Here is a 55,729-nt window from a genome sequence, read left to right on the forward strand (position 1 = left end):
CGATCAATCAACCCAAAGAAACCCACAAAAAGGGGTTGTTACTTGGCACTGACTTTCGGCACGCTGTTGAGTTCTCAAGGAGCGGACGCGCTCCAACTCGGGCCTTTGTGGGCCGTTGTCCGAGGCGGTGTCTCTACTGTACTCCGCGCTCCGCAGCAGTCAAACCGCGGGGGTTCGACCGGCGGTTACCAGGCTGGCGGCCCGGTCCGTTCTCGCGCGGTGCAAGGAGGACAGTACACGCCTCTCGAGTGGTCGTGCACGGGGGTCCGGAGCAGCCTCCGCCACACCGCGAGCCGGCCCCCTCGGCGTCACACCACGCCCCGCGGACGGAACTGGACGCTGACCCGTGGGCCGACCGCCTTCGCCGTCTTCGGGATGCAGTGCTCCCACGTGCGCTGGCACGAGCCGCCCATGACGACGAGGTCCCCGTGGCCCGAGGGGAAGCGCAGGCTCTCGCCGCCACCGACCGGGCGCAGCACCAGCGGCCGCGGCGAGCCGAACGAGACGATCGCGACCATCGTGTCGGCGCTGCGGCCACGGCCGAGCCGGTCACCGTGCCAGGCGACGCTGTCGCGGCCGTCCCGGTACAGGCACATGCCGGCGCTGACGAAGGGCTCGCCGAGCTCGGGGCCGTAGTGGACGTCGAGCGCCTGCCGCGCCTCGGTGAGCAGCGGGTGCGGCAGGGTCTCGTCCCCGCCGTACCACCGCAGCAGCCGGGGGACGGCGACCTCGCGCTCGTACATCTGCCGCCGGTCGGCCCGCCAGCCGATGTCCCCGAGCAGGACGTCGAGGACGGCGTCGGAGCCGGTGACCCACCCGGGCAGGTGGTCCACCCAGGCGCCGCGGCTGAGGTGGTGCCGGGTGACGGCGAGCGGACCGAGCGCGGGTTCCTCCGCGAGGTCCCACATCGACGGCTGGTGGGCGAGCGACATGCCCCGGGACGCTACGCCGGATCGAACGTCTGTACGACCCCTAGGCGGTCAGCGCGAGGGCGAACGGCAGGACCCGCGAGGCGCCGGCCAGCCGGAGCTCCCGCCCGGCAACGGTCATCGTCCACCGGGAGTCCGCGAGGTCGTCGACGAGCAGGACCGGCACCGGGCCCAGCTCCGCCAGCCGGCTCCGCAGCTCGGGTCCCACCACGATCCGCTGCCACACGCCCGCCAGCCGGAACGCGCTGTTGCCGCCGGGCTGCCCGGTCGGCCCGCCGGAGGCCAGGGACAGCTCGCCGAGGTAGGGCAGCCGGCCCAGCCCCGCCAGCCCCTGCGCGAGCCCGGTCACGAGCCGCGGCCGCCGGCGGGAGGGGACGGCGACCACGGCCGCGGGCCGCTCCGCCCAGTCCCAGGCCCCGAGCACGCGCGCGCACGCACGGAGCAGCTCGTCGTCCAGCGCGACGTCGGTGGCGGCGTGCCGGACCGGGACATCGAAGGCCGCGTCCGGGTCCTCCTCGAGGCCGGGGGCCTCCAGGTCGACGACGCCCCCGACGCCGTCGTCCCCGAGCAGGGTCCGCAACCGCTGCCCCCAGCCGAGGTCGGTGAGCCGGGCGACGGCCCGGCCGGGGTCCAGCTGCTCGGCGGCCGCGATCTTGCCCTTCACGCCCACGCCGAGCCGGTCGGCGCCGGTGGGCCACTGGGCGCGCGGAGCCAGCTCCACCCCGGGGCGGTCGAGCACCGCCGAGGCCGCCTCGGTGGCCGCGGCGGGCACCTCCGTGGCGTACCAGGGGCCGGCGCAGACGTCGCAGCGGCCGCACGGCGCCGCGGTGGGGTCGTCGAGCGCCGTCTGGAGGAAGGCCATGCGGCACTGGGCCTCGTCGACCGGTCGGGCGTAGGTGATCATCGCCCGCTGCTCGGCCTCGCGGGTGCGCGCGACCCGGGCGTAGCGGTCGGCGTCGTACACCCACGGCTGTCCGGTCGAGCGCCAGCCGCCCTGCACCCGCTCGACCGCGCCGTCCACGGCGAGCACCTTGAGCAGCAGCTCGAGCCGCGACCGGCGGACGTCGGCCACCGTCTCCAGCCGCGCGACCGACCAGGCCTTCCCGTCGGCCATGGCCGACAGCACGGCCGCGGCGTGGTCCTCGCGGGGCATGGAGGAGGTGGCGAACCACTGCCAGATCGCGAGGTCCTCCGGGCCCGGCAGCAGCAGCACGTCGGCGTGCTCCACCGCACGGCCGGCGCGGCCCACCTGCTGGTAGTAGCTGACCGGGGAGGACGGCGCCCCCAGGTGGACGACGAAGCCGAGGTCGGGCTTGTCGAAGCCCATGCCGAGCGCGGAGGTCGCGACCAGCGCCTTGACCTCGTTGGCCCGCAGCGCCTCCTCGGCGTCCTTGCGGTCGGCGTCGTCGAGCCGGCCGGTGTAGGCGCGCACCTCGTGACCGGCGTCGCGCAGCAGCGCCGCGGTCTCCTCGGCCGCAGCCACCGTGAGCGTGTAGACGATCCCGCTGCCTGGCAGGTCGGACAGGTGCGCGGCCAGCCAGGCCAGGCGGGCGCGGTCGGTCGGCAGCCGCAGCACGCCCAGGCGCAGGGAGTCGCGGGCCAGCGGACCGCGCACCGTGGTCACCGAGACGCCGCCGGCGCCCAGCTGCTCCGCGACGTCGGCCACCACCCGCTCGTTGGCCGTGGCGGTCGTGGCGAGGACCGGCGTGCCGGCGGGCAGCGTGCCCAGCAGGTCGCGGATGCGGCGGTAGTCCGGGCGGAAGTCGTGCCCCCAGTCGGAGACGCAGTGCGCCTCGTCGACGACCAGCAGGCCGCAGCGGGCGACCAGCCCGGGCAGCTGCTCCTCCCGGAACCGCGGGTTGGTCAGCCGCTCCGGGGAGACCAGCAGCACGTCGACGTCGTCAGCGGCCAGGCGGGCGGCGACGTCGTCCCACTCGGTGGCGTTGGCGCTGGAGATCTCCACGGCCCGGATGCCGGCGCGCGCGGCCGCGGCGACCTGGTCGCGCATGAGGGCCAGCAGCGGGCTCACGAGCAGCGTCGGCCCGGCGCCGCGGCGGCGCAGCAGCGCGGTCGAGACGAAGTAGACCGCCGACTTGCCCCAGCCGGTGCGCTGCACGACCAGCGCCCGCTCCGAGCGCTCGACGAGCGCGGCGATGGCGGCGTCCTGTCCCTCACGGAACCCGGCGTCGGGACGGCCGGTCAGCTCGCGGAGGACCCCGAGGGCCTCGACTGTGGAAGGACCTCCCTGCCCCCCACCACTCGCGAGCTCGTGGTGGGCCCCTGCAGGGAGGCCGGTCGGCGCAGCGGTCGGCATGGTCCCGACAGTAGGCACCCCGGGCGACAGGACCGGCCGCCGCGCGGACCCTGGGGACGGAGGAGGACAATCTCCAGTCGATGCGACCACCGGACAACCACGTGCACACCAGGTGGTCCTGGGACACCCCCGACTCCGCCACGATGGTGCGTGCGTGCGAGCGGGCGGTGGCCCGGGGCCTGCCCGCCATCGCCTTCACCGAGCACCTCGACTTCACGACGTGGTCGCCGGAGGACCGGGCGACCGCCGACGGGCTGGTCGACCGGCACGCCTCGCGGCACCTGCCGATCGACGTCGAGGGCTACTTCGCCGAGCTGGAGGAGTGCCGCGAGCGCTTCCCGGAGCTGCGGATCTGGTCCGGGGTCGAGACCGGGGAGCCGCACCTGTTCGCCGCCAGCGTCGCCGGTCACCTGCGCGACGCCCCCGTCGACCGGGTGCTGGGGTCGCTGCACTCACTGAGCCAGGACGGCCAGCTCCACGGCGTCGGCCGCCTCCTCTACCCGGACCCCGTCGCCACGATGCGGCGCTACCTGGCCGAGGTCGTCGACATGCTGGAGACCAGCGACGTCTTCCAGGTGCTGGCGCACGTCGACTTCCCGCGGCGCTACTGGCCGGGCGGCAGCGACCGCTACGCGGAGAAGGACTTCGAGGAGGAGTACCGGGCGGTGTTCCGGGCGCTGGCGGGGACGGGACGGGCGCTGGAGGTCAACACGACCAGCCCGCTGGCCTCGGTCGACCAGGTGCGCTGGTTCCACGAGGAGGGCGGCGAGGCGGTCAGCTTCGGCAGCGACGCCCACCAGCCGGCCGTCGTCGGCCAGCACTTCGACCTGGCCGTCGACGTCGTCGAGGCCGCCGGCTTCCGGCCCGGGCGGGATGCGTTCGACTTCTGGCGTCGCTGACAGATTTACTTCAGCGCTGAGGCACTTTCGGGCTAGGGTCCCGATGTGACCTCCGCCCGACGCGTCGTGATCGCCCTCGGCGGCAACGCGATGACCGGTCCAGACGGGTCGGCGACCCCGGCCGCCCAGCGGGACGCGATCGGTGCCGCGTGCCGGCACGTCGCCGAGGTGGTCGCCACGGGCGCCGAGGTGGTGCTCACCCACGGCAACGGCCCCCAGGTGGGCAACCTGCTGGTCAAGAACGAGCTCGCGGCGCACGAGGTCCCCCCGGTCCCGCTGGACTGGTGCGTGGCCCAGACCCAGGCGACGATCGGCTTCACGCTGGCCGACGAGCTCGACGCCGCCCTCGCCGCCCGCGGCCTCCCGCAGCGCACCGCGAGCCTGATCACCCGCACGCTCGTCGACCCCGACGACCCCCACTTCCGCGAGCCGTCCAAGCCGGTGGGGCGCTTCCTCCCCCGCGAGCAGGCCGAGACCTTCATCGCGCACGGCCAGCTCTGGGAGGACCGCGGCCCGCGCGGCTGGCGGCGGGTCGTCGCCTCGCCGGAGCCCAGGTCCGTGGTCGACGTCCCGGCGATCTCGGCCCTGGCCGCCGCCGGGTTCGTGGTCGCCTGCGCCGGGGGCGGCGGCATCCCGGTGGTGGATGACGGCGACGGCGGCGCGCTGCGCGGGGTCGAGGCGGTCATCGACAAGGACCTCACCGCCGCCCTGCTGGCCCGCGAGCTCGACGCCGACACCCTGGTCATCGCGACCGACGTCCCGAACGTGATGGTGGACTTCGGCACGCCCTCGGCCCGCCCGCTCGCCGCGGTGACCACCGCCGAGCTGCGCGGGCACGCCGCGGACGGGCAGTTCGCCCGCGGCAGCATGGGCCCCAAGGTCGACGCCGCGCTGCGCTTCGTCGCGGCCGGTGGCCAGCGCGCCGTCATCACCAGCCTGGAACACATCTCCGACGCCGTCCGCGGGGACGACGTCGGCACCGTCCTGTCCGCCTGAGTCCCGTCCCGATCCGAGAGGAATGCCGTGCCCGCACCGATCGAGGTCCGCAAGGTCCCGCTGCACAACGTCAGTGACGCCTCCGAGCTGGCCAAGCTCATCGACGAGGGCGTCATGGACGCCGACCGGGTCATCGCCGTCATCGGCAAGACCGAGGGCAACGGCGGGATCAACGACTACACCCGCATCATCGCCGACCGCGCCTTCCGCGAGGTGCTGCTGGAGAAGGGCACCCGGCCGCTGGAGGAGGTCAAGCAGATCCCGATCGTGTGGTCCGGTGGCACCGACGGCGTCATCAGCCCGCACGCGACGGTCTTCGCCACGCTCCCCGAGGACGCCGTCGAGAAGACCGACGAGCCCCGACTGACCGTCGGCTTCGCGATGAGCGAGGTGCTGCTGCCCGAGGACATCGGCCGCGTGTCGATGGTGGAGAAGGTCGCCGCCGGCGTGAAGCAGGCGATGGCCGAGGCCGGCATCACCGACCCGGCCGACGTGCACTACGTGCAGACCAAGACCCCGCTGCTGACGATCGACACCATCCGGGACGCCCGCGAGCGCGGGAAGACGACGTACATGCAGGAGCCGCACGGCTCGATGGACCTGTCCAACGGCACGACGGCGCTGGGCATCGCGGTGGCGCTCGGCGAGATCGAGATGCCGACGCAGGAGCAGATCATGCACGACCTGTCCCTGTACTCCTCGGTGGCCTCGTGCTCGTCCGGCGTGGAGCTCGACCAGGCGCAGATCGTCGTCGTCGGCAACGCCCGCGGGCACGGCGGCAACTACCGCGTCGGCCACTCGGTGATGGCGGACGCCCTGGACCAGGACGGCATCTGGGCGGCGATCCGCGACGCCGGCCTGGACCTGCCCGAGCGCCCGCACCACACCGACCTCGGCGACCGCCTGGTCAACGTGTTCCTCAAGTGCGAGGCCTCCCCCGACGGCAAGGTGCGCGGCCGGCGCAACGCCATGCTCGACGACTCCGACGTGTCCTGGCACCGCCAGATCAAGGCCTGCGTCGGCGGCGTGACGGCGTCGGTGACCGGCGACCCGGCGGTGTTCGTCTCCGTCGCCGCCGTCCACCAGGGCCCCTCCGGCGGCGGCCCGGTCGCCGCGATCGTCAAGGCGTAACCCCGGCGGACACGAGGCGCCGGTCCGGGACCCCCGGGCCGGCGCCTCGTCGCGGATCAGGGCGTCTCGACCGCGACCAGGGCGAACCCCCGGGCGACCAGGTCGAGGAAGCGGGCCGGGTCGTCGTCCGGCGCCCAGGTCGTGAACGCCGCGCCGAGGACGGCGGCTGCCGCCTGGGCGAGCAGGGCGGCGGCGAGGGGGTCGTCGGGGCGCTGCCGGTGCACCCAGCCGTCGAGCGCCCGCTCCACGTGCCGGTAGGCGGTGCGCTGGTAGGCGGCGAGCTCCGGGTCCTCGACCAGCCGCCGGCGGACGGCGAGGGTGCCGGTGTGCGGAGCCAGGTACGCGCGGCAGACCCCGCCCAGCGCCCGCCACGGGTCGGCCGCACCGTCGGCGCCGGCCAGCAGGTCGGCCAGCCGGCCCGCGTCGTCCGGGTCCGGGTCGAAGAGCGCGGCGGCCTTGGTCGGGAAGTGGTTGAAGAAGGTCCGGCGCGAGACCCCCGCCGCCGCAGCGATGTCGTCCACGGTGACCGCCGCGAAGCCGCGCCGCCCGACCAGGTCCACCGCGGCCGCCTGCAGGGCGCGCCAGCTCTCCCGGCGCTGCGTCTCCCGGGCGCCGACTCGCTGCACCCCGTGCACGCTAGCCGCCCACCGGCGCGCCTCCCCGCCTAGAGTCGGTTGCACTCAGTGCAACGACGCGAGGAGGAGCCGGCATGACCGCAGGACGACTCGAGGGCAAGGTCGCCTTCATCACCGGGGCCGCACGCGGCCAGGGCCGGGCACACGCCGTCCGGCTGGCCAGCGAGGGCGCCGACGTCATCGCCGTGGACGTCAACCGGGACGCCGAGTCGACGGCCTATCCGGGCCCGACCGCGGACGACCTGGCCGAGACCGTCCGGCAGGTGGAGGCGCTGGACCGGCGGATCCTGGCCCGCGAGGCCGACGTGCGCGACTTCGAGGCGCTCTCGGCCGTCGTCGAGGCCGGCGTCGCGGAGTTCGGCCGGCTCGACATCGTGGTCGCCAACGCCGGCATCTGCTCGGCCAACCTGTCGTGGGAGATCCCCCTCGAGCAGTGGCAGGAGACGATCGACACCAACCTGACCGGCGTCTTCCTCACCGCGAAGGCGACCGTGCCGATCCTCATCGACCAGGGCACCGGCGGGTCGATCATCATCACCAGCTCGGTCGCCGGCCTGCGCGGCCTGCCGTTCCTCGGCCACTACGCGGCCAGCAAGCACGGGGTGGTCGGGCTGGCGCGGACGATGGCCAACGAGCTGGGCCAGCACAACATCCGGGTGAACACGCTGCACCCGCACGGGGTGGCCACCGGGATGACGGTGCCGGACATGCAGCCGCTCATGGCGCAGTACGCGAGCACGCTGGGGCCGATCTTCATGCAGACGCTGCCCGACCAGGTGTCCCAGCCCGAGGACATGGCGGCGGCGGTGGCCTGGCTGGCGTCCGACGACGCGCGGCACGTCACCGGCATCCAGCTGCCCGTGGACCTCGGGACGCTGGTCCGCTGAGCCGGCGGGGCCGGGACCGCACGGTCCCGGCCCCGCTCAGCCCAGGACAGCGAGGTACCGCGGCGGCACGGCGTCGACGAGCCACACGCCGTTGGCCGAGCGGGTGAACGCCGCCCCGGCGGCGGCCAGCCCGGCGGCGTCGACGCGCAGCACGACCGGCCGGCCGCGGCGGGCGCCCACCCGCCGGGCGGTCTCGACGTCGGGGCTCAGGTGCACCGCGTGCCGCCGTCCGGGCCGCAGCCCCTCGGCCAGGACGGCGGGCAGGAACCGCTCGACGGTGCCGTGGAACAGCTCCGGGGGCGGCGGCTCGGCGGCGTAGCCCAGGACGACGGGGACGCTGTGCCCCTGGCTGGCCCGGATCCGGGTACCGGTGTCGTCGAAGGCGAACCGGCGCTTGTCGTTGGTCGCGACGACGTGCTCGAGGTCCGTGCGGGTCACCCCGAGCGCGGTCAGCACCTCGTCGACGTCCACCCAGCCGGCGGCGTCGAGGGCCAGGCCGGCGCTGTCGGGCGCGTGCCGCAGGACGTAGGACAGCCGCTTGCTGAGCCGGACGACGTCCCGGGGGTCCACCGCCCCAGCATCGCTCAGCGCGAGTAGTGCTCCACGACCAACTGCTCCTCGCACACCACCGGGACCTCCGCGCGGGTCGGCGTCCGCTCCACCCGCGCCAGCAGGTCGGCCGTCCGCACCTCCAGGTAGGCCGGGGCGGTGGCGTGCGCGCCGGAGGCGGCGACGACGAACGGCTCGAGGCGCCTCGACCGCGCGGCGATCTGCACGAAGTCGCCGGGCCGCAGCCGGTAGGACGGCCGGTCCACCCGCTGCCCGTTGACCAGCACGTGCCGGTGGACGACGAACTGGCGGGCCTGGTAGATGGTCCGCGCGAACCCGGCCCGCAGCACCGTGGCGTCCAGCCGCGACTCGAGGTCCTGGATCAGCGCCTCGCCGGTCTTGCCGCCGGTGCGCTTGGCCCGGTCGAAGGCGGCCCGCAGCTGGCTCTCGCTGACGTCGTACTGCGCGCGCAGCCGCTGCTTCTCCTTGAGGCGGGTGGAGTAGTCGCTGTCCTTGCGGCGCTTGCGGCCGTGCTCCCCGGGCGGGTACGGCCGGCGCTCGAAGTACTGCACGGCCTTGGGCGTCAGCGGGATGCCGAGCGCGCGGCTGAGCCGGACCTTGGGGCGCGGGGTGTTCACGGGACCTCCTGGTTTGGTTAGGCTCACCTTACTCCCGCCCCACCCGCCGTCGTCGACCCCGAGGGACGTCATGACTCCTCCGCTCCCGCCCGCCCGACTCGCCGCGGAGGCCGCCGAGCGCGCGCGCACCGTCGCGACCCGGCCGGCCGCCTCGCTGACGGCGCTGGGCCTGGGCACCAGCTCCCCGCTGGCCGCGACGACGACCGAGGACGGCGCGGTGCTGGTCGCCGTCCCCCGGTCCGGGGGCCTGGCCGCCGCGGTGCACCGCTCCCCGGAGCGGGACCTGCCCGCGCGCCTGACGGTCACCTGCCGCTCACCGCTACCGCTGCGCAACCCGCTGCGGGCCCGGCTGGAGCTGGCCGGCTGGCTCACCGCGCTCCCCGCCGGCGACGAGCAGGAGCGGGTCTTGGCCTTCGCCGACGCCTGCCCGTCCGACGTCCTGCTGGACGTGGGGCTCACCGCGACGCTGCTGCGCCTCGACCTCGCCGAGGTGCTGCTGCACGAGGGCGGGGCCTGCACGGAGATCGCGCCCGAGGAGTACGCCGCCGCCCGGCCCGACCCGGTCGCCGCCGCAGACGCCGACCTGCTGGCCGACTCCGCGCGCCCGCTGGCCGTGCTGTGCGCCCGGGTGCGCGCCTGGACCGGGGACGACTCCGTCCACCTGCTGGGCCTGGACCGGTTCGGTGTCCTGTTCCGGGTGGAGCACCGGCGGGGCTGCTACGACCTGCGCACGCCCTTCCGGGCGCCGCTGGCCGGGCCGGACGACGTCCCCGCCGCGGTGCGCGGCCTGCTGGCGTGCGCCCGCAGCGGAGGATCCCCGACTCCCTGAGGCGGCTCAGGCCCCGTAGGCGGCGAGGAAGACCTCGACGCCGGCCCGCGCGCGGCGGTCCAACTCGGCCGCCTCCGGCACCGCGGCCTCCCCCTCGAACATCACGCGGTCGAGGATCGGGCCCACGACGAGGAACGCGAGGTGCTCGGCCGCCGTGCGGGGGTCCGGCGCGCGCAGCTGTCCCCGCCGGTCCAGGTCCCCGAGGACGGCGGCGAGGGAGCTCACCACGCGGTCCGGCGCGCGCCGGTGGTACTCGCGGGCCAGCGCGGGGAAGCGCCGGGACTCCGCGCTGGCCAGCCGGCGCAGCCGCACCACGGTCGGGCTGGTCACCGAGGCCAGGTGCCGGCGGGCCAGCGCGTGCAGCGCCGCGGCCACGTCGTCGGCATCACCGAGCGCGGCGACCAGGTCGTCGGCGAACCGCTCGGCGATCGCCGTGACGCCCAGGACCACCTCGGTGAACAGCCGCTCCTTGTCCCCGACGGTGTTGTAGAGGGTCTTCTTCGACACCCCGGCACGCGCGGCGACGTCGTCGGTGCTGGTGTCGACGTAACCGCGCTCGAGGAACAGCGCGGTGGCCGCCTCGAGCACCGCCGCCCGGCTGCGCTGCACCCGCGGATCCAGCCGCTGCCGGTCCTCGTCCTCGTCCACCGGTCCGCCTCCGATGAGTTCCCCGGCCCCACGCCGTCTGAGTACTGACCAGTGTAAGAACTCCCGCGAGAGGCGATCCCATGACCGCGAGCACCGCTCCCACCGCCGTCCGGAACCGGGCGGGCCAGGTCTGCGACCGGCCCTCCGCCGTGACCCGCTCCCTGCTGGGCTACGGGCCCCTCGCCGCGGTCGTCTACCTCGGCTCCGGGCTGGCCCAGGCCCTGACCCGGGACGGCTTCGACCTCAGCCGCCACGCGCTGAGCCTGCTGGCCAACGGCCCGCTGGGCTGGATCCACGTCACCACGCTCGTCGTCACCGGCCTGATGACCGTCGCCGCCGCCGTCGGGGTGCGCCGGGCGCTGGCCGGCGGACGCGGCGCGGACTGGGGCGCCGGGCTGCTGGCCGGCTACGGGGCGTCCCTGGTCGCGGCCGGCGCCTTCGTCGCCGACCCCATGGACGGCTTCCCGGTCGGGACGCCCGCCGGCGCACCGGCCGAGGTGACCCTCTCCGGCGTCCTGCACCTGGCGGCCGGTGGCCTCGGGTTCGCCTGCCTCGTCGCGTCGGCGTGGGTCCTGGCGCGACGGTTCGCCGCGGAGGGCCGGCGCGGCTGGGCGCGGGCGTCGGCGGCCGTGGGGGTCGTGGTGCTGGCCGGCTTCGGCGGCGTCGCCAGCGGGTCGACGTCCGGGGTGGCGGTGCCGGCCCTGTGGATCGGCGTGGTCGCCGGGTGGGCGTGGATCGCCGCGGTGGCGGTGCACCTCTACCGCCGGACGCCGCACCCCACGCGCGGCTGACGCCGACGAGATCGCCGATCTCGCACGGCTGGGGCTCCAGGACCGTGTGAGATCGGCGATCTCCGCGGGCTCAGACCGCGGCGCGGGCCTCCTCGGCCAGCGCCACCAGGGCCTGCTCGAAGCACTGCTGCGGCGGCTGGACGAGCCCGGCGCCGACCTGGCCGGTGCCGGCCACCCGCCCGGCCATGCCGGTGTTGATCTGCGGCAGCCAGCCGGTGCGGGCGACGCTGAGCACGTCGATCCCCGTGGGCGCCCCCCGGAAGCCGAGGATCGGCACCTGCATCGCCGGGTTCTCGGCCAGCGTCAGCTGGTACATCCGCTCGGTGGTGGCCAGGGCGTCGGGCACCGTGCCACCGACGAACCGGACGATCGCCGGCGCCGCGGCCATGGTGAACCCACCGACGCCGTAGGTCTCCATGATCGCGGAGTCGCCGATGTCGGGGTTGGCGTCGTCGGGGCCGTAGTCGCCGAGGAACAGGCCGACCGGGGTGTTGGCCGGGCCGGTGAACCAGCGGTCGCCGGTGCCGGCGGTCTGGATGCCGAACTCGGTCCCGTTGCGGGCCATCACCGTGAGCATCGTCGAGCCGGGGATGTCGCGGGCGGAGTCGAGCGCGAGCTTCGCCGTCGGCATGCCGAGGTTGAGGAAGAAGTGCTCGTTGCCGCCGGCGAACGTGAGCACCGCGGCGATGTCGGAGGACGGCACACCCTCCACCGCGACGATCGCCGGGGACAGCTCGCGCAGCGCCATCAGCGACCCCGCGCGGTTGCGGTTGTGCCCCTCGTCGCCCATCTGCAGCATCTGGGCGAGGATCGCCTTGACGTCGATCGGGTCGTTGCCCGCGTCGATCGACCCGCGCACCGCCTTCGACAGCACCGGGCCCAGCACGTCGCGCATCCACCGCAGCCGGGTGATGACCTCGTCGTTGAAGGCGCCCATCCGCAGCACCTTGCCCAGGCCCTCGTTGAGGTTGGAGAACGCCTGGCCGCCGTGCACCGGGTCGGACAGGCACCACATCCACATCGACGGGCTGGTGACGCCGGCCATCGGGCCGACCGTGCGGTGGTGGTGGCACGGGTCGAGGGCGACCTCCCCCGCGGCGAGGATGCGCTCGGCGTCCTCGACCGAGTCGGCCCACCCCTCGAACAGGCACGCGCCGACGAGCGCGCCGCGCAGCGGACCGCTGGCATCGGCCCACGCGATCGGCGGGCCGGCGTGCAGCAGCGTGCGCTCGGGCAGGTCGAGCACCTCGGACGCCGGCCGGACGTCGACCAGCTGCGACCCGGCGGCCATGATCCGCTCGACCGCGGTGCGGTTGGCGGCGGCGCGGCGCGGGTCGAGGGCGAGCGCGGCCAGGTCGGCGGGGTCGCCGAAGCCCGGCGGGCGCCACTCGACGTCGTGCACCTCGGCGCCCTGGGCGCGCAGCGCGTCGGAGAAGACGTCGACCCCGGCGGCGACGATCGCCGGCGGGGCGGAGAGCAGGTCTCCCAGACTCATCGGGCAGCTCCCAGCAGGTCGAGGGCGTGCCGCGTGGCCGCGGCGTTGGAGGCGAAGACGGCGGCACCGGCGGCGGCGAGGGCGTCGGCCTGGCGGCTCCAGCCCTGCGGGTCGCCCTCGGTGCCGACCAGCGCGAGGACCACGGGCAGCGGGGTGGCCGAGGCCTCCCGGGCGGCGGTCAGGGCCGGGACGAGGGAGGCGGCGGGGTCGGCGTCGGCTCCGTACCCCAGGACGACGTCCAGCAGCAGGACGGCCGGCTCGTCGCCCCCGGCGATCCCGGCGAGGGCCTCGAGCCGCAGCGTGGGGTCGATCATCGGGTGCGCGCGGCCCACGGTGAGCGCGTCGTCGCCGAAGTCGATCACCACGTGCCCGGAGGCGGACAGGTCCGTCCCGAGGTGGAGCTCCGGCCGCAGCGGGGTGTTGGAGCGGATGTCGCCGAGCACCGGCACGGCCAGCAGCATCGCCTCGTCGGCGAGCGTGCCGCCGGAGAACAGGCCCTTGAGCACGGCGCCCGGCGCGGCCGCGGCGCCGTCGCCCGGCCGCGAGGGCCAGTCCGGGACGGCCACGCCCAGGTCGCCGAGCAGGCCCTCGACGGCGGCGGTGAGGTCGGGCGTCTGCGCGCTGAGCGCGGCCGAGCGCACCGGGACCGACAGGCCGGCCGCGGCCTCCTCGACCCGGGCCGCGACCGAGGGCGCCGGCGGCTTGGAGACCAGCAGCACCCGCTCGGTGGCCGGGTCGGCGTCCAGCGCGGCGAGCGCATCCAGCGTGGCCAGCCCGCCGACGGCCTCCGACAGGTCGCGGCCGCCGACACCGAGGACGTGCGAGACCCCCACGCCGGCCATGTCCAGCAGGCAGGAGACCTGCTGGGCGCCGGTGCCGGAGGCGGCGACCAGCCCGACCGGGCCGCGCCGCACCACGTTGGCGAAGCCGAGGGCGACCCCGGAGACGATCGCCGTGCCGCAGTCCGGGCCCATGACGAGCACACCGGCGTCGTGCGCGGCCCGTTTGAGCGCGACCTCGGCCTCGACCGGCACCCCGTCGGAGAAGACCAGCACGCTGCGGCCGGCCGCGATCGCATCGGCGGCCTCGGCGACGGCGTACTGGCCGGGCACGCTGACGATCGCCAGCGCCGGGCCGTCGGACGGCAGCGCGTCGAGGCCGGCGTGGATGGTGCGCGCCGGGATGGCCTGGGCGGTCCCCGAGGAGCGCTCGCGGGCGGCGAGGGCGGCGTCGACGGCCGCGACGGCCTCGGCCAGGACGGCCTCGTCGTCCGCCCGGACGGCGATCAGCAGCTGGTCGGGCGAGACGGCGCCGTCGGGCGCGAGGCCCATGTTCGCCGCCAGCTCGAGGTTCAGCGGGGTGGCCATCGCGACGAGGACGGCGGAGACCCCGTCGCGGGCGCCGATGTCCCGGCTGACCTGCATCAACTTGACCGAGTCGGCGTAGACGCCGCTGCGGAGGGAGACGTGCCGGGCGCCGGCGTCGGATGGGGCGGTCACGCCGCGAACCGTACCCGCATGTTGCCTCAGCGTTGAGACATCTCGCCCAATAACGATTTAGTACTGAAGCACTTCCGCTCGCCCGGCCGCGGTGACAGATTGGCGCCTCATCTGGTGCCGGGGCAGCCATCATGCGGTTGCCGGCCTGGTCTGCGGTGCACGTCGAGGAGGCACTCATGGCGTTCGGTTGGAAGCTCTACGGGGACGGCAGGACCCCACCGCTGGGCGAGGCCGTCGCCCCGGACGAGCGGCTCTCGTGGCCGCTCACCATCGGCATCGGCGCCCAGCACGTCGTCGCGATGTTCGGCGCGACCTTCGTCTTCCCGCTCGTCATGGGGCTGGACGCCAACCTGGCGATCATGATGAGCGGGGTCGCGACGATCGTCTTCCTGCTCATCGTGAGCGGGAAGGTGCCGAGCTACCTCGGCACCAGCGCCTCGTTCGTCGGCGGCGTCGTCGCCGTCCGGGCGGCCGGGGGCGACTCCGGCGACGTCGTGGGCGCGATCCTGGTGTCCGGTGTCGTCCTGGCCCTGGTGGGTGTGCTCATCCACTTCGCCGGCGTCCGGTTCCTGCACGCGATCCTGCCGCCGGCCGTCACCGGCGCCGTGGTGCTGCTGATCGGCTTCAACCTGGCGCCGGTCGTCGCCGGCATCTACTGGCCGCAGGACCAGTGGGTCGCGCTGGCCACGATGGCCTTCGTCATCGTCGCCTCGCTGGCGCTGCGCGGCTTCTGGGCCCGCATCTCCATCCTGCTGGGCCTGGTCTTCGGCTACCTCCTCTCCTGGCTGCTCGACGTCACCGCCGGCCCGATCACCTCCGTGCTCGGTGGTGCGACCGAGGCGACCGAGCACGACCGCCTCGTGAACGTCGCCGCGGTCGCCGACGCGCCGTGGATCGGGCTGCCCGACTTCACCGCCCCCAGCTTCTCGCTGAACTTCAGCCTGCTGGTGCTGCCCGCGGTCATCGCGCTGGTCGCCGAGAACACCGGTCACGTCAAGGCGGTCGCCGCCATGACCAAGCGCGACCTCGACCCCGTCATGGGCCGCGCCATCGCCGCGGACGGCGTCGGCACCGTCATCGCCTCGGCGGTGGGTGGTTCCCCGACGACGACGTACGCCGAGAACATCGGCGTCATGGCCGCCACCCGGGTCTACTCGACCGCGGCGTACTACGTCGCGGCGATCGTGGCGATCCTGCTCGGCCTGTGCCCGAAGTTCGGCGCGCTGATCAACGCCATCCCCGGTGGCGTGCTCGGCGGCATCACCGTCGTCCTCTACGGGATGATCGGCCTGCTCGGCGTCAAGATCTGGAAGGAGAACCGGGTCGACTTCGCCAACCCGATCAACCTGGTGCCGCTGGCGGCGGGCATCATCATCGCGATCGGCAACGTCACGATGGTGTTCAGCGAGAACTTCTCCCTCGGCGGCATCGCGCTCGGCACCATCGTCACCGTCGTCGGCTGGCACGTCGCCCGCGCCATCGCGCCGGCCGAGATGAAGGAGGCGCTGCTCCGGGAGGGCGTCCACCCGGCGGCCGCCTCGACCTTCGGGCACGTCCACGGTGACGAGGTCACCCCCGACCCGTCGTCGGTCGACGAGGTCGGCCGGCCCGGGGTCCCCGGCTCGCGCACCCCGGGCGGGAACCGGCTCGACAGGTGACAGCCGGCGTCGGGTCCTGAGCTCCGGACCCGGCGCCCCGTTCGACGGAGGGGACCTCGCCGGCCGCGGCGGGGTCCCCTCCGAGCGTCGGCCGGCGCGGGCGAGACCATTTAGCGCTGAGGTACTTCCGTCCCGGCTGGCCACATGGCACATTCGGACCTCCGGTCAGCACCGCTCCCGAGCGGCGCCTCCACCCGGGACCCGCACGACAGAGGAGGCACTCGTGGCGTTGCACCCGCCGTCGCACCCCGGCCGCGAGCAGGGAGCCGGCGCCCGGTGAAACCCGCTCCCTTCCGGTACGCCGACCCGCGTTCCCTCGAGGAGGCCCTCGAGGTCCTCGCCGCGGAGGACGGCGCCAAGGTCCTCGCCGGCGGCCAGTCGCTGCTCCCCCTGCTGTCGATGCGGCTCGCGGCGCCCGCCGCGCTGGTCGACATCAACCGGGTCCCCGGCCTCGACGCCGTCGAGACCACCGGGGACGGCGTGCGGGTGGGCGCCCTCGTCCGGCACGCGGCACTCCTCGCCGACGGCGCCGCCGCCCGCGTCCAGCCGCTGCTGGCCCGCGCCACCGCGAACGTCGCGCACCCCGCGATCCGCAACCGCGGCACGACGGTCGGCTCGATCGCGCACGCCGACCCCTCCGGGGAGCTGACCTCCGTCCTCGCCCTCACCGACGGCTCCGTCACCGTGGCCACGCCCGGCGGCGTCGACACCGTCCCCTGGCGCGAGCTGTTCGTCGGCCCGCTCGAGACCTCGCTGACCGGCCCGGCGCTGGTCACCTCCGCCTTCTTCCCGGCCCTCCCCGACCGTTCGGGCACCGCGTTCGCCGAGGTGGCCCGCCGCAAGGGCGACTACGCGGTCTGCGGCGCCGGCGTCGTGGTCACCCTCGACGAGTCCCGGCGGGTGGCCGCCGCCCGGGCCGCCTTCATCTCCGTCGGGCTGGTGCCCGAGGTGCACGACCTCACCGACGCCGTGGCCGGCGTCCCCGTCGAGAAGGCCGACTGGGCCGCCGCCGGCGCCCTGGCCCAGACCCTGGTCGACCCGGACGGCGACCTGCACGCCAGCGCGGACTACCGCCGCCTGCTGGTCGGCGTCCTGACCGAACGCACCCTGGCTTCAGCGGCTGCTGAAGCGGCCGAGAGGACCGCCGCATGACCGTCTCCGTCGACACCGAGCGCACCATCACCGTCACCGTCAACGGCGTGCCCCGGCGGGCCACCGTGCCGGTGCGCCGGCTGCTGTCGGACGCGCTGCGCCACGACCTCGGGCTGACCGGCACCCACGTCGGCTGCGAGCACGGCGTCTGCGGCGCGTGCACGGTGCTGGTGGACGGCGCCCCGACCCGGTCCTGCCTCGTGCTCGCCGTCCAGGTGGACGGCGGGTCGGTGCAGACGGTCGAGGGGCTGGCCGCCGAGGACGGCACCCTGCACCCGGTGCAGGAGGCGTTCCGCGAGTGCCACGCGCTGCAGTGCGGGTTCTGCACGCCGGGCTTCCTCATGACGATCAAGGCCGGGCTCGAGGACCGCGACCGGTCGGCCGAGCTGACCGAGGAGGAGGTGGACGAGATGGTCGGCGGCAACCTCTGCCGGTGCACCGGCTACGCCAACATCAAGAAGGCCGTCCGCCACGCCGCCGCCACGATGCGGGACAGCGCCTGATGGGACCTCCCGTGGGGACCGACGGGGCCCAGGCGTCGCTTTTCACGGAAACCGACGGGGCCCAGGCGTCACTTTCCACGGAAACCGACGAGGAGGGGGGACGGCGGTGACGACCAAGCTGTTCGGGGAGCCGGTGCGCCGGCGCGAGGACGCCCGCCTGATCACCGGCCGCGGCCGCTACCTCGACGACATCGGCCCCACCGCGCTGGCCGCCGCCTTCGTGCGCAGCCCGCACGCGCACGCCCGCGTCGTCGACATCGACGTCGACGCGGCGCTCGACGTCGAGGGCCTCGTCGCCGTCTACACCTACGAGGACCTGACCGGCCCGCTGGCCGAGCCGCTGCCGGTGCTCATCCCGCACCCACAGCTGCACGCGCCGCGCACCGGCTACCCGCTGGCCAACGGCGAGGTGAACCACGTCGGCGAGCCGGTCGTCATGGTGGTGGCCACCGACCGGTACGTCGCCGAGGACGCCGCCGAGCGGATCGTCGTCACCTACGAGGAGCTGCCGGTCGTCGTCGGGGTGGACGCCGCGCACGCCGCCGAGCACGCCGTCCACGCGGACGTCCCGGACAACGTCGCCGCGCGCCACCGCCAGGAGACCGGGGACGTCGAGCCCGCGCTGGCCGCCGCCCCGCACACGCTGAGCTTCACCCAGTACATCGAGCGCAGCGCGTCCATGCCGATGGAGGGCCGGGGGGTCCACGCCCGCTGGGACGCCGGCGACGCGAGCCTGCGCGTGTACACGGCCACCCAGGCATCGACGTCGGTCCGCGCGGCCATCGCGGCGAAGCTCGAGCTGTCGCTGGACGCGGTCGAGGTCGTCGCGCCGGACGTCGGCGGCGGCTTCGGGGTGAAGATCATGCACCCGTGGCCGGAGGAGCTGCTGGTGCCGATGGCGGCGATCGCGCTGCAGGCCGAGGTGAAGTGGGCCGAGGACCGCCGCGAGCACTTCATCTCCAGCGCGCACGAGCGGCAGCAGCGGCAGGACATCACCGTCGGGTTCGACGACGACGGGCGGGTCACCGCCCTCGACGTCCACGTCCTGCACGACAACGGCGCCTACACGCCGTACGGGATCATCGTCCCGATCATCACCGCGACCCAGCTGGTCGGCCCGTACGCGCTCCCGGTGTACCGGGTCGTCGTGGACAGCGTCTACACCAACACCGTCATCGTGACGCCCTACCGCGGCGCCGGTCGGCCGCAGGCCTGCTACGCGATGGAGCGGACGATGGACCGCATCGCCGACGCCCTCGGCCTGGACCGGGCCGTCGTCCGCGAGCGCAACCTCATCCAGCCCGACCAGTTCCCCTACGACCACCGGCTGACGTTCCAGGACGGCCGGCCGGTCATCTACGACTCGGGCGACTACCCGGGGCTGCTCGACAAGCTGCGCACGCTGGTCGGCTGGTCGGCCGCCGACGAGCTGCGGGCCGACGCCGAGGCGCGCGGCAGGCTGCTGGGCATCGGGATGGCCCTGTACGTCGAGGGCACCGGGCCCGGCCCGTACGAGGGCGGGCACGTGCAGGTGCTCGGCAGCGGCAAGGTGCTGGTCTCCACCGGGCTGACCTCGCAGGGCCAGGGGCACGAGACGGTGTTCGCGCAGATCGTCGCCTCCGAGCTCGGGGTGCCGATCGAGGACGTCGAGGTGACCACCGGCGACACCCGCCGGTTCGGGTACGCCGTCGGCACCTTCGCCTCGCGGGCCGCGGTGATGAGCGGCAACGCGATCGCGCTGGCCGCGCGCGGCGTGCGCGAGAAGGCGCTGCGGATCGCCGCCGACGTCCTGGAGGCCGACCCCGGCGACCTGGAGATCGACGAGGGCGTCGTGTCGGTGAAGGGGACGCCGGGCGCGTCGATCCCGCTGCGCACGGTCGCCGTCCTCTCCAACCCGCTGCGCTACGCGTTCGACGAGGCCGCCAAGCAGGCCACCCAGTTCGCCGGGCCCGGGGACGACTCGAAGCCGCCGGTCGCCGCGGGGGACGCGCCGGGGCTGGAGCACCGCGACTACTACTCGCCGATCCGGTCGACGTTCGCCTCCGGAGCCCACGCGGCCGTGGTGGAGATCGACCCGGCGACGTGGGAGATCGACATCGTCAGGTACGCCGTCGTCCACGACTGCGGCAACATCGTCAACCCGATGATCGTCGAGGGGCAGGTGCAGGGCGGCGTCGCGCAGGGCGTGGGCGGCGCGCTGTACGAGCGGATGGCCTACGACGCCGACGGCCAGCTGCAGAACGCCTCGTTCATGGACTTCCTCATGCCCTACGCCTCGGAGGTCCCCGACGTGGTCATCGACCACCAGGAGACGCCGTCGCCGCTGAACCCGCTGGGGCTCAAGGGCGCCGGGGAGGCCGGTGTCATCCCGGGGACGGCGGCGATCGCCTCGGCCATCGAGGACGCGACCGGACGGCGGATCGCGGCCATGCCGATCTCCCCCACCGAGCTGTACGACCTGATGCGATCCCCCGACACGGAGCGGACGGCCGCCGGCCTCCGCAGGACTGGAGTTGACGCGTGAACCTCGACGGCTCTGCGGTGCTGCACGCCTCGCCCGAGCAGGTGTGGTCGGTCATCACCGACCCGGCCGTGCTCGCGCGGACGATCCCGGGCTGCGAGTCACTCGAGCTGACCGGCCAGGACGAGTACCGGATGAACGTCTCGGTCGGGGTCGGCGCGATCCGCGGGACGTACGCCGGCGAGGTGCGACTGACCGACCAGCAGCGGCCGACGTCCTACGTCATGCACGCCGCCGGTTCCGGTGCGCCCGGCAACGCGCGGGCGAAGGTCACGATCAACCTGGAGCCCGCCGACTCCGGCGCCACGACGCTCACCTACTCCGCGGACGCCGTCATCGGCGGCCCGGTGGCGGGCGTCGGCCAGCGGATGATCACCGGCGTCGCCAAGCGGATGGCCGGCCAGTTCTTCCAGGCGATCGACGACGAGCTGACCGGTGCGGCTGCTCCGGCGCCGGCGGCGGCCGAGGCCCGCCCGTCGGCCGCCGCGGTGAGCGACACCCAGGTGGCGGCAGCTCCGTCGGCTGCCGCGCCGGCCGCTGCGCCCACGCCGCAGGTCTTCGCGGGCCGGGCCGCGACCGCGCCGGCCGCCGCCTCGTCCGACGTCCGCACCCTGGCCGTCGGCGCCCTCGGCGGCGCCGGGCTGACCCTGCTCGGCGTCCTCGTCGGCTGGCTGCTGGGCCGCCGCAGGGGCTGACTCGCGCGGGATGTGCACGCATCGTCGTCCCCGGCGGTGCCGGACCGCGGTGCGTGCACACCCCGTCAGCCGCCGACCTCCAGCGGGACGCCGGTCTCGCGCTCGGAGACCTGCCACAGGACGTCGATCTGCTCCTGCAGCCCCCGCGTGCGCAGCAGGGGACGCCGCACCGCCGGGCCCCGCGAGCCGTACCGCGGCGCGTACAGCTCCCCGCCGCGCGCCCGCGGGTCGGTGGCGGCGCGCAGCTGCGGCCGGGCGCCCTCGACCACCGACATCCCCGACCGCGCCGTCACCACCTCGAACATCGGCGCCAGCCGGCCGGCGCCGCCCTCGCGGACCGCGCGCGCCGGCAGGTCGGTGTCGGTCAGGCCCGGGTGCGCGAGCAGGCTCGCCGCCGCGACGCCGGCCGCGGCGAACCGCTGCTGCAGCCCGAGCCCGAAGTGCAGGTTGGCCATCTTCGACCGGGAGTAGGCGGCCCACGGCCCGTAGTCGCGGCGCAGGTGCGGATCGGCGGGGTCCAGCCGCCGGGCCCGGTGCCGCGCCGTGCTGGTCACCGTCACCACCCGCGCGACCGGCGCCCGCAGCAGCGCCGGCAGCAGGTGCGCGGTCAGCGCCCAGTGCCCCAGGTGGTTGACGCCGAACTGCAGCTCGAACCCGTCGGCGGTCGTCCGCTGCGGCATCGCCATCACCCCGGCGTTGTTCACCAGCAGGTCGACCCGCTGGTGCCGGGCCAGCACCGCATCCGCGGCGGCCGCGACCGAGGACAGGTCGCCCAGGTCCAGCGGCACCACCTCCAGCGACACCGACGGGTACCGGGCCCGGATCCGCAGCTGCGCGGCGGCCGTCTTCGCCGCGTCCCGGGCGGCCAGGACGACGTGCGCGCCCGCGCCCGCCAGCGCGAGCGCCGTCTGCAGGCCCAGCCCGCCGTTCGCGCCGGTCACCACCACCGTCCGGCCGCTGAGGTCGGGGATGTCGCGCTCGGTCCAGGCCATGCACCGAGTCCTACCCGGAGCGGGCCTCCGCCCGCAGCGCGACGGCGGTGAGCAGCTCCCACCGGATGGCCGAGCTGCCCGGCTGGACGGCGAGCCAGTAGAGCGAGAAGCGCCGCCGCGTGGCCGGATCGGTGGCGGCCACCCGCGTCTCGCAGGTGAGGCGGGTCCCCCCGTGCACGGGCGTCAGCCGGAACTCCATGCCGACCTTCACCCAGCCCGGCTCCGACCACTCCCGGACCCCGGCCGCGTCCAGCTCGGGCGGTCGCCTCCCCCCGGTCAGCCGCCAGGCCTGCAGCGGGCCGCCGAACAGCACGTGCGACGGCGGATCGGAGGCCAGCTCCGGGATCGGCACCACGTCGAGGAAGGTCCGGTCCAGGCCGAGGCCGCGCCGTCCCCGCCCGGCCAGCAGCACCGGGAGAGCGCGGACGGCGCTGAGCAGGAGGGACACCGGCAGCGACGACAGCCGCAGCCGGTGCAGCTCCTCCCACACCACGGACGGCGGCGCGTCGATCACCCGCGACTGCCGGGTGACGTGGTCGGCCACCGGCACCACGTCGTCGAGGTCCATGCCACCACCTCCAGGGCCGCGCTCCCCCACGAGGACACCACACCGACGGCCGTCCGATCAGGTCGATCGCGCGGAGGAGCGGAACAGACCGGCGCCCGGGGCACTTGTCGCGGACATGCCGAAGACCTGGTTCATCACCGGCGCGTCCCGCGGCTTCGGCCGCGAGTGGACCATCGCCGCCCTGGAGCGCGGGGACACCGTCGCCGCCACCGCCCGCGACCCGAGGACGCTCGACGACCTCGTCGCCCGGTTCGGCGACAAGGTCCTGCCGCTTCAGCTCGACGTCACCGACCGGGACGCCGTCGTCGCGGCCGTCCAGCGGGCGCACGACCGGTTCGGCGCGCTGGACGTCGTCGTCAACAACGCCGGCTACGGCCAGTTCGGGATGGTCGAGGAGGTCTCGGAGGCCGAGGCGCGCGCCCAGTTCGACACCAACGTGTTCGGCGCGCTGTTCGTCACCCAGGCGGCGCTGCCGTTCCTGCGGGCGCAGGGGTCGGGCCACGTCCTGCAGGTCAGCAGCATCGGCGGGATCAGCGCGTTCCCGAACATCGGCATCTACAACGCCTCCAAGTGGGCGCTCGAGGCGTTCAGCCAGTCGCTGGCCGCGGAGGTCGCCGACTTCGGCATCAAGGTCACGATCATCGAGCCCGGTGCCTACTCCACCGACTGGGGCGGCGCCTCTGCGCAGCACGCCACCCCGAACCCGGCGTACGACGCGTTCCGCGAGAAGGCCGCCGAGCAGCGCAAGGCCCGCGCCGGCAACCCCGGCGACCCGCTCGCCACCCGCGAGGCCGTGCTCGCGGTCGTCGACGCCGAGGAGCCGCCGCTGCGGGTCTTCTTCGGCCACGGACCGCTGGCGATCGCGACCCGGGACTACGAGTCGCGGCTGGCCACCTGGCGCGAGTGGGAGCCGCTGTCGATCACCGCCCAGGGCACCACCGGCTGAGCGGTCCCCCTCAGGCCGCCGGTGAGTGGTCGCGGTTGACGAGGATCGCCAGCTGGGTGCGGGTGCGGACGTCCAGGCGGCGCATCGAGGCCGTCAGGTGGGTCTTCACGGTGGACAGGCTGAGGAAGAGCCGGCAGGCGATCTCCTCGTTGCTCAGCCCCTGGGCCACCAGCTCGGCGACCTCGCGCTGCCGCTCGGTGAGCCGGTCGAGGGGGTGCTGCTCAGTGGAGGGGAGCGCCTCGGGATCGGTCAGGTACCGCACCAGGTGGCTGGTGGCGGTGGTGTCCAGTGCGGCCTCGTGCCGCGCCAGCGCGCGGACGCCGTCGACGAGCCGTTGCGCGGCCGCCCGTCGGGGCAGGTAGCCGCGGACGCCGGCCTGCAGGATCTCGACCAGGTGGTCGCCGACGTCCGCGCCCGGCTCCGCGAGCACCAGCACCGCGGTGTCGCGCCGGCAGAGGGCGCGCAGCACCGGCAGGGTGGCGCCGCCCACCAGGCCCTGCCGGACGACGACCACCTGCGTGGCCAGCTCGTCGGCGAGCTCGAGCGCCTCGGGCAGGTGACTGGTCTCCGCGACCACCGCCATGTCCGGCTCCGCCTCGAGGACGACCCGCAGTCCCAGCCGGAAGACCTCCTCGTCCTCGCACAGGAGGACCCGCACCAGGGCCGTGGGTCTCCGGACGGCCCACGGCCGGACCGGTGTCCCCTGCCGGGAGGCCGGCGGTTCCGACCCGTCCCTCCCCGGCGCGCCCCCGGCCCGCTCCTCCGGGCGGTGCGGGCCGGTGTTCGTGGATCCGGACCCGCCATCCTCTGCGTGCGTCATGCGTCCCCCCTGCGTCCGGCCCGGCCCCGGGCCCCCGACGATCCGACCGGTCTTCCGGCTGGAGTCACCCCCTGGATGCAGTGCTGTCGCAGGACGCCCTCAGCCCGCACACCGAGTTGCCAGCGTCCTCACAGGAACGATAGGGCGACCGCTGCCCTGCTGACCACGGCCGAACGGATCAGCCGCCCGGGGACCGGCCCTCCCCACGGTCCGTGGGCCGGCCGGTCCGGTGCACGTGGATGGCCAGCTGGGTGCGGTCCCGCAGACCCAGCCGGCGCAGGGCCACCGTGATGTGCCCCTTCACGGTCGCCCGGCTCACCCGCAGGCGGGCGGCGATCTCCGCGTTGCTCAGGCCCTCGGCGACGAGATCGGCCACCCTCAGCTGGCGCGCGGTCAGCTGGCCCGAGCAGGACCGGTCGGAGCCCTCACCGGCCTGCCGGACGCCGTCGAGGCGGTGCAGCAGCTCGCCGGCGACGCAGGCGTCGAGGACGGTCTCGCCCCGGGCCACCGCGCGCACGCCCTCCACCAGGCGGGTCGGGCTCACGGTGGTGTGCACGCAGCCGCGCGCTCCCGCCGAGAGTGCCTCCACGAGGTCGTCGGCGTCGTCGGTCCCGCTGAGCAGCACGACGGGCAGGCCCATCCCGGTCAGCGTGCGGACGAGGCGCTGGACGGTCGCCCCCTGCGTCCCCAGGCCGACCAGGGTGACGTCGGGCCGGAGGCGGGCGGCCAGCGACAGCGCCTCGTCGGCGTCGGCGGCCTCGGCCACGACGGTCAGGTCGGGAGCCTGCCGGAAGACCGCGCGCAGCCCGTGGCGCAGGACCTCGTGGTCGTCGCAGATCAGCACGTGCCGCGGCTCGCCGTCGCTGCTCACCGCTGGGCCGAGGCCGCCACCGCCCATACGCGTCAGCTCCGCTCCGGTCGGCCGCACTCGGGCGACGCCGCCAGGTCCGGTTCCGGAAGGTAGGACCCGCGTCGGGCCGACCGCCACAGAGTCGCGCACGGCCCTCACCGCACGTCGGCGTGTTCAGACCCAGGTCGTAGGCCCGCATCGTCCAGATGGGGGGGCTTGCCCCCTCCGACACGCCACCTCCCCCTCGTCCCCGGGGTGCCCGTCCGGGTCCCGGGGACCACGTTCGGCCCCTCCCCGAGGCCGATCCCGCCCGCACCCCCACCCTTCAGGTGGGTCCCAGAACCCGACGTCCGGCCGATGCCGGCCCCGGTGCCCGCGGACCTAGCGTCGGCGCACCCCCTCCCGCCCCTGCCGGGACCGTGGCGACGCTGGAGGTCTCCCCGTGCACCAGACCATGATCATCGCCAAGATGGCGCCGACCGCGGCGGACGACGTCGCCACGGTCTTCGGCCGGTACGACGCGACGCCCATGCCGCACGAGATCGGCGTGCGGCACCGGTCGCTGTACCAGTTCCACGGCCTCTACGTGCACCTCATCGACTTCGACCGGCCGGCGCCGGAGGCGATGCGGATCGCCCAGTCGCTGCCGGCCTTCCGCGCGGTCAGCGAGGACCTCCGGCCCTACATCGAGGCCTACGACCCGAACTGGCGGTCCCCGCAGGACGCGATGGCCCGCCGCTTCTACCACTGGTCGGCGGACGCCGAGTGAGGCCGGACGCACGCGCCGCGAGAGGTCGGACATGACACGCTCGGCACCGACTCCGGCCTCGGCCGCCTCGGCTCCCGGCCAGGCCGGCTGGGTGTGCTGCCCCGGCTGCGGGTGGCTGCTCTACCGGAAGCGGCTGGACCGCAACCTGCACGTCTGCCCGGAGTGCGACCACCACCTCCGGCTGGGCGCACGAGCCCGCATCGACCTGCTCGTGGACCCGGGGAGCTTCACCGCGACCAGCTTCGCCCCGGGCGGGAGCGACCCCCTGTCGTTCACGGACCTGCGGGACTACCCCGACCGGCTGGCCGAGGCCGCGCGGCGGTCCGGCGAGTCGGAGGCCGTCGTCGTCGGGACCGCCCGCATCGGCGGGACCGAGGTCGTGGTCGCCGTCATGGACTTCGGCTTCCTCGGCGGGAGCATGGGCGTGGAGGTCGGGCGGCGGGTGAGCCGGGCGGCCGGACTGGCCCTCGAGCACGGCCTGCCCCTGGTCCTCACCACCGCGAGCGGCGGGGCACGCATGCAGGAGGGCGTGTTCTCGCTGTTCCAAATGGCCCGCGTCAGCCAGGCCCTCGGCCGGCACCGGGAGGCCGGGCTGTTCTCGGTGTGCGTCCTCGCCGACCCCACCTACGGCGGGGTGTCGGCCTCCTTCGCCACCCTGGCCTCGGTCCTGGTCGGGGAGCGGGGCGCGCACGTCGGCTTCGCCGGGCCGCGCGTGGTCCAGGAGACGATCCGGGCCGAACTGCCCAGCGACTTCCAGACGACCGAGTTCCTGCTGGCCCACGGCCTGGTCGACCGGGTGGAGAGCCGCGCGGAGCTGCGTCCCCTGCTGATCCGCCTCCTCGGGCTGCACACCCGGCGCCCCGGTCCGCCGGCCGCCGGCGACGGTCGGCCCGCCGGCCCCCCGGGAGCCGAGGACGCCGAGGACGTCGACCCCTGGGACGTCGTCCAGCGGGCGCGGGTCGTCGAGCGCCCCACCACCCTGGACTACCTGCACACGGCGTTCGACGACTTCGTCGAGCTGCACGGTGACCGCGCCTTCGCCGACGACCCCGCCGTCGTCGGCGGGGTCGCCTCCCTCGCCGGCCGGACGGTCGTCGTCATCGGCCACGAGAAGGGGCACTCGGTCCGGGAGCGGGTGGCCCGCAACTTCGGCATGCCGCACCCGGAGGGCTACCGGAAGGCGCTGCGGCTGCTCGACCACGCCGAGGCCCTCGGCCTGCCGGTGGTCACGCTCGTCGACACCCCCGGTGCCCACCCCGGCCCCGAGGCCGAGGAGCGCGGCCAGTCCCACGCGATCGCCGAGATCATCATGCGCAGCAGCCGCCTGCGGGTCCCGGTCGTCGCCGTGGTCACCGGCGAGGGCGGCAGTGGCGGCGCGCTCGCGCTGTGCACCTCCGACCGCCTCCTCGTCCTCCAGAACGCCTACCTGTCGGTGATCAGCCCCGAGGGGTGCGCCGCCATCCTGTGGCGGACCGCGGTGGCCGCGCCGACCGCCGCCCGCGCGATGCGGCTGGGCGCGGCCCACCTGCGGGCCACGGGGATCGCGAGCGCCGTGGTCCCGGAGCCACCAGGGGGCGCGCACACCGACCCGGCCGCGGCGGCCGACCTCCTCCGGGAGGCCCTGGTCCGTGAGCTCGAGGACGTCTGCCGGCTGGACCCGGACGCCCTGCTCGAGGCCCGGTCCCGGAGGCTGTCGCGCATCGGTGGGGACGACGGCCGCGCACTGCTGTCCGTGCTGTCGGTCGGGGAGTGACCATGGCTCCCGGCGAACGCGCCCCCATCTCGCCCGTCGCGGTGCCGGGCGAGGCGACCACCGACCTGCGCGACGAGGTCGTGGCCCTCGCCCACGCCCTCCCCGGAGGGCTCCGCCGGCTCGTCGTGCGCAACGGGGACCGCGCGGTCGAGGTCGAGTGGGCCACGGAGACCCTGCCCGGCGCGGCTCCGGCCGGCCCCTCCGACCGGGACCGCCCGGGCGTCCCCGGTCCGGCGGACCCGGTCCCCGCCGGACCCGCGGACCCGGCGCAGCTGCCGGAGGGGACCACCGCCGTCCGGGCACCCCTCGTCGGCACGTTCTACGCGGCGCCGTCCCCCGGGGCCGCGCCGTTCGTGGGGGTCGGTGACGAGGTCGAGCAGGGCCAGACCCTCGGCATCGTCGAGGCGATGAAGCTGATGAACCCGATCGTCGCGGACGAGGCCGGCGTGGTCGCCGAGATCCTGGTCGGGGACGCCGAGTCGGTCGAGTACGACCAGATCCTCATGCACCTGCGGCCGGCGGGGTCGGCGACCGGGGGGCGGGCATGATCAGCCGGCTGCTCATCGCCAACCGGGGCGAGATCGCCGTCCGGGTCGCCCGGGCCTGCCGGGAGCTGGGCATCGAGGTCGTGGCCGTGTACTCGACCGCCGACCGCGGGTCCGCCGTCGTCGACCTGGCCGACGAGTCCGTGCACATCGGGCCGCCGGCCCCCCGGCGCAGCTACCTCTACGTGCCGAGCATCGTGGAGGCGGCGCTGCGCACCGGCGCCGACGCCATCCACCCCGGCTACGGCTTCCTCTCCGAGGACCCCGACTTCGCCGAGATCTGCGCCGCCGAGGGGCTGACCTTCGTCGGCCCGCCGCCGGCGGTGATGCAGCAGATGGGCAACAAGGCGACGGCGCGCCGGCTGATGGCCGACGCCGGCCTGCCGCTGCTGCCGGGCGTCGTCGAGCCGGTCCGCACCGCGGACGAGGCCCGGGAGGTCGCCGCGCGGATCGGCTACCCCGTGATCATCAAGGCGGCGGCGGGCGGCGGCGGCCGCGGCATGACGGTCGTGCACGACGCGGCCGACCTCGCCGCCGCGTACACCAGCACCCGCGCGACCGCCCGTGCGGTGTTCGGCGACCCGTCGGTCTACGTCGAGCGCTACCTGCCCGGTGCCCGGCACGTCGAGGTGCAGGTCCTCTGCGACACGCACGGGAACGGCCTGTACCTCGGCGAGCGCGACTGCTCCCTGCAGCGGCGGCACCAGAAGCTGCTGGAAGAGGGCCCGGCCGGGCACCTCAGCCCCCAGCAGCGGGCCGACATCGGCCGGCTGGCGGTCCGCGGCGCGCTCTCGGTCGGGTACACCGGCGCCGGGACGATGGAGTTCCTCGTCGACGGCTCCGGAGCCGCGTACTTCATGGAGATGAACGCCCGGATCCAGGTCGAGCACCCGGTCACCGAGCTGCTGACCGGCGTCGACCTCGTCCGGGAACAGCTCCTCGTCGCCTCGGGCCGGCGGCTGCAGCTGCGCCAGGAGGACGTCGTCCCGCGGGGTGCGGCGATCGAGTGCCGGATCAACGCCGAGGACCCCACCCGGGGCTTCGCCCCCGCGCCCGGCCGGCTCGACGTCCTGCGGGTCCCCGACGGACCGTGGACCCGGTTCGACACCGGCTACCGGCAGGGCGACGTGGTGAGCCCGGACTACGACTCGCTGCTCGGCAAGCTCGTCGTCTGGGCCCCCGACCGGGAGCAGGCGATCCGCCGCATGGACCGGGCGCTGGCCGAGACGCGGGTCGAGGGCCCCGGCGTGCGCACCACCATCGCCCTGCACCGGGCGCTGCTCCGCGACCCCGACGTGTGCGCCGACCGCCACGACGTCCAGTTCGTCGACCGGCGCCTGCCCGAGCTGCTGGCCCGCGCGGCGTCCCTCGCGGAGGACCCCGTCCCGGGCATCCCCGCCCCCCACCGCCCGTCCCTCCAGCTCGTCCAGACCCCGGCCGGCGACGCCCGGCCGGCTCCCTCCACCCCCTGAGAGGACCGACGCCATGCCCGGCACGACCTTCACCCTGGACGACCTCATGGCCCTGCTGACCGCCAAGGCGGGCCTCCCCGGCACGGCGCACACCACGGACCCGGACGCACGGTTCGAGGACATCGGCCTGGACTCGCTGGCCTTCCTGTCCATGCAGACCGAGCTCCAGGACCGCTACGGGGTCGAGATGCCCGACGACAGCCCCGGCCGCTACACGCTCGGCGAGATCGTCGACACGGTCAACGGCGCGGTGCAACGACCGGCGGGGATGGCCTGAAAGAGGACCCCCCTGCCCCCCACCGCTCGCGAGCTCGCGGCGGGTCCCTGCAGGGGGGCCGCACGAACACTCGCCCATCTGCCTACACCTCAGGAGGTATCCCGTGAGCAGCATCGTCGAGCCCCGCACCAGTACGGCCGGGCACACCGACAACTCGGTCTACATCGACGCGGACATCGACCACGTCTGGCGGATGACCAACGACCTGCCGTCGTGGCCGGACCTGTTCACCGAGTACAGCGAGGTCGAGATCCTCGCGGAGACCGAGACGTGGTTCCGCTTCCGGCTCAAGATGCACCCGGACGAGACCGGGCGGGTCTGGAGCTGGGTGTCCGAGCGGACCCTCGACGTGGCGGCCCGCGAGGTGCGGGCCCGGCGGGTCGAGCCCGGGCCGTTCGAGTTCATGGACATCCGGTGGACGTACGCACCCGAGGGCCGCGGCACCCGGATGCGGTGGGTCCAGGACTTCCGCATGCGGCCGGAGGCCCCCATCGACACCGAGGCCATGACCCGCCGGATCGACGCCAACAGCAAGGTCCAGATGGCGGTCATCCGCGACAAGGTGGAGGCAGCCGCCGGCCGGGCTCCGGAGCCGGCGCCATGACCGGCGGTCTCCCCGGGGCGGTCGCCGTCGTCCTCCCCGGGGAGAGCGGGGCCCGCGCCGGAGCGCTCGACGCCTGGCTCCCCGACGGGCCGGCGCGGGCGGTGGTGGCCGAGGCCTCCGCGGTGGTCGGCCGGGACGTCGCCGAGTGGTGGCGGGACCCGCTCAACCTCAGCGACCCGGTGGCGGCCCACGTCGAGGTCCTGGTCACCGGCGTCGCCGGCTACCGCAGCCTGGCCGCCCGCGGCCTCCGGCCGGTGGTCGTCGCCGGCCACGGGATCGGTGAGTACGCCGCCCTGGTCGCCGCGGGCGCCCTGGCCCTGGACCAGGTCGTGGAACTGGTCCACGAGCGCGCGGAGCTGCTGGCGTTGTCGGTGCGCCCGTCCTGCGCGGGCATGGCCGCCGTCGTGGGACCGGCCGCCGGCGAGGTCGCCCGCGCGGTCGTCGCCGACGTGGGCCGCTCCGGGTCCCTGGCCGTCGCCGCGGTCGACGGCCCCTTCCAGGTCCTGCTCTCCGGCGGGTGCGACGAGCTGGCCCGGGCACGGGAGGCCGTGCTGGCCGCCGGGCTGGAGATGGTCCGGCTCCCCGGGCGCCCGGCCTGCCACAGCCCGCTCGTGCAGGCGGCCGACCGGCACCTCGCCCCGGCGCTGGCGGCCCTCGACTGGTCGGTCCCCGACGTGCCCGTCGTCCCCAACGCGGACGGCCGGCCGACGCGCGACCCCGAGCAGCTGGCGCGGTGCCTGCGTGCCCACCTGACCTCGACGGTGCAGTGGGAGGCGACGTCCCGTGCGCTGGTCGAGGCCGGCGCGACCTCCGTCGTCGAGGTGGGCGCCGTCCCCCACCTCGGCCCGCTGGTCCGCCAGGTCCACCCCGACCTCCCCGTGCACCTCGCCTCCGCACCGGGGACGCCCGTCCCGACCGACCCGCCGGAGCCCGCCCTCGTGGGCCCGGTCCCGACCGGAGGAGAGACATGACCACCATCCAGCACGCCCCGACGGCCGTGCGCTGCGGGCCCACGGTGCACCGGTCGGACACCCCGCCCAACCGCCGGCGGGGCGGTGACATCCGGGTGCTGCTCTCCCCCGCCAGCGTCGGGTCCACCGCCGGCTTCATGGGCACCCTCACCCTGGAGCCGGGGGAGGTGGTGACCGAGCACTGGCACCCCTACTCCGAGGAGTTCCTCTACTGCCAGAGCGGCGACGTCCTGCTCACGCTGGACGGCGAGGAGCGGCGGCTGACCGCCGAGTCGGCCGTCCACATCCCGATCGGCGTGCGGCACCGCATCCTCAACGACTCCCCGGCGACGGCGACCTTCGTCTTCCTCTGCGGCCCGCTGGCGCCGCGGCCGGAGCTGGGGCACGTCGACACCGAGTCCCCCGCCCGATGAGCGCAGTGAGCGCGGGCCGGCGCCGGGTCGTCGTCACCGGGATCGGGGTGGTCGCTCCCGGGTCGATGGGCCGGGAGGGCTTCTGGGACATGATCACCGCCGGCCGGACGGCGACCCGGCGGATCACCTTCTTCGACCCCAGCCGGTTCCGGTCGCAGGTGGCCGCGGAGGTCGACTTCGACGGGCGGCGGCTCGGGCTCACCGCGCAGGAGGTGCACCGCAACGACCGCTTCGTGCAGATGGCCCTCGTCGCCGCGGACGAGGCGGTCGCCGACAGCGGGCTCACGTTCGGCACCGGCGGCGCCGACGACGCCCCCGACCCGGACCGGGTGGGGATCACGCTCGGCAGCGCGGTCGGTGCCACCATGCGGCTCGAGCAGGAGTACGTGGCGGTCAGCGACGCCGGCACCCACTGGCTGGTCGACCCCCGCTACGCCTCGGGCTTCCTCCACCACGCCCTCGTGCCCAGCTGCGGCGCGACCGAGCTGGCGGTGCGCTTCGGCGCCCACGGTCCGGCCACGGTGGTCTCCACGGGCTGCACCTCGGGCATCGACGCGGTCGGCTACGGGAGCCAGCTCGTCGAGGACGGCGACGCCGACGTCGTCCTCGCCGGGGCCAGCGACGCCCCGATCTCCCCCATCTCGATGGCCTGCTTCGACACGATCCGGGCGACGACGGGCAACAACGCGGATCCCGAGCACGCCGCCAAGCCCTTCGACGCCCGCCGGGACGGCTTCGTCATGGGCGAGGGGGCGGCGGTGCTGGTCCTCGAGGAGCTCGAGCACGCCCGACGCCGCGGGGCGACGGTGTACTGCGAGGTCACCGGCTACGCCAACCGGTGCAACGCCTTCCACATGACCGGGCTCAAGCCCGACGGCACCGAGATGGCCGAGGCGATCCGGGCGGCGCTCGACCAGGGCCGCATCGACCCCGGCGAGGTCGGCTACGTCAACGCGCACGGCTCCGGGACCAAGCAGAACGACCGGCACGAGACCGCCGCGGTGCACCGGAGCCTCGGTTCGGCGGCCGAACGGGTGGCGATGAGCTCGATCAAGTCGATGGTCGGCCACTCGCTCGGCGCGATCGGCTCCATCGAGATCGCCGCGACGGCGCTGGCCGTGCAGCGCGGCGTGCTGCCCCCCACCGCGAACTACGAGGTCCCCGACCCCGAGTGCGACCTCGACTACGTCCCCGGGGTCGGCCGCGAGCAGAAGGTCGACGTCGCGATCTCGGTCGGCAGCGGGTTCGGCGGCTTCCAGTCCGCCATCGTGCTGGCCAGCCACACCCGGAGGACGGCGTGACCGGCCTGCTGGTCACCGGCCTGGGCGTCGTCGCCCCGACCGGCGTGGGCGCGGAGGCGCACTGGGCGTCGCTGGTGCGGGGCGAGCCGGCGATCCGGCCGATCGAGGGCTTCGACCCCACGCGGTACGGGATCTCGCTGGCCGGCCAGGTGCGGGACTTCGTGCCCGAGGAGCACGTCGCGCCGCAGCTGCAGGTGCAGACCGACCGGTGGACGTGGATGTCGCTGGCCGCGGCCACCATGGCCGCCGAGGACGCGGGCTACACGGCCCCCGACGACGTCTACGCCACGTCGGTGTTCCTCGCGTCCGGGTCCGGCGGCAACGAGTTCAGCCAGCACGAGATCCAGGGCCTGTGGGCCAAGGGGCCGCGGTCGGTCGGCGCCTACCAGTCGATCGCCTGGTTCTACGCCGCCAGCACCGGCCAGATCTCCATCCGCGACGGCTACAAGGGCCCCTCCGGCGTCGTCGTCAGCGAGGGCGCCGGGGGGCTGGACAGCATCGGCTGGGCCCGCCGGGTCACCCGCCGCGGCACCCCCGCGGTCCTCGTGGGCGGCACCGAGGCGGGGATGTGCCCCTACGCCCTGCTCTGCCAGGCGACCAGCGGCCGGCTGTCGACGGCCGCCCGGCCCGAGGAGGCGTACCTGCCCTTCGACCGGCGGGCCAACGGCCACGTCGTCGGCGAGGGCGGCGCGATCCTGCTGGTGGAGGAGCCGGCGGCCGCTCGGGCCCGCGGGGCCACGCGGGTGTGGGGCGAGGTCGCGGGCTACGGCGCCACCCACGACGCGCACCACCACGAGGCCCCCGCCCCCGACGCCACCCAGTACGCGCGGGCGATCCGGCTCTCGCTCGCCGACGCCGGCGTGACCCCGGACGAGGTGGACCTGGTCGTCGCCGACGGCGCCGGGACGCCGGAGCTGGACGCGCTGGAGCTCGCCGCCGTCGCGGCCGCGTTCTCCGGGCGGTCGACGCCGGTGCCCGTCACCGCACCGTCGGCCTGGACCGGGCGGCTGATGGCCGGCGGCTCGGCGCTCGCCGTCGCCACCGCCCTGCTGGCCATGCGCGACGGGATCGTCCCGGGGACCGCCTTCCTCGACCAGCCGGTCGACGCCCCCGGCGTGGACCTCGTGCAGGGCAGCCGGGTGCGGGAGCTGTCGACCGTGGTCGTCCTCGCCCGCGGCTACGGGGGCTTCAACAGCAGCCTGGTCCTGCGCCGGCACCGCGGGTTCGAGGAGGACGGCTCATGACCACCGCCGGACAGGAGGACCGCCGGCCGCCCGGCGTCCGCACGATGCTGCGGATGCGGACCCGGGAGGGCTGCGAGGCGCGGTTCGAGGCGGCGTGGCGCCAGGCGGCGAGCGAGATCGCCCGTGTGCCGGGCAACCTGCAGCAGGAGCTCTTCCGCGACGCCGACGACCCGCGGACGTTCCTCATCACCGCGGACTGGGCCGATCGCGCCGCCGTCGACGCCTTCGGCCGCAGCAGTGCCCGCGAGACGCTCACCGCGGCGCTGCGCGACCTGCGCGAGGACGCCGCCCGCAACACCTACGAGGTGCTGGCCACGGTCCCGGGCCGGCACGCCTCGGAGGAGAGGCCGGCATGACCCCCCTCGCGACCGGGTCGGGTGAGCAGCCGGGGGTCCGGACGACCCTGCGGCTGCGCGCCCGCGAGGGCTGCGAGGCGGCGCTGGAGGCTGCCTGGCGCGAGGCCACGGCGGAGATCCGGCGGGTGCCGGGCAACCTCCGGCAGGAGCTGAGCCGCGACGCCCACGACCCCCGCACGTTCCTGCTCACCAGCGACTGGACCGACCAGGCCGCGGTCGACGCGTTCACCTGCAGCGATGCCCACGAGGCGCTCACCGCAGCGCTGGGCGACCTGCGCGAGGAGGCCGACCGCGGCACCTACGAGGTGCTGCACACCGTCCACGGCGACACGGGCCTGCACATCCGGGTCGACATCCAGACGACGGTCGCCCCCGGCGAGGAGGAGCTCTTCGAGCGCGCCTACGCCCGGACCGTCGAGCGGCTGCGCGGCACCCCGGGACTGATCCGGGAGGAGCTGCTCAAGGAGCCCGACGCGCCGATCTACCACATCTTCGCCGAGTGGGAGAGCGAACGGCACTTCAACAACTGGGTCGACGACCCGTCGCACGCCGACCAGAGCGCGGCGCTCATCCGCTGGCTGTCGGTCGACTTCGACCGGCGGGTGTTCGAGCTGCGCTACCGCCCGCCCGAGCACCGTGGCGACCCGTGGGCCGCCCCCTCGTCCCTGCAGGCGCCGGCCGCCACGGTGATCGCGTCGCCGCCGGCCGCGACCCCGCTGGCCTCGAGGTCCACGGCCGCGGTCTCCGCACCGGCCCCGCAGGAGACGGCCGCCCCCGAGCCGGTCGCGCCGACGCCGGTGCAGCCGAAGCCGGTCGTACCGACGCCGGTGCAGCCGGCGACGGTGGAGCCGGCGCCGGTCCCCAGCGCCACCGTGCTGGAGTTCGTGGAGAAGCCGGACGACGAGCACCGGACCGCCACGGCCCCGGCGGCCGCCTCGCAGGGTCCCGTCGGCGCCGGTCCCTCCACCGGCCGCCCCACGGAGGTGCTGGTAGTGGGCGCCGGGCCGGCCGGCATGACCCACGCGATCGAGCTGGCCCGGCGCGGTATCGCCGTCCGGGTGGTCGACAAGCGGGCGCAGGCCGCGACCCAGGCGGACAAGGCCATCGGCATCCACTGCCGGACGATGGAGATCTGGGAGGACCAGGGCATCGTCCGGGAGGCGATGGACGCCGGGATCTGGCTGTACGGCCAGACCGTCTTCGTCAACGGGGAGCAGACCCACCAGGTCGACTGGGCGGGCCTCGACGAGCTGCCCTACGCCCACCTCGGGCTGCCGCAGTACGAGACCGAGCGCCTGCTGGGCGACCGGCTGGCCGCCCTCGGCGTCGCCGTCGAGCGCGGGGTGGAGCTGGCCGGGCTGACCCAGGACGACGACGGCGTCACCGCGCAGCTGCGACTGGCCTCGGGCGAGGTCGAGACCGCCCGCACGCAGTACCTCGTCGGGTGCGACGGCGCCCACAGCGCCGTCCGCTCCTCGCTGGGGCTGACCTTCGAGGGCGGCCTGTCGATGTTCCCGCAGCTGTTCATGCTGGGCGACGTCGACGTCGACTGGGACCTCCCGGCCGGCCACCTGGTCCGCTTCGTGCGCATCGAGGACGACGGCGCGTTCACCGGCATGCTGGTCTGCGTCCCGCTCAAGGGCCGCAACCGCTACCGCATCGCCACCCTGGCCCCGGAGAGGTGGCAGAAGGCGGTCGGCACCGGCGTGGTGCCTCCCGGGTTCTGGCAGGAGTACGAGCCGCCGACGCTGGCCGACATCCAGGCCGCCATCGACGACCTGGGCCCGGCGGGGACGACGGCGTCCAACCTGCGCTGGTCGTCGATCTTCCGGATCAAGCACGGCATCGTCGACCGCTACCGCGTGGGCCGGGTGTTCGTCGCCGGCGACGCCGCCCACCTGCACCCGCCGGCGGGTGGGCAGGGCATGAACACCGGTATCCAGGACGCCTGGAACCTCGGGTGGAAGCTCGCCCTCGCTGTCCGCGGGCAGGCCGCACCGGGCCTGCTGGACAGCTACGAGGCCGAGCGCCGCCCGGCCGGCAAGGCGATCGTCGACCGCGCCGTGGCCATCGCGTTCACCGACGAGATGGACATGGCCGACGAGAAGGCGCAGTTCCTGCTCGAGATGCAGATGACCATGAACTACGCCGGCAGCCCGCTGGTCGGGGAGACGCCAGGGTTCACGGCCGGGCCGGAGCCCGGGCACCGGGCGCCGGACGTGCACGGCCTGCGGCGCTTCGGCGTGGCCGCCCCGCTGCGGCTGTTCGACCTGACCCGCGGCACCCGCTCGACGCTGCTCCTGCACGCCGACGCGGGCGCCTCGGAGGAGCAGCTGCTCGACCTGGAGAAGCTGGCCGTGGGCGTGCGCCAGCAGAGCCGCGGCGAGGTCTGTGCCTACCTGGTCGCCCAGCCCGAGGTCCGGGTGCCCCTGCTGGTCGACCTGCCGGTGGTCCACGACACAGGCCGCGCCTTCGCCGCCGCCTACGGCCTGGCGGGCGCCGGGACGGCGGCCTACCTCGTCCGCCCCGACGGTCACGTCGGGTTCCGCAGCCGCCCGCTCGACGAGGACGCCCTGCTCGACCACCTCGCCGGCGTCCTCGCCCCCTGACCGCCCACTCCCCCAGGAGCCGACATGACGCAGACCGCCTCACCCACCCCCTCGGCGCCCCCTGACGACGTGGTCCCCGGCCAGGAGATCTACACGCCGGAGTTCCGCGCCGACCCCTACCCCGTCTACGCCCGGCTGCGCGCCGAGCGCCCCGTCGTCAAGGTGCGGACGCCGCGCTTCGACTCCTTCCTGGTCACCCGCTACGCCGACGCCCGCCAGGCGCTGTCGGACCCGCGGCTGTCCAAGGACCTGTACCGGGCCGGCGACACCTACCTGGCGGTGTTCGGCGAGAAGGCCCGGCAGATCAACACGAACATGCTCAACTCCGACCCGCCCGAGCACTCCCGGCTGCGCCGCCTGGTGACCCAGGCGTTCACCCCGAAGCGGATCGAGGCCATGCGCCCCCGGGTCGAGCAGATCGTCGCCGGCCTGCTCGACCGGATCTCGCCGCGCGGGTCCACCGAGTTCGTCGACGAGTTCGCGCTGCGGCTGCCACTGGCGGTGATCGGCGACCTGCTCGGCATCCCCGAGGCCGACCACGAGGAGATCCTCGCCGGCACCCAGGTCATCCGGACCGTGGGCACCGGCGGTCGCAGCCCGCAGGAGGACCGGGCGGCGATCGGGCAGGCGCAGGAGCGGCTGCACGCCTACTTCACCGGCCTGGTGGCGGCCAAGCGCGCCCACCCGGGCGAGGACCTGGTCAGCGGGCTGATCGCCGCCCGCGACGGGGACGGCCGGCTGTCGGAGGCCGAGCTGGTCTCCACCTGCTTCCTGCTGCTGTTCGCCGGCTACCAGACGACGTCGGACTTCCTCGGCAACGCCGTCGTCGCGCTGCTGACCCACCCCGAAGAGATGGCCGCACTGCGGGCCGACCTCGACCGGCTGCCCGAGGCGGTCGAGGAGCTGCTGCGCTTCGACGGGTCGGTGCCGGTGTCGAGCTTCCGGTTCGCCACCGAGGACCTCGAGATCGGCGGCGTGGCCATCCCGCAGGGCTCGATCGTCACCGTCGTCCTCAGCGCGGCCGACCACGACCCCGAGCTCGCCGCCGACCCCGACCGGCTGGACCTGGACCGCGGTCCGACCCCGCACCTGGCCTTCGGCCACGGCGTCCACTACTGCCTGGGCACCGCGCTGGCCCGGCTGGAGGCGACCACGGCGCTGCGGCAGGTGCTGCTGCGGCTGCCCGACCTGCGCCTCGACGTCCCGGTGGAGGAGCTCCAGTGGCTGCCCGCCGCGTCGGCCTTCCGCGGGCTGCTCGAGCTGCCGCTGCGGTTCACCCCCACCCCGGCCCGCGGCGGCCCGGTCACCGCCACCCCGGTCGCCGCCCCGGTCACCGCGGAGCGGTCCGGACGGTTCCCCCTCGGCGACCGGCCGGTGGCCCGCCTGGGCTTCGGGTGCATGAAGCTGACCGGTCCCCGCCTCATGGGCCCGCCGGCGGACCGGGCGGCCGCGCTGGCCGTGCTGCGCCGCGCCGTCGAGCTGGGCGTCGAGCACCTGGAGACCAGCGACCACTACGGCCCGCGGATCGTCAACGAGCTGGTCCGCGAGGCGCTGCACCCGTATCCGGAGCAGCTCGTCGTCGTCACCAAGGTCGGCGCCCGCCGGACGCCGGACGGCGGCTGGATCCCGGCCCTCCAGGCCGACGAGCTCCGCCGGGCCGTGCACGAGGACCTCGACACCCTCGGCCTCGACGTGCTGGACGTGGCCCTGCTGCGGATGCCGGGCGTGGGTGAGCCCCAGCCGGGCGCGATCGTCGAGCCGTTCGAGGCCCTGGCCCGGCTCCAGCAGGAGGGCCTGGTCCGCCACGTCGGGGTGAGCCACGTGACCGCCGCGCAGGTGGCCGAGGCCCGGGCGATCGCCCCGCTGGCGTGCGTGCAGGAGCACTACAACCTGGTCCACCGCGAGGACGACGACCTCATCGACGCCCTCGCCGCGGAGGGCACCGCCTTCCAGTCGATGGAGGGCATCTCGTACACGACGTTCTTCCCGGTGCGCGACCTCTCCCCCGAGCAGGCGGCCGTGCTCGACGCGGTGGCGCAGCGGGTGGGCGGCACGCGGACGCAGGTGGCCATCGCGTGGCTGCTGGCGCGGTCGCCGAACCTGCTGGTCATCCCCGGGGCCACCACGGTCGCCCAGCTGGAGGAGAACGTGGCGGCGGCCGCCCTCGCGCTCGACCCGCTGGACACCGCCGAGCTGGACCGGCTCGCCGCCATCGCCGGGACCCCGCCCCCGCCCCGCGGTCCCCACGGCCCGCCCACCCCCTGAGCCCGGGAACCCGAGGAGGCCCCGCGATGGACGTGTCCACGCTCAGCGACGAGGCACTGCCACCCGAGCCGGGCCGGCGGTGGACCGCCGTCGGCGCCACCCTCGGCCACCGGCTGCTGACCGGCCTGGTCCTGGTCGGCGCGTCCACCGCCCCGGGCGGGTGGCGACCCGGCCCGTGGGACCAGTGCTGGGCCGGCGGGTGGGACGGCCGGTGGACCCCGGACCCCGACGCCACCGACGGCCCGCCCGGCCGGTGACACCCCGACCCGACAGAGACCGAGGAGGACCCCGATGGACAGATCCGACCCGGACGCCCGCCGGCGCGACGGACCGTCCGGCCGCTCCCGGCGGTGGCTCGCCGCCGGGGTCGCCGTCGGCGCGGGAGTGCTGGCCGGGGCGGTGGTCTCCGGTGGGCTGACGCGTGCCGGCGACCCACCGGCGACCGCCGCCCTGCTCCCCGCGGCGTCGACCGACACCAGCTGGGGCTGGCGCTCCTGGTGGCACGGCTCGCCGGGGGACGGGGACGCCGTGCCCGCGGACGCTGCCGCGCGGGTGCGGGACGCTGTCGCGGCCCGGGACCCGGGAGCCACCGTGGGGTGGGTCCGGCCGGACGCCGCCGGTGGCTACGTCGCCTACGGCCACACCGCCGACGGCACGCACGTGGCCTGGTCCCTCGACGGCGGCTTCGCCGTCACCGGCACCGAGGTCCTCCCGGAGCACGACCGCGACGGTCGCGCCGGGAACTGGCGCGACGGGGACCTGCCGGCGGACGCCGCCGCGCGGGTGCGGGACGCCGTGACCGCCCGCTTCCCCGGCGCCGTCGTCTGGCGGGTGCAGTCCGACGGCTCGGGCGGCTACCTGGCCAAGGCCGACACCGGCACAGGTGGCGAGGACGACGTCCTCGTGCGCCTGGACGCCTCCTTCGTCGTCACCGGGTCCGAACCCCTGCCCCGGTGACGACCACTGCCCACCCGACCCCACCCATCGAGGAGGAACCGTGACCTTCCGACCGTTCCGCAACGTGATCGTCTGCCACATGGTGCCCGGCAGTGAGGACGAGGTCGGCCCCGTCTTCGCCTACTACGACAAGACCACCCGCCCGCAGGACCTGGGCGTCATCGGGCGCTACCTGCTCTCGCACGACGACCTCTACATCCACGTCATCGAGCGCAAGGAGGACCCGGCCGTCTCCGGCCAGCGGCGCGGCCTGCCGGCCTTCCAGCAGATCGCGGAGAAGATCGCGCCGTACGTGACGCCGTACCCGAGCTACTGGGAGAACCCGTCGCACTCGGTCGCCAAGCAGTTCTACGCGTGGGTGCCGGACGGCGACGTGCCCGCGGACCGGCAGCTGACCGTGATCGTCCAGCGGATGAAGCCGGGCGCGGAGGAGGACATCGCGCGGGTGTTCGCCGACTCCGACTCCGGGCCCCTGCCGGTCGAGACGGGCGTGACCGGTCGCTGGCTGTTCTCGATGGAGGACGTCTTCGTCCACCTGCTGGAACAGGATCCGCAGAAGGCCGCCGCCGTGCGGGCCAACCACGAGTCCCACCGGCCGGCGTTCGCCCGGATCATGGAGGACCTCAGCCCCTACCTGAGCCCGTACCGGCCCGACACCTGGCAGACGCCGCGGGACTCGGTCGCCAAGGTGTTCCACCGCTGGCAGGCGGAGGACTGGTCTCCCGATCAGGGGTGAACGCGGTGTGCACTCAGCGCGATCCCGGACGGCGCCGGACCGCGCTGAGTGCACGAACCGGAGGTCAGCCGACCTGGAGCGCCGGGTAGTCGGTGTAGCCCTCGGCGCCGGTCGCGTAGAACAGGTGCGCCCGGATCTCGTTCTCCGGGTGCTCGCCGGCCCAGCGCTCGACCAGGTCCGGGTTGGCGAGAACGGCCCGCCCGACGGCGACGGCGTCGGCGTGCGCCGCCTCGATGAGCGCCACGGCCTCGTTCCGGGTGGTGACGGAACCGAAGCCGCTGTTGGCCATCAGCGGCCCGCCGAAGCGGCGGCGCAACTCCTGCACCAGCTCCCCGGCCGGCTCGCGGTGCAGCACGGACAGGTAGGCCAGGCCCAGCGGGCGCAGCTGGTCGAGCAGGGTGCCGTAGGTGGCGAGGACGTCGGCGCGGTCGGGCTCCAGGGCGTCCTGGATGCCGTGCTCCGGGGAGATGCGCAGGCCGACCTTGCCCGCGCCGATCGCCGCGGCCACCGCCGTGACCACCTGGACGACGAACCGCGCGCGGTTCTCCGGAGAGCCGCCGTACTCGTCGGCGCGCAGGTTGGACGACGGGGCGAGGAACTCGTGCAGCAGGTAGCCGTTGGCGCCGTGGATCTCCACGCCGTCCAGCCCGGCCTCGACGGCGCGGCGGGCGGCGGAGACGAAGTCCTGCACCGTCGCGCGGGCCTCCTCGACGGTCAGCGCGTGCGGCACCGGATAGGCCTGCTTGCCCTCCTCCGTGTGCCCCTCGCCGTTGATCGCGACGGCGCTGGGGGCGACGACGCGGCGTCCGCCGTTGACGTCGGGGTGGGTGACCCGGCCACCGTGCATGACCTGCAGGACGATCCGGCCGCCCCGGGCGTGCACCGCCGCGGCGACCCGGCGCCAGCCCTCGACCTGCGCGTCGGTGACGATGCCGGGCTGGCCGACGAACGCCTGGCCCTCGTGGTCGGGGTACGTGCCCTCGGTGACGATCAGCCCGACGCCGGCGCGCTGCCGGTAGTGCTCGACGACCAGGTCCCCGGGGACGCCGGAGGCGCCGGAGCGCATGCGGGTCAGGGGGGCCATCACGACGCGGTTGGCGAGCTGGAGGTCGCCGAGGGTCACAGGAGAGAACAGGTCCACGGGAGGGGCAAGGCGGCCCGCGGCGGCGTCCATTCCGGAACGCGACGGTCATCACCCCCCTGGCCACGGCGCTGCAGGTCACCCCGCGCAACGTCACGGGTCTGGTCGACGCCCTCGAGGCCGCGGGCTTCGTCCGCCGCGAGAGCGGTTCCGCCGCGATCTGGACACGGTCGTCGCGCGACTGCAGGAGCTCATGGGCCCGGAGCGGCCCCGATGACCGCCGTCCCCCGCCCGCGGCGTGCCGGTGCTGCTCACGTTCATCGTCGTGTCCGCGGCGGAGGTCGTGGTCGTCGACGTCCTGGTGCAGCGGTGGCCGGCCGTCCGCATCCCCCTGCTGGTGGTCGGCATCTGGGGCGTGATCTGGATGTGCGGGCTGCTGTTCGGCATGGTCACCCGGCTGCACGCCGACGACCCGAGGGCCTTCCTCGACCAGGTGCGGCAGAGCTGTTCCCCCACCGCCGCCCCGTGACCCCGCGACGCCGGGGCAGGAGGGTGTGTCCGGGAGCTCGTGCTCTGCCCACCGTGGGGGGCAGGGCACGAGCTCCCGCGGAAGAGGGGCCGGCCGGTGGGAAGGGCAGGCGGCGACGAGCTGCATCGCCTCGGCGGTCAGCTGCACCGAGCGCAGCCGGCCCTCCACCCCGGGGAACTGGTGGGCGACGATCAGCTCGTCGGCGCCGGCCTGCTGGGCGAAGCCGGTCAGGTACTCGCGGACCTCCGACGGCGTGCCGACCGCGGTGTGGGTGAGCATCGAGCCGACGTGCGCGCGGGCGCCCTGCGCCAGCAGCAGCTCGGCCTCCTCGTCGGTGAAGCTCCGGCCCCGCCCGAACAGCCCGACGGCCAGGGTCCGGCGCACCGCCTGCAGCGCCTCCTCGGCCGCCTCGCGGCTGTCGGCGGCGACCACGTTCACGCCGGCGATGACGTAGGGCTCGGCCAGCTGCTCCGACGGCTGGAACTCCCGCCGGTAGGCCGCCACGGCGGCGTGCAGCGCGTCCGGCGCGAAGTGCGACGCGAAGGCGTAGGGCAGCCCGAGCGCGGCGGCCAGCTTGGCTCCGAACAGCGAGGAGCCCAGCACGTACAGCGGCACGTTGGAGCCCCGGCCGGGCACCGCGTCGACGCCCGGCACCCGCGACTGACCGGTCAGGTAGCCCTGCAGCTCGAGGACGTCCTGCGGGAAGCGGTCGGCCGAGTGCGGGTCGCGGCGCAGCGCGTACATCGTGTTCTGGTCCGACCCGGGTGCCCGGCCCAGGCCGAGGTCGATCCGGCCGGGGTACATCGCCTCGAGGGTGCCGAACTGCTCGGCGATGGTCAGCGGCGAGTGGTTGGGCAGCATGACGCCGCCGGCGCCGAGCCGGATGGACGACGTCCGCGCGCCGACGTGCGCGATGAGCACGCTGGTCGCCGAGGACGCGATCGTCGGCATGTTGTGGTGCTCGGCGTACCAGACCCGCCGGTAGCCGGCCTCCTCGGCGCACTGCGCCAGCGCGACGCTCGCGGCGATGCTGTCGGACGCGGTCGCGCCCTTGGCGATCGGCGCGAGGTCGAGGACGGACAACGGGATGCTCATGGCGGGGCCTCTCACTGGGTGTTGCCACGAGCAACCGGTCGCGCGCCGCTCACCTTCCCGGGTGTGTCACTCCTCGTACTCCGGCCCCATCGAGCCGACCTCCACCTCGCCGGCCCGCTGGTAGGTGGCGATCAGCGCGCCGGAGCCCGTGACCTTCGACGCGGTCAGCCGCCAGGTCCGCGGCACGGTGCCCTCGCCGAACAGCCGCTTGCCCGGCCCGAGGGTCACCGGGAAGACGACCAGCCGCAGCTCGTCGACCAGGTCCTCGCGCAGCAGCGTCTGCACCAGGCCGGGCGAGCCGTGCACCTGAAGCTCGCCGCCGTCGGATGCCTTGAGCGCGCGCACCGCCTCGGCCACGTCGCCCTCGATCAGCCGCGCGGTGTCCCACTCGACCGCGGTCAGGGTGCGCGAGGCGACGTGCTTGACCTTGTCGTTCAGCCCGGTCGAGACGGCGCTGCTCTCGTCGCGCATCTTCGGCCAGGAGGCGTGGAAGATGTCGTAGGTCCCGCGGCCGAGCAGGAAGTCCTCGGCGGAGGTGAACCACTCCTCGATCTGCTCGCCGAGGTCCTCGTCGAAGTGCGGCACCAGCCAGCCCTCGTACGCGAACCCGCCCGCGGGGTCCTCCCCCGGGCCGCCGGGCGCCTGCACGACGCCGTCCATGGTCAGGAACATCGTGACGACGAGCGGTCGCACGGGGCCTCCTCCGGGTCCGGGCGGTCCGGGTGACCGCTCCCTCCGTGCTGAGACGGCGCCCGCGCCCGGGACTCATCGGCCCGCGCCGGCACACCTGCCCGTGCTCGGAGGGGGGACGGCGCCTGGATCAGGCGGCCAGCGCCACCTCGCGCTCGCCCGCGGCGACCAGCTCCTCGTAGCGCCCGCCGGCCGCCACCAGCTCCTCGTGCGTCCCCGTCTCGACCACCCGCCCGGCGGAGAGGACGGCGATGCGGTCGGCCTCCCGCACGGTGGAGAGGCGGTGCGCGATGGTGATCGTCGTCCGGCCGCGGCTGGCCTCGTCGAGCGCGGCCTGCACGGCCCGCTCGGTGCGCGTGTCGAGGGCGCTGGTGGCCTCGTCCAGCACCAGGACGCGCGGGTCGCGCAGCAGGGTGCGGGCGATGGCGATCCGCTGCTTCTCCCCGCCGGAGAACCGGTGGCCGCGCGCCCCGACCAAGGTGTCGTAGCCGTCGGGGAGGGCGGCGATGACGTCGTGCACCTGCGCGCGGCGGGCGGCCTCCTCGATCTCGGCGTCACCGGCCCCCGGACGGGCGTGCCGGAGGTTCTCCCGCACCGTGGTGTGCAGCAGGTAGGTCTCCTGCGCGACCACGCCGACCACCTGCGCCAGCGTGCCCAGGGACAGGTCGCGGAGGTCGACGCCGTCGATGGTCACCCGGCCGCGGGTGGGGTCGGCCAGCCGCGCCACGAGCGAGGCGAGCGTGCTCTTGCCCGAACCGGTCTCGCCGACCAGGGCCAGCGACGTGCCGGCGGGGACGACGAGGTCGACGCCGTCCAGCGCCGGCCGGTGCCCGTCGGTGTAGGTGAACGACACGTTCTCGAAGCGGACCTCGCCGCGGACGGCGGCCGGGTCCAGCGGCACCGGATCGGCCGGTTCGTCGATCTCCACCGGCAGGTCCAGGTACTCGAACACGCGGCTGAACAGCGCCATCGAACTGGTCACCGAGACGCCGACGTCCAGCAGGCCCATCAGCGGGCGGAACAGCCAGCCCTGCAGCCCGGTGAAGGCGACCAGGGTCCCGATGGTCATGCCACCGGAGGTCGCCGGCAGGCCGGCGGCCAGGTAGATCAGCGCCGGGATGCCGGCGAACACGATGCTCATCGTGGCCATCCGCCAGCGCCCGGCCAGCTGGGAGCGCACCTCGAGCCCGACCAGGTCCTCCGACGTCGTGGCGAACCGCCGGGACTGCGCCGGCCCGGCGCCGAGGGTCTTGCCGAGCAGCACGCCGCTGATCGACAGCCCCTCCTCGACCTGGGCGTGCAGCTCGGCCAGCGACCGCTGGCGCTCGGCGGTCACCGCGCGGCGCATCCGCGCCACCTTGCGGGTCAGCAGGACGGCGGGCGGGAGGACCAGCAGGGAGAGCAGCGACAGCCGCCAGGACAGCGCCACCATCGCGGCCACCGTGCCGACCACCGTGGTCGCGTTGGAGGCCAGGGACGTGGCGGTCGAGGTGACGACCGACTGCATGCCGCCGATGTCGTGGGTCAGCCGCGACTGCACCTCGCCGCCGCGGGTGCGGGTGAAGAAGCCCAGCGACTGCCGCTGCAGGTGGCTGAAGACCGCCGTCCGCAGGCCGTGCATGACCCGCTGGCCGACCGTCGTGGACAGCCAGGTCTGCACCACCCCGAGGACGGCGGTGGTGGCGGCCACGCCGACCATGGCGGCGACCGTCCAGCCCAGCAGCGGGACGTCCTGCCGCGGGATGGCCTCGTCGATCACCAGCCGGACGAGGAACGGCGTGGCCAGCGCCACCACGGAGCTGGCCACGATGAGCGCCACGACGGTGGCCACCTGCCACCGGTAGGGCGCGAACAGTGCGGCGACCCGCCGCAGGGGGACCGGCGCGGACGCCAGCTGGGCGCGGTCGGAGGGATCGGCGGTGCGCCCCGAGCGCCCGCCCCCGCCTCCACCGCCGGGTTCCGCCATCGAGTAGACGACAACCACCTCCTCAAGGTGCTGAGGTTACCTCACGATGAGGGTACCGCGCTCTGAGGACTATCGTCGTCCCGTGGCCGACGAGGACGCCGAGGCGCTCGGCGAGCTGCTCATGCGGGCCGCCCGCACCCAGCGGCGGCGCTGGCGGGACGCCCTCGCCCCGTGGGACCTCTCCCCGCACCACGCGCGGGCGCTGCACGTCGTCTGCACGCGTGCGGGCACCCGCCTCTCCGACCTCGCGGAGGCCCTGCACATCGCGCCGCGCTCGGCCACCGAGGTCGCCGACGCGCTGCAGGCCCGCGGGCTGGTCGAGCGCCGTCCCGACCCCAGGGACCGGCGGGCCGTCGTCCTGACGCCGACGGCGGCCGGCTCCCAGGTGCAGCGGGAGGTCGCCGCGGCGCGGGCGGCCGACACCCGCGACCTGTTCACCCGGCTCGAGCCCGCCGACCGCACCGCGCTGACCCGGATCCTCCGCCGGCTGACGGAGGACTGACCCCGTTCCCCTGCGGGGCGCACGCCGCTGCGGTTAGGTGGGCAGGACGTGACGGACCCGTCACTCCAGCTGAGGGGGAGGTAGCCGCCGTGCTGTCCGAGAAGTCCCGGCCCGTCATCGAGGCCACCCTGCCCGTGGTCGGCGAGAACATCGGCGCGATCGCCGAGCGGTTCTACACGCACCTGTTCGGCGAGCACCCGGAGCTCCAGGACGGCGTCTTCAACCGCGGCAACCAGGCGGAGGGCACCCAGCAGCAGGCCCTGGCCGGCTCGGTGGCGGTGTTCGCCAGCGCCCTGGTGAACCACCCCGACCGGCTCCCCGAGCAGCTGCTCAACCGGGTGGCGCACAAGCACGCGTCGCTGGGCATCACCGCCGCCCAGTACCAGGTCGTCCACGACCACCTGTTCTGGGCGATCGTCGACGTCCTCGGCGACGCGGTCACGCCCGAGGTGGCCGCCGCCTGGGAGGAGGTCTACTGGCTGATGGCCTGGGCGCTGATCAACCAGGAACGCGGCCTCTACAGCGCCCGCGGGGTGCGTCCGGAGACGGTCTGGCGCGAGTGGGAGGTCGTGGACAAGCGCCCCGAGACCGACGACGTCGTCGTCTTCACCGTCAAGCGCATCGACGACCGGCTGGTCAAGACCTCGCTGCCCGGCCAGTACGTCACCGTGCAGGTGCTGGTGCCCGAGGGCCTCCGGCAGCCGCGGCAGTACAGCCTCACCCGCGCCGACGACGGCGAGCACCGCTCGTTCGCGGTGAAGCGGGTGCACGGCGACGGCAAGCCCGACGGCGAGGTGTCGAACCTGCTGCACGAGTCGGTGGACGTCGGCGACACGCTCACCATGTCACTGCCCTTCGGCGACGTCGTCCTCGACGACTCCCGGCCGGCGGTGTTCGCCAGCGCCGGCATCGGCATCACCCCGATGGCCGGCATGATCTCCCACCTGACCGCGGCCGGCTCGCACCTGGACGTCACCCTGCTGCACGCCGACGTCGACGAGTCCTCGTGGGCCCTGCGCCAGCAGGTGGTCAGCGACGTCCGCGGGCTGGAGAGCGGGCAGCTGCACGTCTGGTTCGAGCGCGGCGCGGAGTGCAGCCTGCCGGTGGACGGCGTGCACGAGGGCGTCATGGACCTGTCGGAGGTGGACCTCCCCGACGAGGCGGTCTACTACCTGTGCGGCCCGCTTCCGTTCATGAAGGCGGTCCGCCAGACGCTGCTGGACCGCGGGGTGACGCCGCGCGACATCCAGTACGAGGTGTTCGGTCCCGACCTGTGGCAGGCCGACGCCGACTAGAGAACGGACCCCGTGCTCCCTGGGTCAGGCGAGGGCGGCTGTCGCGCGGGGGGCTCATCGGCGACGATCGGGGCGTGACCGATCCCGTGCTCCCCGACCAGATGCGCGTCTCGGACCCCGAGCGGTCCGCGGTCCAGGAGCGGCTGCGCCGGGCGGTGGCCGCGGGTCAACTGGACCTGCAGGAGTTCGACACCCGGGTCCAGTCGGCGTGGGCCGCGCGCACCCGCGGCGACCTGGCCCGCGTCACCCGGGACCTGCCCGAGCCGCCCGCTCCCCCGCCGCCGCCGGGCCGGGTGTTCTCCCGCGACGCTGCCGGGACGACGATGCGCGTCCTGACGATCATCTGGGCGAGCGTGGTCGCCATCAACCTCGCCGTCTGGGCCCTGGTGTCGGTCACCACCGGCGAGTTCGTCCACCCGTGGTGGATCTGGGTGGCGGGGCCGCCGGGCGCCGTCCTCGCGGTCCTCTACGGCGCGGGCATCGGCCGGCCGGGGCGCTGAGCGGCCGCACCGCCGTCGTCCCGGTCGTCGGCCGTGCGCCGGCGGCGGTGCGTCTTGCTGCCGTACATCGCCCGGTCCGCGCGGCCGATGAGCTCGTCGGCCGTCTCCCCGGGCCGGCCCGCGGCCACGCCGATGCTCACCCCGATCGACAGCGGCCCGCAGGCGGCGTCGAACGGTGCGGCGAGCGCGGCGGCCACCTGGCCGGCCAGGGACGCCACGCGGTCCGGGTCGTCCCCCGGCACGAGCAGGACGAACTCGTCGCCGCCGAAGCGGGCCGCCACCTCGCCCGGCCGCACCAGGTCGCTGAGCCGGGCGGCGACCTCGCTGAGCAGCCGGTCGCCGACGCCGTGCCCGTGGTCGTCGTTCACCCGCTTGAAGCGGTCCAGGTCGCAGAAGAGCACCGCGCAGCCCGCGCCGTCCACGGGGTCCAGGTGCCGGCGGAGGGTGTCGAACAGCGCGCCGCGGTGCGGGATGCCGGTGAGGCGGTCGGTCTCGGCCCGCTCGTGCAGGCGGGCCTCGCGCTGGCGCTGGTCGGTGACGTCGATGCCGAGGGTGACCACCGCGTAGGGGCGGCCGGCGCAGTCGCGCAGGACGTCGTTGAGCATGGCCACCCGCCGCCGTCCCCCGTCCCCGGTGAGCCAGTCGGCCTCCTGTGGGGAGGCCGTGCCGGTGGCGATCGACCGGGCGATGGCGTCCTGGGCCAGCTCGACGTGCTCGGGCAGGACCCACACCTCGTGGAACAACCGGCCCAGCAGCTCCCCGGCCGAGCGGCCGGTGAACCGCTGCAGCGCGGGGTTGGCCAGCAGGATCCGGCCGTCGGCGGCGATCACGGCGAGCAGCGCCCCGGTCGCGGCCACGACCTCCTCGGCGAGGGAGGGCTGCACCCGACCGCCTCCTCGTGGCGCGCCCCCCGGCAGCGCCGCCCCGGCATGAGACCACGATCACACCCCGACGACAACGGCGCGGGCCGACGTCGGTGCCCGGCACTACGGTCCCGGGCGTGGCGACCTCCCTGCCGCCCGGCCGCTGCGGGCCGCCGGCATCCCGGAAGTCGGGTTCGTCGCTCACCCTGGTGGTACAGCTGTGGCGCACGCCGACGGCCGCGCTGCGCGGAGCGATCGGCGCCGAGGCCGAGCGGCTGGCGGCGTTCCGCCGGGGAACGCTCAGAGACGTGCAGGACGAGGGAGGGGAACCGCGATGACCGGACCCGACGACGCCTTCCTGGCGCCGGAGGACGCCCTGCACGACCTCCCGGGGGAGGCCGGAGCGGGCACCACCGACGTCGACCTCCCGGAGGAGCCGGTGCCGCCCCGAGAGGAGGCACCCGAGGACCGCGCGGGCGGGTCGGGAGCGAACCCGGTCGGCGGGGCGGGCCCGTCGTCCTGACCGCCCGCTCCCGCCGGAGCTCCGGTCAGCGGTAGCCGCGCCCCCCGCCGCCGACACAGACGTAGCTCGCCGCGTCCTCCACCGGGCCGCTCCGGTACCGCGGCCACTCCGGGTACTGGCAGGCCGGCAGCGTGCGGGCCACGTCGCCGACGGCCCCGCTGAGCACCACGTCCCGGGGAGCCTCCCCCTGCTCCACCCACGCCTCGAGCAGGCCCACCCAGTCCACCAGTGCCGGAGCGCCCTGACCGCCGTGGTCGGCGCCGGGGGAGACGTAGAGCCGGGCGAAGTCGGCGGTCTTCCGGCGGCCCAGCTCGTCGACGACGGACTCGAAGTACCGGGCACCGGCGAAGCCGCTCTGCGCGTAGTCCCCGAAGTGCTCCTGAACGATCAGCTTGCCGCCGCCGGCGCGGAACGCGGACAGGTCGGGGTCCGTGGAGTCGACGATCTCCGACACCGTCTCGATCCGCTCCCGCCACCGCGGGTCGTCCGGGTCGAAGGACCAGGTGTCGAGGTCGGGGTCGCGCGCGATGGCGTAGCGCACCCACTGGGCGCCGAAGTTGCCGACCGCGCTGCCGCCCGGCGGAACGCCGCCCGGCTGCACCGATCCAGGCAGCTGGTCGGCCGGCAGCGGCGCGGCCCCGGTGATCCAGAACGGCCAGGACGCCGCCTCGTGCCCGGCCGGCCAACCCGGGTAGGACCGGACGCCGTGGGCCATCCGGGCGTCGAACTCCAGGTCGGACCGGACGGTGCGCACCAGGTCCACCTGCGCCTGGGACAGGCACGTGGTGCTCGTGGCCGGGTCGACGGTGGCGGGGCACAGCAGCGCGGCCGGGTCGGGGTCGCAGTCGGGATAGCGGGCGATCAGCCCGTCCACCACGCCGTCCAGCCCGTCGCAGGCGGCGAACGTGGCGTCGGTGAGCAGCGCGATCTCGGCCGGGTCCATCCACCCGCCGGCGGCCACCGCGGCGCCCACCCGGTTGCCGGCCAGCTGGAGGCCGGTGAAGGGCACGACCGGCACGCGGCTGAGGACGCCGTCGTAGTCGTCCGGGAAGCGCTGAGCGACGGTGAGGCCCTCGCGGCCGCCCTGCGAGCTGCCGACGAAGTAGGTGGAGGCGGGGTCCGCCCCGTAGCGGGCCCGGACCAGCTCCATCGCCACGTCGCGGGTCTTCTTCAGCGCCGCGTAGCCGAAGTTGACCAGCGCCTCGTCGTTGAGGGCGAAGGTCGCGTTGCCGCCGGTGTGCCCGGAGTCGCCGGCGAAGGTGGCGTAGCCGCGGCCCAGCGGCGGGACCGTGCCCGGCGGCGCCGACGGGGCGTTGCCGGTGGCCTCGGGGACGGTGCCGTTGTAGCCGCCGCCACCGAAGTGCATCGCCCGGCCGTTCCAGTCCGCCGGCAGGTTCACCCGCGCGTGGATGTCGGGCGCGGCCGGGTCGACGCGGCGGACGGTGAACCGGACGTCGCAGTACTCGCCCAGCGGCGCGGCCGCCGGCACGACGGTCGCGGAGTCCACCACCGCTCCCCCGGTCGGCAGCCCGATCGCCCCGGCCGCGACCTCGGTGCCGGCGAGCTCCGCGCAGCCGGTGCCGCCGCCCGTCGCCGCCGCCGTGCCGGTGGGCACCAGGGTCCCGACGAGGACGGCGACCGCCCCCACGACCAGCGCGGTCCCGCCGGGCCGGCGCCGGCGCCGGGTCCCTGCCGCGCTGTCTCCGTCGACGGTCATCAGCCGCACGCTCCTGTCCCTTGGGGATCCGGCACGCGGCGACACTATGGCGGGGGTCACAGCGGCGCGCGGCGAGCTCCGGGACGCCGCTTCCCCCGCCAGTATCTCAACGCTAAGATATCCGCATGAGTGCGCCGCCCCGCCGGGTCCGCATCGGCATCGACACCGGGGGGACGTTCACCGACGTCGTCGCGGTGGACGAGGAGACCGGGCAGACCACCACCACCAAGACGCCGTCCACCCCCGCCGACCCCGCCGAGGGCTTCCTCACCGGCGTCCGCAAGGTGCTGGACCTGATGGACCTGCCGGGCGAGGCGGTGACCGCCGTCAGCCACGGGACGACGGTCGCCACCAACCAGCTGCTCGAGGGCAAGCTGGACCGGATCGGGTTCATCACCACCGAGGGCTACGAGTCGGTGCTGGAGATCGCCCGCCAGTCGGTGCCCGACGGCTACGGCAACAGCTACTTCTGGGTCAAGCCGCCGCGGATCGTCCCGGCCGACCTGGTCCGCACCGTCCGGGGCCGCCTCGACCACCGGGGCGAGGAGGTCCGGCCGTTCGACGAGGGCGACGCCCGCGCCGCGGCCCGCTTCTTCCGGGACGCCGGCATCGCGACCGTCGGCGTCTGCTTCCTGCACGCCTACGCCAACGACGCGCACGAGCGCCGCATGCTCGAGGTCATCCGCGAGGAGCACCCCGGCGCCGTGGTCTCGCTGTCCAGCCAGGTGCTGCGCGAGTACCGCGAGTACGAGCGGTCGGTCACCACGCTGGTCGACGCCGCGGTGAAGCCCAAGGTCGGCGCCTACGTCACCAACATCCGCACCCGGCTCGACGAGATCGCCCCGGGCGTGCCGTTCTACGTGATGAAGAGCAACGGCGGCGTGCTCAGCGCCGGCGAGGTCGTGCACCAGCCGATCACCACGATGCTGTCGGGCCCCGCGGCCGGCGCCCTGGGTGCGGCGCTCATCGCGGGCACCGCCGGCTTCGACCGCGTGCTGACCTGCGACGGCGGCGGCACCTCCACCGACGTCACCGTCGTCATCGACGGGGAGCCGACGCTCACCACCGAGGGCTCGGTCGGCGACTACCCGTCCAAGATCCCGATGATCGACGTGGTCACCGTCGGCGCGGGCGGCGGCTCGATCGCCTGGCTCTCCCCCGAGGGCACCCTCAAGGTCGGCCCCAAGTCGGCCGGCGCGGACCCCGGCCCCATGTGCTACCCGAGCGGCGGCGACCAGCCGACCGTCACCGACGCGCACGTCACGCTCGGCCGGATCCCCCCGCACCTGCTGGGCGGCGAGATCCCGCTGTCGGTGGAGGCCGCCCGCGGCGGGCTCGAGCGGCTGGGCGCGGAGCTGGACCTCTCGCTGGAGAAGACGGCCACCGGCATCCTCGAGATCTCCGCCTGGAACCAGGCCAACGCGCTGCGCCAGGTGACCGTGGCCCGGGGTCTCGACGTCCGCGACTTCACGCTGACCACGTTCGGCGGCTCCGGCTCGCTGCTGGCCTGCCGGCTCATGGACATCCTGGGTCTGCCCCGGACGCTCGTCCCGCCGAACCCGGGCAACGTCAGCGCGTTCGGGCTGCTCACCGTCGACGTCCGCAACGACTACGTGCAGACCGTGGTCAGCCGGCACGCCGACCTGGACCTGGACCGGGTGCGCGCCGTGTACGCCGACCTGGAGGGCCAGGCGCAGGTCGCGCTGGACGGCGAGGGCTTCGCCCGCGACCAGCAGCGGATGCAGCGCACCGCCGACCTGCGCTACGTCGGCCAGGCGTTCGAGGTGCGGGTGCCGGTGGCCGAGGGCGAGCTCGACGCCGCGGCGACCGAGGACGTCGCCCGGGCCTTCCACGCCGCGCACCGCCAGCTCTACGGCTACGACTTCGCCGACGACCCGCGCCAGGCCGTGGAGTGGGTCAACCTCCGGGTGAGCGGGATCGGGCCGATCCGCCGTCCGGACATGGTCGAGCTCGACCCGGAGGACGGCGGGACGGACCGGGCCGTCACGGGCTCGCGCCGGGTGTTCTTCGACGACTGGGTGGACACCCCCACCTACAACCGCCCCGACCTCGGCCCGGGCGACGTGGTGAGCGGCCCGGCGATCATCGAGGAGTTCGGCTCGACGGTGCCCGTGCACCCCGGCTTCCGCGCGACCGTCGACACCCACGGCAACATCCTGCTGACGAAGGAGACGGCCCAGTGAGCCTGACCGACGGCAAGACCGCCGCCGACCCGGTGCTCGTCGAGATCGTCGCGGGCACCCTGGCCGCGATCGAGAAGGAGGTCGAGACCTCCATCGGGCGCACCTCGCGGTCGCCGATGATCCGCGACGCGCACGACTTCCGCGCCGGCATCCACGACCGGCAGCTGCGCAAGCTCACCGGCCGCTCGTACTCGGCCCTGGTGCACCCGGTGGTCCGCGACTACCCGATCGAGACGATGAACGTCGGTGACGTCTTCTTCCACAACGACGTCTACCTGTCCGAGGGCGGGATCGGCCACCTCCCCGACCTGTGCGTCACCGTGCCCGTCTTCGCGCACGCGGACGGCGAGGAGCGGGTGGTCGCCTTCATCCAGGCCTTCGGCCACCACGACGACATCGGCGGCGCGGTGCCGGGCTCCATGCCCTCGGCGGCGACCAGCGTGTACGAGGAGGGCCTCATGGTCCCCCCGATCAAGCTGTGGGACCGCGGCGTGCCCAACGAGTCCGCGCTGAAGATCATGACCCGCAACTCGCGGATGCCCGACTCGCTGGCCGCCGACCTCGACGCCGAGTGCTCGGCCTGCCTGGCCGGCGCGCGGCGGCTCGGCGAGCTGTTCGACCGGTACGGCGTGGCGGCCGTCGAGGCCTGCTTCGACGCGATCCTCGCCAGCTCCACCGAGGTCTACCGGCGCGAGATCCTGAGCCAGATCCCCGACGGTACCTACGTCTGGGAGGACTACGCCGAGCACGACGGCGTGGAGGAGCCCCAGCTGCACCGGCAGCGGATCACGCTGACCATGGACTCCACCCAGGAGACCCCGCTGGTCATCGACTTCACCGGCACCGGCCCGCAGGCCAAGGGCCCGATCAACCACTGCGGCGACTACGCCGACGGCAACTTCCTCAAGAAGTGGCTGGCCCCGATCCTGCGCAACCTGGCCGAGACGCCCGAGCGCATGGCCGAGCTGGACGTCAACGAGGGCGTCGTCCCGCTCATCGAGATGCGCTTCCCCGAGAAGGGCACGCTGCTCACGCCGATCTTCCCGGCGCCGACCAACGCCCGGACGTTCGTCATCCTGCGGCTGCTCGGCGTCCTCGCCGGCGTGCTGGCCAAGGCCACCGGCGGCCGGATGCCGGCCGACCAGGAGACGATCCGCTACACCGGCGTCTACGGCACCGACGCCGAGGGGCAGCCCTACCTCATGCGCGAGGTGCTCGGCGGGGGCTCCGGCGGCCGGTACTACGCCGACGGCGAGGACACCATCCACGTCGTCCCGGACTCGCGGAACCTGCCCACCGAGTTCACCGAGGGGCGCTTCCCGCTGCGGGTGGAGCGGCTGGGCCTGGCGATCGACTCGGGCGGCCCGGGGCGCTACCGCGGCGGCTGCGGCTACGAGAAGCACATCCGGGTGCTGCGCGACGCGCACTTCATGTCGATCGCCGACCGCTCGATCCTCGCCTGCTGGGGCGTCAAGGGCGGCAAGGCCGGGCGTCCGTTCCAGATCACCGTCGACCCGGGCGGCCCGGGCGAGCACGAGGTCGACGCG

53 protein-coding genes and 1 pseudogene (1 of these 54 cut by a window edge) are annotated in these 55,729 nt (G+C 74.9%); 36 read left to right on the top strand and 18 right to left on the bottom strand.

Annotated elements, in window-relative coordinates:
* Positions 1 to 308 precede the first annotated feature (308 nt).
* Both PGN05_RS16685 and PGN05_RS16690 read right to left on the bottom strand, forming a co-directional pair.
* Complete coding sequence (locus PGN05_RS16685; RefSeq protein WP_419753683.1) at positions 309 to 932, bottom strand: alpha-ketoglutarate-dependent dioxygenase AlkB; 624 nt, start codon at positions 930 to 932, stop codon at positions 309 to 311.
* A 40-nt stretch (positions 933 to 972) separates the two neighbouring features.
* Positions 973 to 3,243, bottom strand: a complete 2,271-nt coding sequence (locus tag PGN05_RS16690) for a DEAD/DEAH box helicase (RefSeq protein WP_419753684.1) — start codon at positions 3,241 to 3,243, stop codon at positions 973 to 975.
* 80 nt (positions 3,244 to 3,323) lie between these two features.
* Here PGN05_RS16690 and PGN05_RS16695 point away from each other — a divergent pair, with 80 nt between their 5' ends.
* From PGN05_RS16695 to PGN05_RS16705, 3 genes are read left to right on the top strand one after another with little or no spacing between them, the layout of a single operon-like run.
* Entirely contained in the window at positions 3,324 to 4,142 is an 819-nt protein-coding gene (locus PGN05_RS16695; protein WP_419753685.1) for a PHP domain-containing protein, read from the top strand.
* Positions 4,143 to 4,187: 45 nt separating this feature from the next.
* A complete protein-coding gene (locus PGN05_RS16700; RefSeq protein WP_419753686.1) occupies positions 4,188 to 5,138 on the top strand; it encodes a carbamate kinase in 951 nt (316 codons plus the stop codon).
* Between the two features lie 27 nt (positions 5,139 to 5,165).
* A complete protein-coding gene (locus PGN05_RS16705; protein ID WP_419753687.1) occupies positions 5,166 to 6,269 on the top strand; it encodes a ring-opening amidohydrolase in 1,104 nt (367 codons plus the stop codon).
* A gap of 56 nt (positions 6,270 to 6,325) precedes the next feature.
* On the opposite strand, the gene PGN05_RS16710 is transcribed toward PGN05_RS16705, so the two are convergent.
* Positions 6,326 to 6,895, bottom strand: coding sequence for a TetR family transcriptional regulator (locus PGN05_RS16710; RefSeq protein ID WP_419753688.1), 570 nt, complete (start codon positions 6,893 to 6,895; stop codon positions 6,326 to 6,328).
* A gap of 83 nt (positions 6,896 to 6,978) precedes the next feature.
* Here PGN05_RS16710 and PGN05_RS16715 point away from each other — a divergent pair, with 83 nt between their 5' ends.
* A complete protein-coding gene (locus tag PGN05_RS16715; RefSeq protein ID WP_419753689.1) occupies positions 6,979 to 7,791 on the top strand; it encodes a mycofactocin-coupled SDR family oxidoreductase in 813 nt (270 codons plus the stop codon).
* 36 nt (positions 7,792 to 7,827) lie between these two features.
* Here the strand turns inward: PGN05_RS16715 and PGN05_RS16720 are convergent, their stop codons facing one another.
* Both PGN05_RS16720 and rpsD read right to left on the bottom strand, forming a co-directional pair.
* Positions 7,828 to 8,361, bottom strand: coding sequence for an RNA 2'-phosphotransferase (locus PGN05_RS16720; RefSeq protein WP_419753690.1), 534 nt, complete (start codon positions 8,359 to 8,361; stop codon positions 7,828 to 7,830).
* Between the two features lie 14 nt (positions 8,362 to 8,375).
* The gene (gene rpsD, locus PGN05_RS16725; protein ID WP_419753691.1) at positions 8,376 to 8,978 is read right to left on the bottom strand and encodes a 30S ribosomal protein S4; all 603 of its coding nucleotides are present in this window, start codon (positions 8,976 to 8,978) and stop codon (positions 8,376 to 8,378) included.
* A 70-nt stretch (positions 8,979 to 9,048) separates the two neighbouring features.
* Here rpsD and PGN05_RS16730 point away from each other — a divergent pair, with 70 nt between their 5' ends.
* The gene (locus PGN05_RS16730; protein WP_419753692.1) at positions 9,049 to 9,807 is read left to right on the top strand and encodes a DUF2470 domain-containing protein; all 759 of its coding nucleotides are present in this window, start codon (positions 9,049 to 9,051) and stop codon (positions 9,805 to 9,807) included.
* A 6-nt stretch (positions 9,808 to 9,813) separates the two neighbouring features.
* Here the strand turns inward: PGN05_RS16730 and PGN05_RS16735 are convergent, their stop codons facing one another.
* The gene (locus PGN05_RS16735) at positions 9,814 to 10,455 is read right to left on the bottom strand and encodes a TetR/AcrR family transcriptional regulator (protein WP_419753693.1); all 642 of its coding nucleotides are present in this window, start codon (positions 10,453 to 10,455) and stop codon (positions 9,814 to 9,816) included.
* Positions 10,456 to 10,535: 80 nt separating this feature from the next.
* Here PGN05_RS16735 and PGN05_RS16740 point away from each other — a divergent pair, with 80 nt between their 5' ends.
* Complete coding sequence (locus PGN05_RS16740) at positions 10,536 to 11,246, top strand: DUF998 domain-containing protein (RefSeq protein ID WP_419753694.1); 711 nt, start codon at positions 10,536 to 10,538, stop codon at positions 11,244 to 11,246.
* A gap of 70 nt (positions 11,247 to 11,316) precedes the next feature.
* Here PGN05_RS16740 and PGN05_RS16745 read toward each other — a convergent pair whose 3' ends face one another.
* Positions 11,317 to 12,741: a DUF1116 domain-containing protein gene (locus tag PGN05_RS16745; protein ID WP_419753695.1), complete on the bottom strand. Its 1,425-nt coding sequence runs from the start codon at positions 12,739 to 12,741 to the stop codon at positions 11,317 to 11,319.
* Entirely contained in the window at positions 12,738 to 14,240 is a 1,503-nt protein-coding gene (locus PGN05_RS16750; RefSeq protein WP_419753696.1) for an FdrA family protein, read from the bottom strand. Before PGN05_RS16750 ends, PGN05_RS16745 begins: the two co-directional genes overlap by 4 nt.
* 176 nt (positions 14,241 to 14,416) lie before the next feature.
* Between PGN05_RS16750 and PGN05_RS16755 the strand changes: the two genes are divergently transcribed.
* The 5 genes from PGN05_RS16755 to PGN05_RS16775 all read left to right on the top strand — a co-directional run bounded on the left by PGN05_RS16755 (position 14,417) and on the right by PGN05_RS16775 (position 20,769).
* Positions 14,417 to 15,898, top strand: coding sequence for a uracil-xanthine permease family protein (locus tag PGN05_RS16755; RefSeq protein WP_419753697.1), 1,482 nt, complete (start codon positions 14,417 to 14,419; stop codon positions 15,896 to 15,898).
* A 276-nt stretch (positions 15,899 to 16,174) separates the two neighbouring features.
* Positions 16,175 to 17,050, top strand: coding sequence for an FAD binding domain-containing protein (locus PGN05_RS16760; RefSeq protein WP_419753698.1), 876 nt, complete (start codon positions 16,175 to 16,177; stop codon positions 17,048 to 17,050).
* Positions 17,047 to 17,553 (top strand): (2Fe-2S)-binding protein, encoded by a 507-nt coding sequence (locus tag PGN05_RS16765; protein WP_419753699.1) that lies wholly within the window; start codon positions 17,047 to 17,049, stop codon positions 17,551 to 17,553. Before PGN05_RS16760 ends, PGN05_RS16765 begins: the two co-directional genes overlap by 4 nt.
* A gap of 106 nt (positions 17,554 to 17,659) precedes the next feature.
* Positions 17,660 to 20,077, top strand: a complete 2,418-nt coding sequence (gene cutA, locus PGN05_RS16770; RefSeq protein WP_419753700.1) for an aerobic carbon-monoxide dehydrogenase large subunit — start codon at positions 17,660 to 17,662, stop codon at positions 20,075 to 20,077.
* Entirely contained in the window at positions 20,074 to 20,769 is a 696-nt protein-coding gene (locus tag PGN05_RS16775) for an SRPBCC family protein (protein WP_419753701.1), read from the top strand. Before cutA ends, PGN05_RS16775 begins: the two co-directional genes overlap by 4 nt.
* Before the next feature lie 65 nt (positions 20,770 to 20,834).
* On the opposite strand, the gene PGN05_RS16780 is transcribed toward PGN05_RS16775, so the two are convergent.
* Entirely contained in the window at positions 20,835 to 21,761 is a 927-nt protein-coding gene (locus PGN05_RS16780; protein WP_419753702.1) for an oxidoreductase, read from the bottom strand.
* Positions 21,762 to 21,771: 10 nt separating this feature from the next.
* Complete coding sequence (locus PGN05_RS16785) at positions 21,772 to 22,329, bottom strand: hypothetical protein (protein WP_419753703.1); 558 nt, start codon at positions 22,327 to 22,329, stop codon at positions 21,772 to 21,774.
* Positions 22,330 to 22,444: 115 nt separating this feature from the next.
* Here PGN05_RS16785 and PGN05_RS16790 point away from each other — a divergent pair, with 115 nt between their 5' ends.
* Positions 22,445 to 23,275 carry an SDR family oxidoreductase gene (locus PGN05_RS16790; RefSeq protein WP_419753704.1) on the top strand — a complete coding sequence of 277 codons (831 nt, stop codon included), beginning with the start codon at positions 22,445 to 22,447 and terminating at the stop codon, positions 23,273 to 23,275.
* 10 nt (positions 23,276 to 23,285) lie between these two features.
* Here the strand turns inward: PGN05_RS16790 and PGN05_RS16795 are convergent, their stop codons facing one another.
* Together PGN05_RS16795 and PGN05_RS16800 are read right to left on the bottom strand one after the other, a co-directional pair.
* Positions 23,286 to 23,933, bottom strand: coding sequence for a LuxR C-terminal-related transcriptional regulator (locus PGN05_RS16795; protein WP_419753705.1), 648 nt, complete (start codon positions 23,931 to 23,933; stop codon positions 23,286 to 23,288).
* A gap of 340 nt (positions 23,934 to 24,273) precedes the next feature.
* Positions 24,274 to 24,966 carry a response regulator gene (locus tag PGN05_RS16800; protein ID WP_419753706.1) on the bottom strand — a complete coding sequence of 231 codons (693 nt, stop codon included), beginning with the start codon at positions 24,964 to 24,966 and terminating at the stop codon, positions 24,274 to 24,276.
* Between the two features lie 421 nt (positions 24,967 to 25,387).
* Between PGN05_RS16800 and PGN05_RS16805 the strand changes: the two genes are divergently transcribed.
* The 16 genes from PGN05_RS16805 to PGN05_RS16880 all read left to right on the top strand — a co-directional run bounded on the left by PGN05_RS16805 (position 25,388) and on the right by PGN05_RS16880 (position 41,217).
* On the top strand, positions 25,388 to 25,714 hold the full coding sequence (locus PGN05_RS16805; protein WP_419753707.1) for a TcmI family type II polyketide cyclase: 327 nt from the start codon (positions 25,388 to 25,390) through the stop codon (positions 25,712 to 25,714).
* Positions 25,715 to 25,745: 31 nt separating this feature from the next.
* Positions 25,746 to 27,467, top strand: coding sequence for an acetyl-CoA carboxylase carboxyltransferase subunit alpha (locus PGN05_RS16810; protein ID WP_419753708.1), 1,722 nt, complete (start codon positions 25,746 to 25,748; stop codon positions 27,465 to 27,467).
* A 2-nt stretch (positions 27,468 to 27,469) separates the two neighbouring features.
* Complete coding sequence (gene accB, locus PGN05_RS16815; protein ID WP_419753709.1) at positions 27,470 to 28,015, top strand: acetyl-CoA carboxylase biotin carboxyl carrier protein; 546 nt, start codon at positions 27,470 to 27,472, stop codon at positions 28,013 to 28,015.
* Positions 28,012 to 29,484, top strand: coding sequence for an acetyl-CoA carboxylase biotin carboxylase subunit (locus PGN05_RS16820; protein WP_419753710.1), 1,473 nt, complete (start codon positions 28,012 to 28,014; stop codon positions 29,482 to 29,484). The genes accB and PGN05_RS16820 overlap by 4 nt, the downstream gene beginning before the upstream one ends.
* 13 nt (positions 29,485 to 29,497) lie before the next feature.
* Entirely contained in the window at positions 29,498 to 29,761 is a 264-nt protein-coding gene (locus tag PGN05_RS16825; protein ID WP_419753711.1) for an acyl carrier protein, read from the top strand.
* Between the two features lie 103 nt (positions 29,762 to 29,864).
* Positions 29,865 to 30,365: an SRPBCC family protein gene (locus PGN05_RS16830; RefSeq protein WP_419753712.1), complete on the top strand. Its 501-nt coding sequence runs from the start codon at positions 29,865 to 29,867 to the stop codon at positions 30,363 to 30,365.
* Positions 30,362 to 31,336, top strand: a complete 975-nt coding sequence (locus PGN05_RS16835; protein ID WP_419753713.1) for an ACP S-malonyltransferase — start codon at positions 30,362 to 30,364, stop codon at positions 31,334 to 31,336. Before PGN05_RS16830 ends, PGN05_RS16835 begins: the two co-directional genes overlap by 4 nt.
* Complete coding sequence (locus PGN05_RS16840; RefSeq protein ID WP_419753714.1) at positions 31,333 to 31,749, top strand: cupin domain-containing protein; 417 nt, start codon at positions 31,333 to 31,335, stop codon at positions 31,747 to 31,749. Before PGN05_RS16835 ends, PGN05_RS16840 begins: the two co-directional genes overlap by 4 nt.
* Entirely contained in the window at positions 31,746 to 33,050 is a 1,305-nt protein-coding gene (locus PGN05_RS16845) for a beta-ketoacyl-[acyl-carrier-protein] synthase family protein (RefSeq protein WP_419753715.1), read from the top strand. The genes PGN05_RS16840 and PGN05_RS16845 overlap by 4 nt, the downstream gene beginning before the upstream one ends.
* Entirely contained in the window at positions 33,047 to 34,294 is a 1,248-nt protein-coding gene (locus PGN05_RS16850) for a beta-ketoacyl synthase N-terminal-like domain-containing protein (RefSeq protein WP_419753716.1), read from the top strand. The genes PGN05_RS16845 and PGN05_RS16850 overlap by 4 nt, the downstream gene beginning before the upstream one ends.
* Positions 34,291 to 34,650: an antibiotic biosynthesis monooxygenase family protein gene (locus tag PGN05_RS16855; protein ID WP_419753717.1), complete on the top strand. Its 360-nt coding sequence runs from the start codon at positions 34,291 to 34,293 to the stop codon at positions 34,648 to 34,650. The genes PGN05_RS16850 and PGN05_RS16855 overlap by 4 nt, the downstream gene beginning before the upstream one ends.
* Entirely contained in the window at positions 34,647 to 37,259 is a 2,613-nt protein-coding gene (locus PGN05_RS16860) for an FAD-dependent monooxygenase (protein ID WP_419753718.1), read from the top strand. Before PGN05_RS16855 ends, PGN05_RS16860 begins: the two co-directional genes overlap by 4 nt.
* A gap of 24 nt (positions 37,260 to 37,283) precedes the next feature.
* Positions 37,284 to 39,524 (top strand): oxidoreductase, encoded by a 2,241-nt coding sequence (locus PGN05_RS16865; protein ID WP_419753719.1) that lies wholly within the window; start codon positions 37,284 to 37,286, stop codon positions 39,522 to 39,524.
* A 26-nt stretch (positions 39,525 to 39,550) separates the two neighbouring features.
* Positions 39,551 to 39,781, top strand: coding sequence for a hypothetical protein (locus PGN05_RS16870; protein WP_419753720.1), 231 nt, complete (start codon positions 39,551 to 39,553; stop codon positions 39,779 to 39,781).
* Between the two features lie 34 nt (positions 39,782 to 39,815).
* On the top strand, positions 39,816 to 40,481 hold the full coding sequence (locus PGN05_RS16875) for a hypothetical protein (RefSeq protein WP_419753721.1): 666 nt from the start codon (positions 39,816 to 39,818) through the stop codon (positions 40,479 to 40,481).
* Between the two features lie 40 nt (positions 40,482 to 40,521).
* Positions 40,522 to 41,217: a TcmI family type II polyketide cyclase gene (locus PGN05_RS16880; protein ID WP_419753722.1), complete on the top strand. Its 696-nt coding sequence runs from the start codon at positions 40,522 to 40,524 to the stop codon at positions 41,215 to 41,217.
* Between the two features lie 64 nt (positions 41,218 to 41,281).
* Here the strand turns inward: PGN05_RS16880 and PGN05_RS16885 are convergent, their stop codons facing one another.
* Positions 41,282 to 42,358 carry an alkene reductase gene (locus tag PGN05_RS16885; protein ID WP_419753723.1) on the bottom strand — a complete coding sequence of 359 codons (1,077 nt, stop codon included), beginning with the start codon at positions 42,356 to 42,358 and terminating at the stop codon, positions 41,282 to 41,284.
* A gap of 238 nt (positions 42,359 to 42,596) precedes the next feature.
* On the opposite strand from PGN05_RS16885, the gene PGN05_RS16890 reads away from it, so the two are divergent.
* Positions 42,597 to 42,827: a hypothetical protein gene (locus PGN05_RS16890; protein ID WP_419753724.1), complete on the top strand. Its 231-nt coding sequence runs from the start codon at positions 42,597 to 42,599 to the stop codon at positions 42,825 to 42,827.
* A 186-nt stretch (positions 42,828 to 43,013) separates the two neighbouring features.
* Here PGN05_RS16890 and PGN05_RS16895 read toward each other — a convergent pair.
* From PGN05_RS16895 to PGN05_RS16905, 3 genes and pseudogenes are all read right to left on the bottom strand, one after another.
* Positions 43,014 to 43,922, bottom strand: a pseudogene (locus PGN05_RS16895) (LLM class flavin-dependent oxidoreductase); the annotation flags it as partial.
* Between the two features lie 66 nt (positions 43,923 to 43,988).
* Positions 43,989 to 44,615 (bottom strand): dihydrofolate reductase family protein, encoded by a 627-nt coding sequence (locus tag PGN05_RS16900; protein ID WP_419753725.1) that lies wholly within the window; start codon positions 44,613 to 44,615, stop codon positions 43,989 to 43,991.
* A 127-nt stretch (positions 44,616 to 44,742) separates the two neighbouring features.
* Positions 44,743 to 46,596 carry an ABC transporter ATP-binding protein gene (locus PGN05_RS16905; RefSeq protein WP_419753726.1) on the bottom strand — a complete coding sequence of 618 codons (1,854 nt, stop codon included), beginning with the start codon at positions 46,594 to 46,596 and terminating at the stop codon, positions 44,743 to 44,745.
* Between the two features lie 64 nt (positions 46,597 to 46,660).
* Between PGN05_RS16905 and PGN05_RS16910 the strand changes: the two genes are divergently transcribed.
* The 3 genes from PGN05_RS16910 to PGN05_RS16920 all read left to right on the top strand — a co-directional run bounded on the left by PGN05_RS16910 (position 46,661) and on the right by PGN05_RS16920 (position 48,875).
* Complete coding sequence (locus PGN05_RS16910) at positions 46,661 to 47,080, top strand: MarR family winged helix-turn-helix transcriptional regulator (protein WP_419753727.1); 420 nt, start codon at positions 46,661 to 46,663, stop codon at positions 47,078 to 47,080.
* 89 nt (positions 47,081 to 47,169) lie between these two features.
* Positions 47,170 to 48,375 (top strand): globin domain-containing protein, encoded by a 1,206-nt coding sequence (locus tag PGN05_RS16915; protein ID WP_419753728.1) that lies wholly within the window; start codon positions 47,170 to 47,172, stop codon positions 48,373 to 48,375.
* Between the two features lie 74 nt (positions 48,376 to 48,449).
* Positions 48,450 to 48,875: a DUF1707 SHOCT-like domain-containing protein gene (locus tag PGN05_RS16920; RefSeq protein ID WP_419753729.1), complete on the top strand. Its 426-nt coding sequence runs from the start codon at positions 48,450 to 48,452 to the stop codon at positions 48,873 to 48,875.
* Here PGN05_RS16920 and PGN05_RS16925 read toward each other — a convergent pair.
* Entirely contained in the window at positions 48,842 to 49,759 is a 918-nt protein-coding gene (locus PGN05_RS16925; RefSeq protein ID WP_419753730.1) for a GGDEF domain-containing protein, read from the bottom strand. The genes PGN05_RS16920 and PGN05_RS16925 overlap by 34 nt on opposite strands.
* A gap of 116 nt (positions 49,760 to 49,875) precedes the next feature.
* Between PGN05_RS16925 and PGN05_RS16930 the strand changes: the two genes are divergently transcribed.
* Positions 49,876 to 50,076 carry a hypothetical protein gene (locus PGN05_RS16930; RefSeq protein WP_419753731.1) on the top strand — a complete coding sequence of 67 codons (201 nt, stop codon included), beginning with the start codon at positions 49,876 to 49,878 and terminating at the stop codon, positions 50,074 to 50,076.
* The gene (locus PGN05_RS16935; protein WP_419753732.1) at positions 50,073 to 50,261 is read left to right on the top strand and encodes a hypothetical protein; all 189 of its coding nucleotides are present in this window, start codon (positions 50,073 to 50,075) and stop codon (positions 50,259 to 50,261) included. Before PGN05_RS16930 ends, PGN05_RS16935 begins: the two co-directional genes overlap by 4 nt.
* 25 nt (positions 50,262 to 50,286) lie before the next feature.
* Here PGN05_RS16935 and PGN05_RS16940 read toward each other — a convergent pair whose 3' ends face one another.
* Entirely contained in the window at positions 50,287 to 51,978 is a 1,692-nt protein-coding gene (locus tag PGN05_RS16940) for a tannase/feruloyl esterase family alpha/beta hydrolase (protein ID WP_419753733.1), read from the bottom strand.
* A gap of 125 nt (positions 51,979 to 52,103) precedes the next feature.
* On the opposite strand from PGN05_RS16940, the gene PGN05_RS16945 reads away from it, so the two are divergent.
* Positions 52,104 to 54,182: a hydantoinase/oxoprolinase family protein gene (locus PGN05_RS16945; protein ID WP_419753734.1), complete on the top strand. Its 2,079-nt coding sequence runs from the start codon at positions 52,104 to 52,106 to the stop codon at positions 54,180 to 54,182.
* Positions 54,179 to 55,729: the 5' portion of a hydantoinase B/oxoprolinase family protein gene (locus PGN05_RS16950; RefSeq protein WP_419753735.1), read on the top strand. Its footprint extends 321 nt past the window's final position; only the first 1,551 of its 1,872 coding nucleotides appear in the window; its start codon is at positions 54,179 to 54,181; its stop codon lies beyond the right edge, outside the window. Before PGN05_RS16945 ends, PGN05_RS16950 begins: the two co-directional genes overlap by 4 nt.

The organism is Geodermatophilus sp. CPCC 206100, from assembly GCF_048569675.1.
Lineage (GTDB): Bacteria > Actinomycetota > Actinomycetes > Mycobacteriales > Geodermatophilaceae > Geodermatophilus.

What these genes read in the sequence shown, in the direction of transcription:
- PGN05_RS16685 (WP_419753683.1), bottom strand. Translation starts at nt 932, where the DNA reads ATGTCGCTCGCCCACCAGCCGTCGATGTGGGACCTCGCGGAGGAACCC.
- PGN05_RS16690 (WP_419753684.1), bottom strand. Translation starts at nt 3,243, where the DNA reads ATGCCGACCGCTGCGCCGACCGGCCTCCCTGCAGGGGCCCACCACGAG.
- PGN05_RS16695 (WP_419753685.1), top strand. Translation starts at nt 3,324, where the DNA reads ATGCGACCACCGGACAACCACGTGCACACCAGGTGGTCCTGGGACACC.
- PGN05_RS16715 (WP_419753689.1), top strand. Translation starts at nt 6,979, where the DNA reads ATGACCGCAGGACGACTCGAGGGCAAGGTCGCCTTCATCACCGGGGCC.
- PGN05_RS16730 (WP_419753692.1), top strand. Translation starts at nt 9,049, where the DNA reads ATGACTCCTCCGCTCCCGCCCGCCCGACTCGCCGCGGAGGCCGCCGAG.
- PGN05_RS16740 (WP_419753694.1), top strand. Translation starts at nt 10,536, where the DNA reads ATGACCGCGAGCACCGCTCCCACCGCCGTCCGGAACCGGGCGGGCCAG.
- PGN05_RS16745 (WP_419753695.1), bottom strand. Translation starts at nt 12,741, where the DNA reads ATGAGTCTGGGAGACCTGCTCTCCGCCCCGCCGGCGATCGTCGCCGCC.
- PGN05_RS16755 (WP_419753697.1), top strand. Translation starts at nt 14,417, where the DNA reads ATGGCGTTCGGTTGGAAGCTCTACGGGGACGGCAGGACCCCACCGCTG.
- PGN05_RS16765 (WP_419753699.1), top strand. Translation starts at nt 17,047, where the DNA reads ATGACCGTCTCCGTCGACACCGAGCGCACCATCACCGTCACCGTCAAC.
- PGN05_RS16780 (WP_419753702.1), bottom strand. Translation starts at nt 21,761, where the DNA reads ATGGCCTGGACCGAGCGCGACATCCCCGACCTCAGCGGCCGGACGGTG.
- PGN05_RS16785 (WP_419753703.1), bottom strand. Translation starts at nt 22,329, where the DNA reads ATGGACCTCGACGACGTGGTGCCGGTGGCCGACCACGTCACCCGGCAG.
- PGN05_RS16790 (WP_419753704.1), top strand. Translation starts at nt 22,445, where the DNA reads ATGCCGAAGACCTGGTTCATCACCGGCGCGTCCCGCGGCTTCGGCCGC.
- PGN05_RS16810 (WP_419753708.1), top strand. Translation starts at nt 25,746, where the DNA reads ATGACACGCTCGGCACCGACTCCGGCCTCGGCCGCCTCGGCTCCCGGC.
- accB (WP_419753709.1), top strand. Translation starts at nt 27,470, where the DNA reads ATGGCTCCCGGCGAACGCGCCCCCATCTCGCCCGTCGCGGTGCCGGGC.
- PGN05_RS16820 (WP_419753710.1), top strand. Translation starts at nt 28,012, where the DNA reads ATGATCAGCCGGCTGCTCATCGCCAACCGGGGCGAGATCGCCGTCCGG.
- PGN05_RS16825 (WP_419753711.1), top strand. Translation starts at nt 29,498, where the DNA reads ATGCCCGGCACGACCTTCACCCTGGACGACCTCATGGCCCTGCTGACC.
- PGN05_RS16835 (WP_419753713.1), top strand. Translation starts at nt 30,362, where the DNA reads ATGACCGGCGGTCTCCCCGGGGCGGTCGCCGTCGTCCTCCCCGGGGAG.
- PGN05_RS16840 (WP_419753714.1), top strand. Translation starts at nt 31,333, where the DNA reads ATGACCACCATCCAGCACGCCCCGACGGCCGTGCGCTGCGGGCCCACG.
- PGN05_RS16845 (WP_419753715.1), top strand. Translation starts at nt 31,746, where the DNA reads ATGAGCGCAGTGAGCGCGGGCCGGCGCCGGGTCGTCGTCACCGGGATC.
- PGN05_RS16855 (WP_419753717.1), top strand. Translation starts at nt 34,291, where the DNA reads ATGACCACCGCCGGACAGGAGGACCGCCGGCCGCCCGGCGTCCGCACG.
- PGN05_RS16860 (WP_419753718.1), top strand. Translation starts at nt 34,647, where the DNA reads ATGACCCCCCTCGCGACCGGGTCGGGTGAGCAGCCGGGGGTCCGGACG.
- PGN05_RS16865 (WP_419753719.1), top strand. Translation starts at nt 37,284, where the DNA reads ATGACGCAGACCGCCTCACCCACCCCCTCGGCGCCCCCTGACGACGTG.
- PGN05_RS16870 (WP_419753720.1), top strand. Translation starts at nt 39,551, where the DNA reads ATGGACGTGTCCACGCTCAGCGACGAGGCACTGCCACCCGAGCCGGGC.
- PGN05_RS16875 (WP_419753721.1), top strand. Translation starts at nt 39,816, where the DNA reads ATGGACAGATCCGACCCGGACGCCCGCCGGCGCGACGGACCGTCCGGC.
- PGN05_RS16935 (WP_419753732.1), top strand. Translation starts at nt 50,073, where the DNA reads ATGACCGGACCCGACGACGCCTTCCTGGCGCCGGAGGACGCCCTGCAC.
- PGN05_RS16940 (WP_419753733.1), bottom strand. Translation starts at nt 51,978, where the DNA reads ATGACCGTCGACGGAGACAGCGCGGCAGGGACCCGGCGCCGGCGCCGG.
- PGN05_RS16945 (WP_419753734.1), top strand. Translation starts at nt 52,104, where the DNA reads ATGAGTGCGCCGCCCCGCCGGGTCCGCATCGGCATCGACACCGGGGGG.